The organism is Dactylosporangium sucinum, from assembly GCF_014647515.1.
GTDB lineage: Bacteria > Actinomycetota > Actinomycetes > Mycobacteriales > Micromonosporaceae > Dactylosporangium > Dactylosporangium sucinum.
The window spans coordinates 1-57671 of record NZ_BMPI01000070.1 but is presented as its reverse complement, the minus strand read 5'-3'; the positions used below and the strand labels follow the sequence as shown (position 1 = coordinate 57671).

Annotated in this window: 54 protein-coding genes and 1 pseudogene; 38 read left to right on the top strand and 17 right to left on the bottom strand. The window is 73.2% G+C overall.

All coding sequences use genetic code 11. The annotated features are described in order from the left end of the window. Positions 1-95: 95 nt before the first annotated feature. Genes IEZ31_RS45305 through IEZ31_RS45295 form a run of 3 tightly spaced genes read left to right on the top strand, consistent with a single transcriptional unit; the run spans position 96 to position 1978 of the window. Positions 96-1394, top strand: a complete 1299-nt coding sequence (locus IEZ31_RS45305) for an NADH-ubiquinone oxidoreductase-F iron-sulfur binding region domain-containing protein (RefSeq protein WP_190256345.1) — start codon at positions 96-98, stop codon at positions 1392-1394. A gap of 34 nt (positions 1395-1428) precedes the next feature. Then, positions 1429-1656 (top strand): ferredoxin, encoded by a 228-nt coding sequence (locus tag IEZ31_RS45300; protein WP_190256344.1) that lies wholly within the window; start codon positions 1429-1431, stop codon positions 1654-1656. Positions 1657-1672: 16 nt separating this feature from the next. Then, positions 1673-1978 (top strand): DUF4286 family protein, encoded by a 306-nt coding sequence (locus IEZ31_RS45295; protein WP_190256343.1) that lies wholly within the window; start codon positions 1673-1675, stop codon positions 1976-1978. Positions 1979-1988: 10 nt separating this feature from the next. On the opposite strand, the gene IEZ31_RS45290 is transcribed toward IEZ31_RS45295, so the two are convergent. Both IEZ31_RS45290 and IEZ31_RS45285 read right to left on the bottom strand, forming a co-directional pair. Next, on the bottom strand, positions 1989-2444 hold the full coding sequence (locus IEZ31_RS45290; protein WP_190256342.1) for a pyridoxamine 5'-phosphate oxidase family protein: 456 nt from the start codon (positions 2442-2444) through the stop codon (positions 1989-1991). Beyond that, positions 2441-3187, bottom strand: a complete 747-nt coding sequence (locus tag IEZ31_RS45285; RefSeq protein WP_190256341.1) for an enoyl-CoA hydratase-related protein — start codon at positions 3185-3187, stop codon at positions 2441-2443. The genes IEZ31_RS45290 and IEZ31_RS45285 overlap by 4 nt, the downstream gene beginning before the upstream one ends. Positions 3188-3309: 122 nt before the next feature. On the opposite strand from IEZ31_RS45285, the gene IEZ31_RS45280 reads away from it, so the two are divergent. From IEZ31_RS45280 to IEZ31_RS45265, 4 genes and pseudogenes are all read left to right on the top strand, one after another. Continuing rightward, a complete protein-coding gene (locus tag IEZ31_RS45280) occupies positions 3310-3519 on the top strand; it encodes a hypothetical protein (protein WP_190256340.1) in 210 nt (69 codons plus the stop codon). A 36-nt stretch (positions 3520-3555) separates the two neighbouring features. After that, positions 3556-4013 (top strand): annotated as a pseudogene (locus tag IEZ31_RS45275) (IS607 family transposase). Between the two features lie 29 nt (positions 4014-4042). After that, positions 4043-5437, top strand: coding sequence for an IS607 family element RNA-guided endonuclease TnpB (tnpB, locus tag IEZ31_RS45270; protein WP_268241750.1), 1395 nt, complete (start codon positions 4043-4045; stop codon positions 5435-5437). A 9-nt stretch (positions 5438-5446) separates the two neighbouring features. After that, a complete protein-coding gene (locus IEZ31_RS45265) occupies positions 5447-6031 on the top strand; it encodes a TetR/AcrR family transcriptional regulator (protein WP_190256338.1) in 585 nt (194 codons plus the stop codon). Positions 6032-6074: 43 nt separating this feature from the next. Here the strand turns inward: IEZ31_RS45265 and IEZ31_RS45260 are convergent, their stop codons facing one another. Both IEZ31_RS45260 and IEZ31_RS45255 read right to left on the bottom strand, forming a co-directional pair. After that, positions 6075-7211 (bottom strand): NAD(P)H-dependent amine dehydrogenase family protein, encoded by a 1137-nt coding sequence (locus IEZ31_RS45260; RefSeq protein WP_190256337.1) that lies wholly within the window; start codon positions 7209-7211, stop codon positions 6075-6077. Then, positions 7211-7966 (bottom strand): SDR family oxidoreductase, encoded by a 756-nt coding sequence (locus tag IEZ31_RS45255; RefSeq protein ID WP_190256352.1) that lies wholly within the window; start codon positions 7964-7966, stop codon positions 7211-7213. The genes IEZ31_RS45260 and IEZ31_RS45255 overlap by 1 nt, the downstream gene beginning before the upstream one ends. Positions 7967-8061: 95 nt before the next feature. Between IEZ31_RS45255 and IEZ31_RS45250 the strand changes: the two genes are divergently transcribed. The 3 genes from IEZ31_RS45250 to IEZ31_RS45240 are packed head-to-tail and all read left to right on the top strand — an operon-like array spanning position 8062 to position 10684. Continuing rightward, positions 8062-9003 carry a TIGR03619 family F420-dependent LLM class oxidoreductase gene (locus IEZ31_RS45250; protein ID WP_190256336.1) on the top strand — a complete coding sequence of 314 codons (942 nt, stop codon included), beginning with the start codon at positions 8062-8064 and terminating at the stop codon, positions 9001-9003. Further along, positions 9000-9902, top strand: a complete 903-nt coding sequence (locus tag IEZ31_RS45245; RefSeq protein WP_190256335.1) for an LLM class flavin-dependent oxidoreductase — start codon at positions 9000-9002, stop codon at positions 9900-9902. Before IEZ31_RS45250 ends, IEZ31_RS45245 begins: the two co-directional genes overlap by 4 nt. Next, a complete protein-coding gene (locus IEZ31_RS45240) occupies positions 9899-10684 on the top strand; it encodes an enoyl-CoA hydratase/isomerase family protein (protein WP_190256334.1) in 786 nt (261 codons plus the stop codon). Before IEZ31_RS45245 ends, IEZ31_RS45240 begins: the two co-directional genes overlap by 4 nt. Before the next feature lie 3 nt (positions 10685-10687). On the opposite strand, the gene IEZ31_RS45235 is transcribed toward IEZ31_RS45240, so the two are convergent. The 6 genes from IEZ31_RS45235 to IEZ31_RS45210 form a co-directional block, all read right to left on the bottom strand. Beyond that, positions 10688-11722, bottom strand: a complete 1035-nt coding sequence (locus IEZ31_RS45235) for a phosphotransferase family protein (RefSeq protein WP_190256333.1) — start codon at positions 11720-11722, stop codon at positions 10688-10690. Next, complete coding sequence (locus IEZ31_RS45230; RefSeq protein WP_190256332.1) at positions 11719-12759, bottom strand: DUF7064 domain-containing protein; 1041 nt, start codon at positions 12757-12759, stop codon at positions 11719-11721. The genes IEZ31_RS45235 and IEZ31_RS45230 overlap by 4 nt, the downstream gene beginning before the upstream one ends. 66 nt (positions 12760-12825) lie before the next feature. Next, the gene (locus IEZ31_RS45225; RefSeq protein ID WP_190256331.1) at positions 12826-14214 is read right to left on the bottom strand and encodes an MFS transporter; all 1389 of its coding nucleotides are present in this window, start codon (positions 14212-14214) and stop codon (positions 12826-12828) included. 85 nt (positions 14215-14299) lie between these two features. Continuing rightward, positions 14300-15505, bottom strand: a complete 1206-nt coding sequence (locus IEZ31_RS45220) for an ABC transporter substrate-binding protein (RefSeq protein WP_190256330.1) — start codon at positions 15503-15505, stop codon at positions 14300-14302. Between the two features lie 118 nt (positions 15506-15623). Then, positions 15624-16427 (bottom strand): enoyl-CoA hydratase/isomerase family protein, encoded by an 804-nt coding sequence (locus IEZ31_RS45215; RefSeq protein WP_190256329.1) that lies wholly within the window; start codon positions 16425-16427, stop codon positions 15624-15626. Next, positions 16424-17473, bottom strand: coding sequence for a hypothetical protein (locus IEZ31_RS45210; RefSeq protein WP_190256328.1), 1050 nt, complete (start codon positions 17471-17473; stop codon positions 16424-16426). Before IEZ31_RS45210 ends, IEZ31_RS45215 begins: the two co-directional genes overlap by 4 nt. 161 nt (positions 17474-17634) lie before the next feature. Here IEZ31_RS45210 and IEZ31_RS45205 point away from each other — a divergent pair, with 161 nt between their 5' ends. The 7 genes from IEZ31_RS45205 (at position 17635) to IEZ31_RS45175 (ending at position 25168) form a co-directional block, all read left to right on the top strand. Beyond that, positions 17635-18789, top strand: a complete 1155-nt coding sequence (locus IEZ31_RS45205) for an acyl-CoA dehydrogenase family protein (RefSeq protein WP_190256327.1) — start codon at positions 17635-17637, stop codon at positions 18787-18789. A 112-nt stretch (positions 18790-18901) separates the two neighbouring features. Continuing rightward, positions 18902-19768 (top strand): branched-chain amino acid ABC transporter permease, encoded by an 867-nt coding sequence (locus IEZ31_RS45200; RefSeq protein WP_190256326.1) that lies wholly within the window; start codon positions 18902-18904, stop codon positions 19766-19768. A gap of 2 nt (positions 19769-19770) precedes the next feature. Beyond that, entirely contained in the window at positions 19771-21615 is a 1845-nt protein-coding gene (locus IEZ31_RS45195) for a branched-chain amino acid ABC transporter ATP-binding protein/permease (RefSeq protein ID WP_190256325.1), read from the top strand. Next, a complete protein-coding gene (locus IEZ31_RS45190) occupies positions 21615-22352 on the top strand; it encodes an ABC transporter ATP-binding protein (RefSeq protein ID WP_190256324.1) in 738 nt (245 codons plus the stop codon). Before IEZ31_RS45195 ends, IEZ31_RS45190 begins: the two co-directional genes overlap by 1 nt. 24 nt (positions 22353-22376) lie before the next feature. After that, a complete protein-coding gene (locus IEZ31_RS45185) occupies positions 22377-23201 on the top strand; it encodes a FadR/GntR family transcriptional regulator (protein WP_190256323.1) in 825 nt (274 codons plus the stop codon). A gap of 31 nt (positions 23202-23232) precedes the next feature. Then, positions 23233-23526, top strand: coding sequence for a nuclear transport factor 2 family protein (locus tag IEZ31_RS45180; RefSeq protein ID WP_190256351.1), 294 nt, complete (start codon positions 23233-23235; stop codon positions 23524-23526). 16 nt (positions 23527-23542) lie between these two features. Next, complete coding sequence (locus tag IEZ31_RS45175) at positions 23543-25168, top strand: AMP-binding protein (RefSeq protein ID WP_190256322.1); 1626 nt, start codon at positions 23543-23545, stop codon at positions 25166-25168. Positions 25169-25235: 67 nt separating this feature from the next. Here the strand turns inward: IEZ31_RS45175 and IEZ31_RS45170 are convergent, their stop codons facing one another. Together IEZ31_RS45170 and IEZ31_RS45165 are read right to left on the bottom strand one after the other, a co-directional pair. Further along, positions 25236-26207, bottom strand: coding sequence for an NADPH:quinone oxidoreductase family protein (locus IEZ31_RS45170; protein WP_229836842.1), 972 nt, complete (start codon positions 26205-26207; stop codon positions 25236-25238). 19 nt (positions 26208-26226) lie between these two features. Beyond that, positions 26227-27450, bottom strand: a complete 1224-nt coding sequence (locus tag IEZ31_RS45165) for an acetyl-CoA C-acyltransferase (protein ID WP_190256321.1) — start codon at positions 27448-27450, stop codon at positions 26227-26229. Positions 27451-27583: 133 nt separating this feature from the next. Between IEZ31_RS45165 and IEZ31_RS45160 the strand changes: the two genes are divergently transcribed. The 12 genes from IEZ31_RS45160 (at position 27584) to IEZ31_RS45105 (ending at position 43566) form a co-directional block, all read left to right on the top strand. Then, positions 27584-29194 (top strand): class I adenylate-forming enzyme family protein, encoded by a 1611-nt coding sequence (locus IEZ31_RS45160; protein WP_190256320.1) that lies wholly within the window; start codon positions 27584-27586, stop codon positions 29192-29194. Then, positions 29191-30120 carry a zinc-binding dehydrogenase gene (locus IEZ31_RS45155; RefSeq protein ID WP_190256319.1) on the top strand — a complete coding sequence of 310 codons (930 nt, stop codon included), beginning with the start codon at positions 29191-29193 and terminating at the stop codon, positions 30118-30120. Before IEZ31_RS45160 ends, IEZ31_RS45155 begins: the two co-directional genes overlap by 4 nt. A 64-nt stretch (positions 30121-30184) precedes the next feature. After that, on the top strand, positions 30185-32257 hold the full coding sequence (locus IEZ31_RS45150) for a hydantoinase/oxoprolinase family protein (protein ID WP_190256318.1): 2073 nt from the start codon (positions 30185-30187) through the stop codon (positions 32255-32257). Beyond that, complete coding sequence (locus IEZ31_RS45145; protein ID WP_190256317.1) at positions 32257-34356, top strand: hydantoinase B/oxoprolinase family protein; 2100 nt, start codon at positions 32257-32259, stop codon at positions 34354-34356. Before IEZ31_RS45150 ends, IEZ31_RS45145 begins: the two co-directional genes overlap by 1 nt. Positions 34357-34396: 40 nt before the next feature. Continuing rightward, positions 34397-35986, top strand: a complete 1590-nt coding sequence (locus tag IEZ31_RS45140) for an AMP-binding protein (RefSeq protein WP_190256316.1) — start codon at positions 34397-34399, stop codon at positions 35984-35986. Then, positions 35983-37134 (top strand): CaiB/BaiF CoA transferase family protein, encoded by a 1152-nt coding sequence (locus tag IEZ31_RS45135; protein ID WP_190256315.1) that lies wholly within the window; start codon positions 35983-35985, stop codon positions 37132-37134. Before IEZ31_RS45140 ends, IEZ31_RS45135 begins: the two co-directional genes overlap by 4 nt. Before the next feature lie 56 nt (positions 37135-37190). Beyond that, entirely contained in the window at positions 37191-38765 is a 1575-nt protein-coding gene (locus tag IEZ31_RS45130) for an AMP-binding protein (RefSeq protein WP_229836839.1), read from the top strand. Further along, positions 38762-39607, top strand: a complete 846-nt coding sequence (locus IEZ31_RS45125; protein WP_229836836.1) for an enoyl-CoA hydratase/isomerase family protein — start codon at positions 38762-38764, stop codon at positions 39605-39607. The genes IEZ31_RS45130 and IEZ31_RS45125 overlap by 4 nt, the downstream gene beginning before the upstream one ends. A gap of 66 nt (positions 39608-39673) precedes the next feature. After that, entirely contained in the window at positions 39674-40843 is a 1170-nt protein-coding gene (locus IEZ31_RS45120; RefSeq protein ID WP_190256312.1) for an acyl-CoA dehydrogenase family protein, read from the top strand. Beyond that, on the top strand, positions 40840-41952 hold the full coding sequence (locus IEZ31_RS45115) for an acyl-CoA dehydrogenase family protein (RefSeq protein WP_190256311.1): 1113 nt from the start codon (positions 40840-40842) through the stop codon (positions 41950-41952). The genes IEZ31_RS45120 and IEZ31_RS45115 overlap by 4 nt, the downstream gene beginning before the upstream one ends. A gap of 40 nt (positions 41953-41992) precedes the next feature. After that, positions 41993-42781, top strand: a complete 789-nt coding sequence (locus IEZ31_RS45110; protein WP_190256310.1) for an SDR family NAD(P)-dependent oxidoreductase — start codon at positions 41993-41995, stop codon at positions 42779-42781. Next, positions 42778-43566, top strand: coding sequence for a hypothetical protein (locus IEZ31_RS45105; protein ID WP_190256309.1), 789 nt, complete (start codon positions 42778-42780; stop codon positions 43564-43566). The genes IEZ31_RS45110 and IEZ31_RS45105 overlap by 4 nt, the downstream gene beginning before the upstream one ends. A 60-nt stretch (positions 43567-43626) precedes the next feature. Here the strand turns inward: IEZ31_RS45105 and IEZ31_RS45100 are convergent, their stop codons facing one another. From IEZ31_RS45100 to IEZ31_RS45085, 4 genes are all read right to left on the bottom strand, one after another. Beyond that, complete coding sequence (locus tag IEZ31_RS45100; protein WP_190256308.1) at positions 43627-44643, bottom strand: aromatic ring-hydroxylating oxygenase subunit alpha; 1017 nt, start codon at positions 44641-44643, stop codon at positions 43627-43629. Positions 44644-44728: 85 nt separating this feature from the next. Continuing rightward, entirely contained in the window at positions 44729-45370 is a 642-nt protein-coding gene (locus tag IEZ31_RS45095; RefSeq protein ID WP_190256307.1) for a PaaI family thioesterase, read from the bottom strand. Then, on the bottom strand, positions 45367-46512 hold the full coding sequence (locus tag IEZ31_RS45090; protein WP_190256306.1) for a thiolase family protein: 1146 nt from the start codon (positions 46510-46512) through the stop codon (positions 45367-45369). The genes IEZ31_RS45095 and IEZ31_RS45090 overlap by 4 nt, the downstream gene beginning before the upstream one ends. A gap of 90 nt (positions 46513-46602) precedes the next feature. Then, positions 46603-47277, bottom strand: coding sequence for a TetR/AcrR family transcriptional regulator (locus tag IEZ31_RS45085; protein WP_190256305.1), 675 nt, complete (start codon positions 47275-47277; stop codon positions 46603-46605). A 177-nt stretch (positions 47278-47454) separates the two neighbouring features. Between IEZ31_RS45085 and IEZ31_RS45080 the strand changes: the two genes are divergently transcribed. The 9 genes from IEZ31_RS45080 to IEZ31_RS45040 all read left to right on the top strand — a co-directional run bounded on the left by IEZ31_RS45080 (position 47455) and on the right by IEZ31_RS45040 (position 56655). Next, positions 47455-48486: an acyl-CoA dehydrogenase family protein gene (locus IEZ31_RS45080; RefSeq protein ID WP_190256304.1), complete on the top strand. Its 1032-nt coding sequence runs from the start codon at positions 47455-47457 to the stop codon at positions 48484-48486. Continuing rightward, complete coding sequence (locus IEZ31_RS45075) at positions 48486-49631, top strand: acyl-CoA dehydrogenase family protein (protein ID WP_190256303.1); 1146 nt, start codon at positions 48486-48488, stop codon at positions 49629-49631. The genes IEZ31_RS45080 and IEZ31_RS45075 overlap by 1 nt, the downstream gene beginning before the upstream one ends. A 37-nt stretch (positions 49632-49668) precedes the next feature. Continuing rightward, positions 49669-50565: an SDR family NAD(P)-dependent oxidoreductase gene (locus tag IEZ31_RS45070; protein ID WP_229836834.1), complete on the top strand. Its 897-nt coding sequence runs from the start codon at positions 49669-49671 to the stop codon at positions 50563-50565. A gap of 106 nt (positions 50566-50671) precedes the next feature. Continuing rightward, positions 50672-52294 (top strand): class I adenylate-forming enzyme family protein, encoded by a 1623-nt coding sequence (locus IEZ31_RS45065; RefSeq protein WP_190256302.1) that lies wholly within the window; start codon positions 50672-50674, stop codon positions 52292-52294. Positions 52295-52315: 21 nt separating this feature from the next. Beyond that, positions 52316-53191, top strand: coding sequence for an enoyl-CoA hydratase ChsH3 (gene chsH3 / locus IEZ31_RS45060; RefSeq protein ID WP_190256301.1), 876 nt, complete (start codon positions 52316-52318; stop codon positions 53189-53191). Continuing rightward, positions 53188-53952 (top strand): enoyl-CoA hydratase/isomerase family protein, encoded by a 765-nt coding sequence (locus tag IEZ31_RS45055; protein ID WP_190256300.1) that lies wholly within the window; start codon positions 53188-53190, stop codon positions 53950-53952. The genes chsH3 and IEZ31_RS45055 overlap by 4 nt, the downstream gene beginning before the upstream one ends. Continuing rightward, entirely contained in the window at positions 53942-55006 is a 1065-nt protein-coding gene (locus IEZ31_RS45050) for an MBL fold metallo-hydrolase (RefSeq protein ID WP_229836832.1), read from the top strand. The genes IEZ31_RS45055 and IEZ31_RS45050 overlap by 11 nt, the downstream gene beginning before the upstream one ends. Next, the gene (locus IEZ31_RS45045) at positions 55007-55861 is read left to right on the top strand and encodes a CoA transferase subunit A (RefSeq protein WP_190256299.1); all 855 of its coding nucleotides are present in this window, start codon (positions 55007-55009) and stop codon (positions 55859-55861) included. After that, positions 55858-56655: a CoA-transferase subunit beta gene (locus tag IEZ31_RS45040; protein WP_190256298.1), complete on the top strand. Its 798-nt coding sequence runs from the start codon at positions 55858-55860 to the stop codon at positions 56653-56655. The genes IEZ31_RS45045 and IEZ31_RS45040 overlap by 4 nt, the downstream gene beginning before the upstream one ends. A gap of 98 nt (positions 56656-56753) precedes the next feature. On the opposite strand, the gene IEZ31_RS45035 is transcribed toward IEZ31_RS45040, so the two are convergent. Next, a partial coding sequence (locus IEZ31_RS45035; RefSeq protein ID WP_190256297.1) for an aldehyde dehydrogenase family protein occupies positions 56754-57671 on the bottom strand: 918 nt, incomplete at its 5' end.

The window sequence follows — 57671 nt, the reverse complement described above, 5'->3', positions numbered from 1 at the left end:
CCGAACACCGCCGGCCCCCTGGCGACGGGGGGCCGGCGCACCGCCGACCTCGGCAGGTACGTCCGGATCGAATCCCGGGTCGACAGAGGAGCCCCATGAGCCTGACCGCAGACGCCCACGTCGCGCCGAAGGTCGCGACGTTTCCCGAGGTCGGCGCCCGCCTGGTAGCCGGCGTCGCCGCCCGCGAGGACCTTGAGCAGTACCGCTCCACCGGCGGGTACGCCGCTGTGCACGACGCCGAGCGACTGCTCGACGCGGTGGAGGCGGCCGCGCTGCGCGGCCGTGGCGGAGCGGCGTTCCCCACCAGCCGCAAGATAGAGACCGTCCGGACCGGGCGGGGGATCCCGGTCGTCGTCGCCAACGGCGAGGAGGGCGAGCCGGCGTCGGTCAAGGACCGGTGGCTGCTGCGCAACCGGCCGCATCTCGTCCTCGACGGCCTGCGGCTCGCCGCGCTCATGGCCGGCTCCGAGGACGTGCACGTGTACGTGTCCGACCAGGCGGGCGCCGCCAGCGTCCGGCTGGCCGCGCAGGAGCTGTCCGGCACCGGCGTCTGGGACGTCGACGTCACGGTCACCGTCGTCGACCCGGCCTACGTCGCCGGTGAGGAGACCGCCGTCGTGCGGGCGCTCAACGGCGGCCCGGCGCTGCCCATGGACAAGCCGCCGCGCCCCTTCGAGGAGGGCGTCGCCGGTCGGCCCACCCTCGTCAACAACGTGGAGACACTGGCCAACCTCCCGCTCATCCAGCGCCTCGGTGCGGCCGGCTACCGGGAGGCGGGCACGGCGGCGTCGCCGGGCACGTTCCTGCTGACCCTGACCGGATGCGCCGCCACCGGACTGTACGAGATCCCGTTCGGGGAGACCCTCCGCAGCGTGCTGTCATGGCTGGGCGAGGACCACCGCTCCGTGGCCGGCGTGCTCATGGGCGGGTACTTCTCCGGCGTCCTCGGTCCGCACGCCCTCGACGTTGCGCTGGACTACGACTCGATGCGGGCGGTCGAGAGCGGCCTCGGCTGCGGCGCCGTCGGCGTGATCTCGCGGGACACGTGCCCGGTCGCCGTGTCGGCCGCGGTGCTGGCCTACTTCGCGCGGGAGAACGCCGGCCAGTGCGGCTCGTGCTTCAATGGCACCGCCGCGATGAGCGCCGTGCTCGACGCCCTGGTCGAACACCGGGCGGGCACCGACGACATGGAGCGGCTGATCCGTTGGTCGACCTTCCTGCGCGGCCGGGGCGCCTGCGGGACGCTGGACGGAGCGACGAACGTCGCGGCCAGCCTGCTGCGTGAGTTCCCCGACCTCGTCTCCAGGCATCTCCACGGCCTGTGCGACCTCTGTGACTCCGGACGACGGGTCACCGACCCGCCGTTCGCCGTGATCCTGCCCCCGCGGAGCTGACCCCTGCTGCGCCACGAGCCGAGGAGATACATCGGTGAAGATCAAGCTGGACCGTACCATCTGCGACGGCTTCGGGCAGTGCGCCGTCTATGCGCCGGAGACGTTCTCGCTGGACGACTGGGGCTACGTGTCGCTCATCGGGGCCGGCAACATCGCGGCGGAGCATGAGGAGGGGGTGCGCCGCGCGCTGCTGGACTGCCCGGTGCACGCCATCACCGAGCTGAAGCCGGTCGAAGAGCCCTACGCCGAGCGCACCCACTGACGGAGAGAGGCACGCCATGGGCAAGGCCATCCTGGTCGTACGAACCAACCCGGTGGACGGCCGGGAGGACGAGTACAACGAGTGGTACACCAACAAGCACGTGCCGGATATCCTGGCACTGCCCGGCTTCGTCGCCGCCCACCGCTACGTCCTGGCCGGACCGGACGAGGCGGCCGAGTTCCGCTACGTTGCGATCTACGAGATCGAGGGCTCGGTGGCCGACGCGCTCGGCGCGCTGGCCAACGCCGGTCTCGACGTCAGCCCGAGCCTGGACCCGCACACCTCCGCGGAGCCCTACGTGGCGTTCGACCCGGGCGCGTAGCCGCGTCGGGTCAATCGCGCAGGGTGATGCGGCTGTTGTCCCAGCTGAGGATCCGGTCGTCGGGCGTGAAGCGCAGCGTGACCCGGTCGCTGTAGACGCGTTGCGCGGCCGAGGGCATGCGGTCGGACGCCACCCGCGAGGACGCGTACTTGGCCTCGAAGAGCTGCCGCACGGCCGACTCGGTCGGCTCGTCGCTGACGACGGCGATGGATCCGGTCAGGTGCACGGCGGCCAGCTCGGCCCAGGCGTGGCCGGACTCGACCAGGAAGGCGGCGCGCGGATCGCGGCGGACGCGGGCGACCTTCTTGGTGCCGGCCGGCGTGGTGCAACAGATCGTGCGGTCCAGCACCACGAACCAGACCGGGAGCGTGACCGGCCATCCGTCCGCGCGCAGCGTGGTCAGGATGCCGGTGTGCGCGCGTTCGACGAAGGCCCAGGCCTCGTCCGGCGTGAAGCGGATGCTCACGACCGGCGCGCCACGTCGCGGCCGGCGGCGGCGAACGCCTCGGCGTCGAACGGACGGTCCAGCATGGCGGCCCACTCCATCTCCAGCGGCGCCGCGACGGCGGCCGCCTCGGCCCGGTCGTAGAGGCGCAGGACGTCACGCACGGCGGTCGTCGCCGGCACCTGACGGACCAGCGCGTGTGTGAAGGCGAGCAGCTGCTCGTGCGGTACCACATGATTGGCCAGGCCGATCGCCGCGGCCTCGGCGGCGGGGACGGTGCGTCCGGTCACCGACAGCTCCCGGGCCCGGCGCACGCCGACGGCCCGCGGCAGCAGGGCGGTCAGGCCCCACGTGGGCACCACGCCGAGGCGGGCGTGCGTGTCGGCGAACGAGGCCCGGTCGGAGGCGACGATGAACGACGCGCTGAGCGCGACCTCCAGCCCGCCGGAGACGCACGCCCCGTTGACGGCGCAGACGACCGGCTTGGTCATGGCCCGCAGGGCGCGGGCCGGATGGTGCCGGAACTGGTTGCCGTACCGGTCGGCGAACTGGTCCCGGTCGGTGAAGTCGAGCCCCGCGCAGAATGCCGGATCGGTGCCGGTGAGCACGACCGCGCGGACCGCGGCGTCCTGATCGGCCGCGGCGAGGACGTCGCACAGGTCGACCTGCATGGCGCGGGACAACGCGTTGCGCTTCTCGGGGCGATGGAGTGTCACCGTGCGTATTCCGTCGTCGTCGAACGTCCGGACGAGGCCGCTGGGCATGCGCCGATGCTAACTGGATCCTGGTCGTATTAGCTATATGATTAAGATGATGGGCGCGGCCATTGCGACCTGACCGAGCAGGCGGCTACCTTCCAGGAACTGGCGTACGCTGACGCCTCCCCGTGTCGATGGCCAAGGAGTACGGCTGCGACCAGGCCGCCGTCAATGTGGGTACCGCCTTGCAGCTGCGCGTGGCAGTCACCTTCCGCGCCGCAACGGTGATGTTTCAGCGCCCGACATCGCGTCCGGAGTCGACCACGCGCATCGTCACCCTCCGACACCCGGCGAAGGAAACTGGGGCGAGGGGTCTCAAACAGCTTGCTGTTGCGTGAGCGAACGTGCTCGTATGTGAGTGTTAGCATCACCCCGTGAAGCTTGCGGAGTGGGCGCGCCGCAACGGTGTGCATCCGCAAAGCGGGTTCCGCTGGTCGCGTGAGGGAACCATGCCGGTGCCCGGTCGGCGTCTTGCATGCGGCACGATCATGGCGTTGATAGCCGACGACGTCGCGCAGGGCCAGGCGGTATCTACGCCCAGGTGTCGTCGGCTGATCGGCGGGCCGACCTGGACCGGCAGGGTGGCCCGGGGGGCCGCCTGGGCCACCGGGCAGGACCTGCTGCTCTCGTGCGTGGTATCCGAGGTCGGCTCGGCGCTGAAGGGACGGCGCAAGAAGTTCCTGGCGTTGCTGAGCGACCCTGGCGTGTCGACAACCTTGCCGAGGTCGACGACGACCTGGTCCGTGACGTGACCGAAATCCCGACCTCGCCGTGCGACCTGTACGGGCGCCGCGCCGCCGCGACCCGGGCCGCCGCCGAGGACGACTCTTGAAGTCCTACAAGCCGCCGGCCGGCTGGAGCATGCAGGCATACAAGTTCGCCCTCGACCCGAGCGACACGCAGGTGCTCGGGTTGCGCCGCAATACCGGCGCGGCCAGGTTCGCGTACAACCACATGCTGCGGCGGGTCAGCGCGGTCAGGGAACAGCGTGCCGCCGAGGCCAGCTACGGGGTGGCCGAGGCGGACTTGACACCGTGGCAGGGCTGGTCGCTGCCGGACTTGCGCCGCACCTGGAACGACGTCAAGCAATGGGTGGCGCCCTGGTGGTCGGAATGCTCCAAGGAGGCGTTCAACACGGGCCTGGCGAACCTGTCCGCGGCACTGGGCAACTGGCACGCCTCCCGCACCGCAGCCCGCAACGGCCGCCGGATGGGCTGGCCGCGCACCAAAAGGAAACACGCCAAGCGGTCCGCCCGGTTCACCACCGGCGCGATCCGGGTCGACCCCGGCTACCGGCATGTGGTGCTCCCCCGGCTGGGTCGCATCCGCACCCACGAGTCGACCCGCAAACTGGCCAGGCGGGTACAGGCGGGCACCGCGAGGATCCTGTCCGCCACCGTCACCGAGACCGCCGGCCGGTGGTTCTGCTCGTTCCAGGTCGCCGCGTGCCGCGACCACAGCCGGCCAGCGCACGCGCCGAGGGCCGGACGGGTAGTCGGGGTGGACGCCGGGATTAAGCACCTGGCGGTGCTGTCCACCGGCGAACTCGTGCCCAACCCGGCGCCGTTCAAGGCGGCGTTGAAGAGACTCGGCAAAGCGCAGCGCCGTGCCGCGCGCCGGATCGGCCCGTACGACCCGGCAAGCAGCAGCAAGCGCACCGCGTCGAACCGGTGGCAGCGGGCACAGGCGATGGTGACCCGACTGCACGCCACGGTCGCGGCTGTCCGCGCGGACTCCTGGCACCACCTCACCACCCGTCTGGCGCAGCAGTTCGACACGGTCGTGGTCGAGGACCTGCACGTGGCCGGCATGGTCCGCAACCACAAGCTGGCCAGATCCTTGGCCGACGCCGCTCCGGCGACCCTGCGCCGGCACCTCGGCTACAAGACCGGCTGGTACGGCAGCACGCTGTACGTCGCCGACCGGTGGTACCCCAGCTCCAAGACGTGCTCGGGCTGTCAGACGGCGAAACCCAAGCTGTCGCTGGCTGAGCGCACATTCAACTGCACCACGTGCGGGCAGTCCTTGGATCGGGACGTCAACGCCGCACGGAATCTTGCCGCACTCGTGCGGCACGTCGACCTGGAGTTGCCGGGCGACGCAAAAACAGGACGTGGAGCCCACGTAAGGCCCGCAAGACCTGCACCCGCAGGCCGGGCAGCGGGCCGTGAAGCGTCAAGACCGGCTCATCCGGTCAACGTCGCCCGGCAACGGACGACTACCAATCATGAGTCATGTCTACTCACTGAAAGGTAACGGAACAGGGTGCCTCGGCCATCACGACGCGCTGAAGTCCGGACCACCGCGGCCCGCCTCATCCGCGCGCACGGTTACGATGCGGCCTCCATGGATCTGCTGGCCGACACGGTCGGGCTCAACAAGGGGACGCTGTACCACTACTACCCCTCCAAGAGCGCCATTCTCTACGAGCTGATGTCCGACCAGGTCGACGCGACCCTCGATCTCCTCGGCCGGGTGCCGCGCACCGGCGCCGCCGCCGACCGGATGCGGGCGCTGATCCGGCTGCAGGTCGAGCACGTGGCGACCAAGCAGGACGAGCTCGTGGTGTTCTTCCAGGAGCTGCCCTGGGTCGAGCAGCACCTCGACGAGGAGCAGGCGGTCGACCTGCGCCGGCGCATCGACCGCTACGAGAAGTTCACCCGGCAGCTGCTGTCCGCCGGCGTGCGGGCGGGGGAGTTCCGTGAGCTGAACCTCAACATGGTCATGTATTCGATCATCGGCATTCTCGCCTACGTGCCGAACTGGTTCCGGGCCGGCGGGCGCAAGGCGCAGGAGACGCTGGTCGACGAGCTCACCGACTTCGTGATGAACGGGATCCTGCGGCGCTGACGCACCCGACCGACCGGCCGGTTGGCGCGCGACCAGCGGATCGTCAGCGAATCGTCTCGGGGATGACGGCCGGCCGGCGCCCGAGCACGTCGGGGATGGCGCGCAGGTCGGCCGCGGGGTAGGCGAAGCCGGGCGCCAGCAGGATGCCGGGCGGCGCGGCCACGACCGCCGGGATCGTCTGCACCAGCTGCACGGCGGTCGCCAGGTTGGCCGCGGACTGCCGGTCGTCGACGCCGAAGACGTCGCGGGCATCCGAGGTGCGCAGGTCGGCGCGTGTGCGCACGTCGACCGGCAGGCCGCGCACCTCGACCTCGTACATGTCGCCGGAGACGAGCTCGACGCCGTCGTCGACGAGCGCCGGGTCCAGGTACCACAGCTCGCGGATGGTGATGACGGGTTCGCCGGCGACGAGCCCGCTCCACACGCCGTCGAGCGCGCCGACGGTACCCCGCTCGACCGTCACCCCGGCGCACCGCAGCGTCCGGGTGCTCGGCAGGTACCGGACCTCGGCCGTCAGCTCCTCGACCGGCAGGCCGAGGTGGTGGGCGAGCCCGGCGATGCACTCGAAGTAGTACCGGCTCAGCAACGTCTTGCGGGTCTTCGAGCCCAGCTGTTCCGGCGGCCGGCCGAAGCCGATGGCGGCGATCGTGTCGCCCGCGTGATGGCTCAGGTCGCAGATCTCCCGCAGGTGCACCGCGTGCACGGTGGTGCACAGGCTGGTCGCGGTGAGTGCGAACCGCTCGGCGAACCAGCCGGGGTGGATGCCGGTGCCGTGCAGGGTCGTGCCGCCCTCGGCGCAGGCGGCCTCCAGCGGCGCGACGTACTCCTCGCCGCGCTGCCACGGGAAGAAGTACGCGGTCGACGTCACGACGTTCTTGCCGCCGCGCAGCAGTGCGGTGATCTCCGCGTGCCGCGACGTCTCGTCGGGCAGCGCGATGCCCGCGTAGAGGACGACGTCGGCGTCCAGGTCGTGGATCGCCTGCGGGTCGGCGACGACCTCGACGCCGATCGGTGGCTCGCCGATGAGCTCCATCGCGTCGCGGCCGACCTTCGCCGGGCTGTAGGCGAGACAGCCGACGAGCTGGAGCTCGGGGCGGCGGGCGATCTCGCGCAGGGCCTGGGCGCCGGTGTACCCGGGGCCCCAGACCACGACGCGGTACGGCGTTTCACGGATCGTCATCAGGCTGCCTTTCCGTGCGCCACCAACGCGCCGCCGTCGACCGCGACCACCTGGCCGGTCATCCAGCCGGCGCGGTCGGACAGCAGGAACGAGGTGATCGCTGCGATGTCCTCGGGCGTGCCGAAGCGGCCCATCGGGATGCCGCTGAGTAGCTGGGCCCGGTCCGGCTCGGGGATGGCCGCGGCCATGTCGGTGTCGACCAGCCCGGGTGCGACCGCGTTGACCCGCACGGCCGGCGCCAGCTCGGCGGCCAGTTGCCGGGTGAGGTGGTCCAGGGCCGCCTTCGTCGCGTTGTAGAAGCCCGTCTTCGGCGTCGGGATGCGGGCGCCGATCGAGCTGATGTTGACCACCGCGCCGCCGTGCTCGCGCATGCCGGCCCGCCAGACCAGTTGCGTCCAGTGCAGCGGCGCCCACTGGTTCACCTCGGTGAGCTTGGCGACCAGTGGCGGCTCGACGTCGATGGTCGGGCCCCACTGCGGGTTCACCGCCGCGTTGTTCACGAGGTAGTCGACGCGGCCGAACGCGCGCACCGCGAACGCCACGCAGTCGGCGGCGGCCGCGGGGTCGGCGGCGTGCGCGACGCGCCAGTGGCAGGCCGGTCCGAGCTCGGCCGCGGCCGCCTCGAGCGCGGGCTGCTTGCGGCCGGTCACCAGGACCCGGGCGCCGGCGCGCACGAGCTCGCCGGCGATCGCCCGGCCGATGCCGCGGGAACCGCCGGTGACGATCGCGGTCCTGCCGTCGTGGTCGCGTGGCACGGTCACCTCATCCGGGTCGGGGCTCCGTCGACCGGCAACATAACAAACCAACCGATGGGTTGGCTACGGCACGCGACCGGCCATATGCTGCACCCATGGGAGGCCCTGCCGAGCCGGAGATTTCCGTCGCCGTCCGCAACTTCGCCGCCGAGTCGCCGGGCGACTGGCGCCACATCCTCGACCAGGCGCGCGCCGCCGACGCGGCCGGCATCGACCGGATCTTCGTCGTCGACCACCTCGTCTTCGGCCGCGACCTGTCCGCGTACGGGCAGCCGGCCGCCGGCGGCGTCACCGGCGGCATGCAGCCCACCGGCCCCGACGGGGACTGGCTGGAGCCGCTGACCGCGCTGGCGGCGATGGCCGCCGTCACGACGCGGGTCAAGCTCGCCACCAACGTCCTCGTCGCGCCGCTGCGCCCGGCCGTCCTCCTGGCGAAGACCGCCGCCACCATCGACGTGCTGTCCCACGGGCGGCTCGAGCTCGGCGTCGGCGTCGGCTGGCAGGAGGCCGAGTACCGCGCGGTCGGCGTGCCGTTCGCCGAGCGGGGCCGGGTGCTCGACGAGACCCTCGCGGCGTGCCGGGCACTGTGGACCACCGACGAGGTCTCGATGTCGGGGCGCGGGTTCGAGCTCGACGCCGTCCACATGCGACCCAAGCCCACCGGTCCCGGCGGGGTACCGGTATGGCTGGGCGGCCGGGCGATCCCGGCCGTGGCGCGGCGCCTGGCGACCTACGGCGCCGGCTGGATCCCGTGGGGCGTCAAGACCGGCGACCTCGCCGCGGCGCTGGACGCGATGCGCCCGCTCGTCGAGCGGCACGGCCGCGACTTCGCCACCGTGCGGATCTCGGCCGCGCTGCCGACCGTCGTCGCCGACGGTACCCTCGATCTCCGGCGCGTGCTGGCCGACGTGCCACGACTGCGGGCGCTCGGCGTCTCCGACTTCCGCACCCTGGCGCGGCTGCCGCGCGCCGAGGCCGCCGCCCGCGACCTGCTCGACGAGCTCAACGGGCGGTTCCGGGAAGCCGTGGCGGCGTGAAGGCCGGCCTGGCGCTCGGGGCCGCCGGGTCCGTGCCCGCCGACGCCCGGCGGGCCGAGGCGCTCGGCTTCGACTACCTGGCCTGTGGCGAGCACCTGTTCTTCCAGGTCGCGCCGAACCCGTTCGTCGAGCTCGCCGCGGCGGCCGCGGTGACCACGCGGATCCGGCTGGTCAGCACGGTGAGCCTGCTGCCCCTCTACCCGGCCGCCCTCGCCGCCAAGCTGGCCGCGACGCTCGACCAGGTCGCGCAGGGGCGATTCGAGCTCGGCGTCGGTGCCGGCGGGGAAGCGCCGGCCGAGTTCGAAGCCGTCGGCGTCGACCCGGCCGAGCGGTTCCGGCGGCTCGACGAGGGACTCGAAGTGCTGCGCCTGCTGTTCCGCGGAGGACCCGTGTCGTACGAGGGAACCTACACGCGGCTTCGGGACGTCGCGCTCGACCCGCCGCCGGTGCAGCCCGGCGGGCCGCCGATCTGGCTCGGCGGCCGCAAGGACGGCGCGATCCGCCGCGCCGGCCGGTTCGCCAGCACCTGGCTGCCGTACATGGTGACGCCGGAGCAGCTGCGGGCCGGGCTGGACGGGGTCCGGGCCGCGGCCGCCGGGCACGGGCGCGACCCGTCGAGCGTCGGAGCGGCCCTGTTCGCCTTCGCCTGCGCCGATCCGGACGCCGGCCGGGCGCGGCGGGCCGGCATCGACTACGTCAGCGCCGCCTACCGGCAGGACTTCGCGCCGCTCGCCGACCGCTATCTGCTGCTCGGCTCGCCGGGTGCGGTCGCCCGCCGGATCCGCGAGTTCGCCGCCGCCGGCGCGGACACGGTGATCCTGCAGGTCGCCGCCGCCCCCGAGGACCGCGACCGGGTTTTGGACACGATCGCCCACGACGTCCTGCCGGAGCTGCGGTGAGCGACCGGGTGCGGTTCGACGTGCACGATCGGGTCGGTGAGCTGGTGCTGAGCCGGCCGGAGAAGCTCAACGCCATCGACCGGGAGATGCTGCGCCAGATCGAGCGGGCGCTGCGGATGGCGGAGGGCGACCGGGCCGTCCGGGTGCTCATCCTGCGCGGCGAGGGCCGGGGGTTCTGCGCCGGCGCGGACCTCGGCGCGGTCGACGACAAGGTCGCGGACTCCGGCCTGCTGGCCGAGTTCATGGCGTACTGGCATCAGGTCTTCGGGCGCCTCGCCGACTCGCCGCTGCCGTCGATCGCGGCCGTGCACGGCATCGCCTACGCGGGCGGGTTCGAGCTGATGCAGGCGTGCGACCTCGCCGTCGTCGCCGACGACGCCCGCCTCGCCGACCAGCACGCCGTCTACGGGCTGATTCCCGGCGGCGGCGGCTCCCAGCGGCTGCCCCGGCTGATCGGCGAGCGCCGGGCGAAGTGGCTGATGTTCAGCGGCGTGCCGGTCGAACCGCGCGAAGCCCTCGCCGCCGGACTCGTCAACGCGGTGCGGCCGGCGGCGGAGGTGCTCGGCCACGCCCGGGCGATGGCCGCCGTGCTCGCCCGGCGCAGCCCGGTCGCGACCGCGCGGATGAAGGAGGCGATCCGCCTGGGCCTGGCCGCGCCGGACCTCGGCGCCGCCCTGGAGATCGAGCGGCGGCTGACCGTGGAGCACATGCGCGCCGCGGACCCACGCATCGGGTTGGCCGCGTTCGCCGAGCGTGCCGAGCCCGACTTCATCGGGGAGTGAGGCTCAGCGTCCGAGCGCCGGCGCGTTGGCGAGCCGGATCCAGGCGTCGCACGCGGCGACGAACTTCGACGTGTCGACGGCGTCGTTCATCACCCCGGACCGATACCGGTGCAGCGCCCGCAGCGCCGTGCCGGCCACCCGCCAGCACGCCATGCGGTAGTGGTACTCGAAGTCGTCGAGGCTCGCGCCGGTGAGGCCGGCGTAGTGGGCCAGCGCCTCGCCGAGCCCGGCGGCGCCGGGCGCCGACGTCGCCAGCCGCACGCCGAGCATCGCCTCGGCCGGCGGGTCCCAGAACGCGGCCAGCAGCCCAAGGTCGGCCAGCGGCTCGCCGAGGGTGACGAGCTCCCAGTCCAGCACGGCCCGGATCTCGCCGTCGGGGCCGACGATCGCGTTGCCGAGCCGGTAGTCGCCGTGCACGACGCGGCACCGGTCGTCGCGGGGCATCCGGCGCTCCAGGTCCTGCGCGATCCGTCCGAGCTCGGCGGCCTGCGTCGGGGCCCCATCGGCGGCGCCGGCGATGACCGAGCGCCAGCGGTGCAGCTGGCGGCTCAGGTACGAGCGGCGCGGGCCGAGGTCGCCCAGCCCGATCTCGTCCGGCGCCACGGTGTGCAGGGCGGCGAGCGTGGCCACGACGTCGAGGGACGCCCGGCGCAGCGCCGGCGGTTCGAGGAGCGCGGCGGCCGCCTCCGCGTTGCCCAGCACGTGGCCGTCGACGAAGTCGGTGACGTGGCACGGCAAGCCGAGCGGGTCGTCGGCGGTCCCGGTGAGGCGGACCCGGGGCACCGGCACCGGCGTGGTGCACAGCGCGGCCATCGCCCGGGCCTCGCGGCCCACGTCGTGCGCGCCGCCCTCGTGGCGTCCGGCCGGGGCGTGGCGCAGCACCCAACCGCGCCCCGAACGGTCGGCCACGCGGTAGGTCAGCATGCTGTACCCACCGGAGATGCGCTCGGCGGTGAACGGCGGATCGGCCTCGGGCAGCCCGCGGGCCAGCCACTCGCGGACGGCCGGCGGCACTCCCTCGGCGAGCGGCGCGGTCACGACTGCGGCTGCGGCGGCGTCGCGCCGGTCATGCCGACGGGCCGGCCGTCGACGAGCTGGTCGAGCATCTCGACGATGCCCAGGCCGCGCCGCCCGTCGCTGGACACGAACTCGTAGGCGGAGTAACCGATCCGCGTGACCAGTTCGGTGCCGTCCGCGGCGGTGCGCCGGTGCCGCAGCGGCACGAAGCGTTCCGGTGCCCGGGCGGTGCCGGTCAGGGTGACGGGACCGGCGGGGGTCGCGACCTCGGACACGGCCTTGCGGCAGAAGCCGTCCGCGGTCCACTCGACGGTCTGGCCGGTCAGCTCGGCCGGGGACGTGATGCCGCCGTCGACCACGGCCGCGCGGCGGGTGCGCCCGCCGTCGCGCCGGGCGACGTCGAGGGTCATGACGGCCGAGCCGTCCTCGAAGGCGACGACGATCCAGCGGTACGACAACGGGCCGGCCCAGTCGCGCGGCCCCCACGAGTGGTCCCGCAGGCCGCCGCCGCTGACCGCGAGCCGCCGCCCGTCGAGCTCGAGGTCGCCCTCGACGTGGATGAACTGCTCGTAGTGGCCGATGGCCATGGTGTCCTCGAGGATGTTCGCCGGGTGGTCGCCGTTGGTGCCGAACGACGCGCCGTGGCCGGTGACCGACAGCCGGATCCGCGCCGCGCGCTTCGGGGCGGCGCGGAACGCCTCGCCGGGCGACGCGAGCACCTTGGGTTCGCTGAAGGACGAGAGCGGGCCGTCGTACCGCAGCCGCTGCCGCCGGTGCGGTTCGACGATCTCGAAGGCCAGGTCGCCGACGGCGAGCCGGTCGGCGGTCAGGTCCGTGGTGCGCTGGTGGGTGAACAGCGTCTCGCCGTCGGGGAGGAAGACCAGCACACTGGCCTGACCCGCCGGTTGGTTGGCCTGCATCGCCACCCGCACCCAGCCGACGACGCCGGCCTCCGGGCACAGGAAGTTGTAGTAGGTGCTCTCGTTGTAGGCCGGCTGGTCGTCGGGAACGTGCCGATACTCGTGTGTGGGCGCGATCGTCTCGGCGAACATCGACATGGTGTCTCCTCGCAGCGGTTTAACCAACCATGTGGTTGAGAACCTAGTTGCGTGCCCGGCCGCGCGTCAAGCACCGGCCGGCTGCGCCGCCGGGCGCGGTATTGCGACGGCCAGCGCGGTGGCGAGCGCCATCGCGACGGCGAGGAGCACGAACCCCGCCGTGTAGCCGGACCCGACCGGCGCGCCCGAGGCGTCCAGCCGCGCCGTGACGACGGTGGCCATGACGGCGGTACCCACGGAGCCGCCGATGTTGCGGGCGTTGAGGTTGACCGCGCCGGCCACGGCGGACTGCGACGGCGGCGCCGAGACCACCACGAGCGTGGCGAGCGAGGCCAGCGCCACGCCGAGCGCGACGCCGTAGACCCCGAGCGTGGTCACCAGCTGCCACGTCGCCGCGTACCCCCACGCGACGACGGCGAGGCAGCCGGCGATGACCACGCTCGAGGAGACCACGACCCGCCGCGAGCCGTTGCGCCGCACGAGCCGCGCGGTGACCAGGCCGCCGACGAAGACCGCGCTGGCCAGCGGCAGCATCAGCAGGCCGGATTCGGTGACGGTGGCGCCGACGCCGTAGCCGGTCGACGACGGTGCCTGCAGCAGCTGCGGCACGAACGCGTAGACGGCGAACATCGCGAAGCCGAGCAGGAACGAGACCGCGTTGCCCGACAGCATGGCCGGGATCCGCATCATCTTGAGGTCGATGAGCGGATGCCGGGCGCGGGACTCGAGCCGCAGCCAGCCTGCGGCGAGCACCGCCGAGACGGCGTAGAGGCCGAGCGTGCGCCCGCTGGCCCAGCCCCAGCGGGAGGCCTCGGTGGTGGCCAGCACGAAGGTGGCCAGTGCGCCGGCCAGGAACGGTGCCGGCGCCCAGGAGATCGGCTCGGCCCGCCCCGCCGAGGCGCGCACGACGAAGACGGCCGCGACGGCGGTGACCGCGATCATCAGCATCGGCAGGAGGAACAGCCACCGGTAGCCCAGCGCGTCGACGATCGGCCCGGCCAGCACCAGCCCGGCGCTCGCGCCGATCCCGGAGATCGCGGCCAGGACGCCGATCGCCGAGGGTACCCGCTCGGCCGGGAACTCGTCGCGCACGATGCCGAAGGCCAGCGGCATCACCGCGCCGCCGGCGCCCTGCAGCACCCGCGCCGCCGTCATGGTGCCGATGCCGGGCGCGACCGCCGCGCCGAGCGAGCCCGCGGCCAGCATGGCGAGCGCGGTCACCAGCATCGGCTTCTTGCCGACCGCGTCGCCGAGCCGGCCGAGGACCGGGGTGGCGATCGCGGCCGACAGGAGGTACCCGCTGACCACCCAGGTGACGCTGCGCGCGTCGGTGTGCAGCGCGCGCCGGATCTCCGGCAGCACCGGGATCACCATCGCCTGCAGCAGCGCGAACACGGTGGTGGCGACGACGAGCACGCCGAACGTCGCGGCGGGGCGCGACGGGAGGTACCGCATGGGCGTCTCCTGCGGAGGCGGTGGAGCGGTCCGGGCGCCCCAAGCGGCGGGGCACCCGGACCGGGACGGTTCGATCGCGGCGCGATCAGCCGGCCGAAGGGACGCTGAGCCCCTTCTCGACCGGGCCGTACTTGGTGAAGACGAAGTCGCCCGGGGCGAACGTCGGGAAGTGGTTGTCGGCGGAGAACGTCACCGGGCTGACGTAGAGCGGCATGTCCGCCGGCTTGGCGCCCTCCAGGGCCTTCGCCATCTTCTTGGCGTCGAGGCTGCCGGCGAGGTTGGCGGCCGCGGCGGCCAGGATGACGTCGTGGTAGGCGACGAGGTACGTGTTGATCGGGAACGGCAGCTTGCCGCCGGACTTGGCCAGCACCGCGTCGTAGAACTTCTTGAACGCCGCGCTCTCGGTCTGCGGGGTGCCCTTGACGCTCGTCGCCAGCTGCTGGAACAGGATGCCGTCGTAGGTGTTCGCCGGGGCGAGGTCGGCGAGGTTGTTGGCGGAGTACGTCTGGGCGGCGATCGTCGGCAGGGTGACGGCGAGCTTGGCGCGGGCCTTGGCCATGGCACCGGCGGCGGGGCTGTAGCCGGCGAAGATCAGCGCGTCGGGGTTCGGGGCGAGGACCTGCTGGAGCTGGGGTGTGGCGTCGATCGAGTCCGGCGGGACGCGGGCGAAGGTGACGGCGATGTCGGCGGCCTTGAAGGCGGGGCCGGCAACCGCCTCGAACGCCTGGCCCGAGGCGTCGTCGATGTCGAGGATGCCGACGCTCTTGTACCCGCTCTCCTTCGCCTTGCTCACCAGGCTGCCGACGTAGTCGGGGATGGTGTGGGCGTTGCCGAACTCCAGCGGGTATTTCTTCGGGTCGTTGAAGGTCGCCCCGGTGAAGTGCTGGGACGTGAAGATGCCGGCCTGGGCGAGGATCGGGATGCCGGCCGGGATCTCGGAGGCGACGCCGGGGATGACGGCGTGCGGCTTGCCCCCGCTCAGCAGCTCCTGCAGCTTCGCCGCCGACTGGTCGGCGCTGCCGGCGTTGTCGATGTAGTTGATTTTGAGGGGCTGCCCGAGCACCCCGCCGTTGTCGTTGACGACCTGGACGGCGGCGTCCATGCCCTGCTGCATGGCCCCGCCGATGACGGCGAGCGGGCCGCTGAGCGCGACCAGCGCGTCGATCTTCATCGGTCCGCCGCCGGGCCCGTCGCCCGAGCCGGAGCCGTCCCCGGCGTCGTCGCCGCACGCGGCGACCACCAGTAACGACACCGCCAGCGCTGCCGCGATCGCGGCCCGCCGAGTTCTCATGGCGTTCACTCCACTTCTTCTTATTATCCAATTCATTTAAAGGATTGGCGGGACGGTAGCCAGCGGCCCTGGTTGCGTCAAGGTCGTGGCGGGTTGGTGCGGTGGGCGGGCGGGTGCCCTACTGGAAGGTGAAGGAGGGGGTACGGCGCTCCCGGAACGCCGCTCGTGCCTCGGCGCTGTCGGTCGTCCGCGCGCTGAGCACCTGTTGGCGGTTCTCGAGCTCGATCGCCGCGTCCAGGGACGGCATCTCCAAGCCCAGCCACATGCCCTGCTTGGTGAGTTCCAGCGCCATCGGTGCCGCGCCGAGCAGGGCATCGACCGTCGTGTCCACGGTGGAGCCCAGCGCGTCGGGCTCGACGACGCCGGCGAGCAGCCCGATCCGCAGTGCCTCGGCGGCGTCGAACCGGCGCCCGGTGAGCATCAGCTCGTGGGCCCGGCCGGCGCCGACCAGCCGCGGCAGCAGCCAGCTGATGCCGAGGTCGCAGCCGCTGGCGCCGATGCGGATGAACGCGGTCGTGAAGACCGCCGTCGACGTGGCGAAGCGGATGTCCGCCGCGCACACCAGCGCCAGGCCGAAGCCCGCGGCGGGCCCGTTGACGGCGGCGACGACCGGCTTCGGCAGCCGGTGCACCCGCTGGATCAGCGTCGCGACGAGGCGCTGGAACGCCAGGTCGCGGTACACCTGGCCCATGTCCGCCGTGCCGGGGGCGTCGCCGTAGCCGTCGAGGTCCAGGCCGGCGCTGAAGCCCCGCCCGGCGCCGGTGACCACGACGACCCGGCAGCGCGGGTCGCGCTCCGCCGCGTCGAGCGCGTCGTGCAGGCCCTGGGCGAGCTCGGCGTTGACCGCGTTGAGCTTCTCCGGCCGGTGCAGCTCGATGCGGTACACGCCGGGCCGGGGCCACGACACCTCGACGGCGCTCACGGGCGCACCGACGCGAACGGGAAGTTGCCGGCCTGGGTGCCCCACTCGTGCACGACGTCGCCGGTCAGCCGGGTGGCCCGGCCCCAGTGGTACAGCTCGGCGTCGATCCGGCCAACCTGCCGGCAGTAGTAGGCACCCTCGTTGCCGTCGAGTTCGAACTGGTCGCTGACCCGGCCGTCGGTGAGCCGGGCGAAGAACTCCAGCTCGCCCTGGGCGGCCTTGAGCGTGACCACCTCCGGGCGGGGCAGCCCGGTGCCGGGCTCGATGCGGAAGCGCTCCACGGACGAGGCGAACGCGAACGTGCTCAGGATCGGCTCGCCCTCCCGATACAGCACGAACGGGGTGAAGTGCCGGTAGCCGAGCTGTTCGGACGCCGCGGAGTCGGTCCACAGTCCCGTGTAGTCGCCGCACGTGAAGTGTCCCCAGGTCCAGATCGACTGGGCCGACCGCGCCTTCTCCCGGCCGGCCAGTGGCAGCGACGACAGCTGCTTCTCGGTGTGGACCCGGCCGCGCACCGGCACGCGGTCGCCGTCGAGGGCGATCCAGCCGGAGACGTCGGCCCGCGGCGCGACCGGCCACCAGCCGACCGCGGTGCCCGACTCGGGGCGGTGGTGGGTGAAGCCGGGGGAGGCGGTGGTGAACTTGACCCCGGCGCAGACGACCGTCGCCGCCAGCTCCAGTCGCACCCGGCCGACGTCCAGGCTGAGGTCGAACGTGGCCGGGTCGCCGCGCTCGGATAATCCACCGACCAGTTGGTTGTGATCGCCCCATCGGCCGCCGAACGGGTACGGCTCAAACTCGTCCGGCGCGAAGCCGGTGTGCAGCTCGAGGTACGGGTGCCCGGGGCGCAGCAGGTTGACGGTGATCGCCGGGCGGCCGCCGTCGAACGGGCGCGAGCGGTACAGGCCGATGCCGACCTGCCACCCGTTGTCCAGTGCGGCGTCGAGCCACCACAGCTCGACGTACTCGGGGTCGCCGCTGCCCAGCTCGGTGCGCCAGGCCAACTCGGCCGCCGTGATCGGTCGGAACGCTCGGACGGCACTCATCGCATCGCCTCCATTCGCATCGGCTTCGGCCCGGGGTCGGCCGGCTCCGGTTCGTTCGGACCCGGTCGACGTCGGTGTGCGGTTGCTGTTGTCGTTCGAGCGTCACTCTGTTGTACTGGTCCCCATGTAGTCAACCCATCGGTCGGTTAAGAGAGGATCGAGTGAACTTCAGCGAGTCGAGTGAGCACCTTGCCCTTCGCGGTGCGGTGAGCGAGATCGGGGCCAAGTACGGCCACGACTACTTCGCCCGGTGCGCGGCGGAGGGACGGTTCACCCACGAGCTCTGGTCGACGATCTTCGACAACGGGTTCGGCGGCGTGAACCTGCCGGAGGAGTTCGGCGGGGGCGGTGGTGGCATCCAGGAGATGGCGATCGTCATCGAGGAGCTCGCCGCGCAGGGCTGCCCGCTGCTGTTCCTGATCGTCGCCGGCATGTGCGGACCGATCATCGACGAGTTCGGCTCCGCGGCGCAGCAGGAGCGGTGGCTGCCGGGGTTGGCCGCCGGCCGGACGAAGATGGCCTTCGCGATCACCGAGTCCGGCGCCGGGTCCAACGCCCCGAACCTGGCCACCACCGCCACCCGCGCCGGCGACGGCTGGGTCATCAAGGGTGCCAAGCAGTACATCACCGGCATGGACGTGGCCGACGCCGTGCTCGTCGTGACGCGCACCGGCACCGACCCGCGGGGCCGGGGCCTGCTGACCCTGTTCGTCGTGGACACCGACACCCCCGGGCTGGAGTTCCGGCCGATCCCGATGGAGATCAAGGCGCCGGACCGCCAGTTCGCGGTGTTCTTCGACGACGTAGTGGTCCCGACCGACCGGTTGGTGGGTGGTGTGGCGGACCAGGGATTGCGGCAGATCTTCTCCGGCCTCAACCCGGAGCGGATCAACGTCGCGGCCCAGGCGACCGGGCTCGGGCGGTACTTCCTGGACAAGGCCGTCGCCTACGCCAAGGACCGGGCGGTGTGGGGCGTGCCGATCGGCTCCCACCAGGGCGTCGCCCATCCGCTGGCCGAGGTGAAGATCGAGCTCGAACTCGCCCGGCTGATGACCGCCCGGGCGGCGTGGCAGTTCGACAACGGCGAGGCGGGCGTGGGCGAGGCGGCGGCGGTGGCGAAACTGGCCGCGGCCGACGCGGTGCTGCACGCCTTCGACCAGACCGTCCAGGTGCACGGCGGCAACGCGTTCGCCACCGAGTACGGCATCGGCGACCTGTGGGGGCTGACGCGGCTCATGCGGTCGGCGCCGGTGAGCCGGGAAATGGTGCTCAACTACGTCGCGCAGCACTCGCTCGGCCTGCCGCGCTCGTACTGAACCGCCCCGCGCCGCTGTGGACGGTGCGGAGCTGTCTCTTCTGTCATTGAAATCATTTAGATCTCGTCGAATACACGGCCTCGGGGCCGTGCAGGACTGCGTAGGGGCTGTCGTGACGATTGTCTGGGCCGGGCTGTCGGTCGGCGCTGTCTATGCGCTCACCGCCATCGGCTACAACATCACGATGACGTTCGGCGGCGTGTTCAACTTCGCCCACGGCGCGTTCGTCATCCTCAGTGCGTTCTTCTCCTGGTACGTCATGGTCGACCTCGGCTGGCCGTGGTGGTCGGCGGCACTGCTCGGTGCGGTCCTCGGTGCGCTGCTCGGCGGTATCGAGGAGCTCGTCGCCGTCCGCCCGGTGCTGCGCCGCACCGACACCCGCGCGCTGCTGGTGACCACCGTCGGCGCGTTCGTCGTCATCGAGGGCGTGCTCGCCGCGACGTGGGGCGCCACGCCGAAATCGGTCGGCTTCTTCGCCGGCGAGGACGCCTTCACCTTCCTCGGCGGGCGGATGGCACCGGTCGACGTGTGGCTGGTCGTGGTCGCCGTCGTGGCCGGGGCCGGCCTGCACGTGTTCTCCCGGCGCAGCCTGTGGGGCCTCGCCGCCCGCGGCGCCACCAGCGACCCGGACGCCGCCAAGGCCCGGGGCATCAACGTCGGCGCGTTGCGGGCCGGCGGGTTCGCGCTCGCCGGCGCGCTCGCCGGGCTGCTCGGCCCGCTCGTCACCCCGAAGACCGGCGCCAGCGTCGGCATCGCGGTCAGCATGACCATCTTCGGCTTCGTCGCCCTCGCGGTCGGCGGCTTCGGCAGCTTCGCCGGGTGCGTCGTCGGCGGCCTGCTCGTCGGGCTGATCCAGGCCTACGGCAGCCGGTACCTCGGGGTCGAGTACCCGCCGCTGCTGCTGTTCATCGTGCTGCTCGCGGTGCTGCTGCTGAAACCCACCGGCCTGTTCGGCAAGCACGGCATGCGGGCGGTGTGACGATGACCGCCCGGCTGCGCACCGTACTGACCGACACCCCGCTGCTCGTCATCGCCGGCTTCGTCCTCGTGGCGGCCCTGCCCTCGCTCGGGCTGGGCTTCTACTGGCAGCGGCAGGTCATGCTCATCGCCGTCTACACGCTGCTGTGCAGCGGGCTCAACCTCAGCTTCGGCTACGCCGGCGAGCTGGCACTGGGCCAGGTGGCGGTGTTCGCGTCCGGCGCCTACGTCGCCGCGATCCTGTTCAACCACGGCCATACCGACATCCTCCTGGCGCTCCTCGTCGCGACCGCGCTCGCCGGGGTGGCCGGGCTGATCTCGGGGATACCCGGGCTGCGGCTGAGCCATTGGTCGCTGGCCCTGGTGTCGTTCTTCTTCGTGCTGCTCATCCCGAGCCTGGTGTCCATCCTGGACGAATACACCGGTGGCAGCGCCGGCCTGCCGGGTGTGCTCGGTCCGACGCTGTTCGGCCGGCCCTTGTTCGGCCGGGACTTCTACTACGTCGCGATCGCCGCCACCCTGCTGTGGATGCTGGTCCTGCGCAACATGGTGGTCTCCCGCTTCGGCGCCTTCCTGCGGGTGATGGCGGAGAGCCCGACGCTGGCGGAGTCGCTGGGCGGCTCGGTGCGCCTGCTGCAGATCCAGGCGTACGTTATCGGGGCGCTGCCCGCCGGCATCGCGGGCGTGCTGTTCACCTACATGACGGGATTCATCAGCCCGACGACGTTCACCCTGAGCCTGCTCATCGCGGTGCTCGCCGCCACCGTGCTCGGCGGCGCGGACAGCGTCTGGGGCGCGCCGGTCGGTGCGGCGATCCTGGTGCTGGGACCGTTGCAGGCGGCGTCCTTCCAGAAGTACTCCAGCGCGGTGTACGGCATCTTCCTCGTCTTCGTCGGCGTCGTGTTCTCGATGGGGCTGGCCGGCCTCGCCCGCATCGTGCGCCGCCGGCTGCTCCTGCGCCGCCTGGCGCGCGCCGGTGCCGCCGGTGGCAGCGGGGCCGCCGGCGAGCTCGGCGAGCTGTCGATCCCGGGCGAGCGGCTGGAGGTCGCCGGGGTCGCGAAGGCGTTCGCCGGCCTCAAGGCGCTCAACGGCGTCGACCTGACCGTGGAACCGGGCACCATCACGGCCATCATCGGCGCCAACGGGGCGGGCAAGACCACACTGCTGAACCTCATCTCGGGCGTGCTGCGCGCCGACGCCGGGACGGTGACCCTTGCCGGCCGGCCGATCACCGGGCTGCGCGCGCATCAGGTCAGCCGCCTCGGCGTCGGGCGGACCTTCCAGACGCCGCTGATCCCGCCCCGGATGACCGTGCTCGAAGTGGTCGAGTCGGGCCGCCTGCGCTCCGGCGCGGTCGGTCTGCTGCCGGCCATTCTGCGGCTGCCACGGTACTACCGGGTGCGCCGGGAGGACCGCGCGGCGGCGCTCGTCGCGCTGTCGTTCGCGGGGCTGGAACACCTGGCCCACCAGCCGGCCGGCTCGCTGCCGCTGGGCACCCGGCGGCTGCTGGAGGTCGTGCGCGCGGTCGCGGGCAGGCCGCACGTGCTGCTGCTGGACGAGCCGGCCGCCGGGCTGGACGACGAAGGACTGCGGGAGCTGGAGATGCTGATGCGCCGTACCAGGGAGGCCGGCGGCACCGTGGTGCTCGTCGAGCACAACGTGCCGTTCGTCATGAGCGTCGCCGACCGGGTGCACGCGATGGAGCTCGGCCGGGTCATCGCCTCCGGGCCGCCGGACGTGGTCCGCCGCGACCAGCGGGTCATCGACAGCTACCTCGGCCGGCGCGGCCGGACGGAACCCGGCGCCGCACCGCGCGCCGACGTCCCTTCCGAGTCGGGGGTGGCCTGATGACGAACACCACGGGAACCGGCCCGCTGCTGGACGCCACCGGCATCCGCGTGGCCTACGGCGACCTCGTCGCGGTCTGGGAGGTCTCGCTGCGGCTGCACGCCGGCAGCATCACCGCCCTCGTCGGGCGCAACGGGGCCGGGAAGACGACGCTCATCAACGGCCTGTGCGGACTGCTGCCGGTGAAGGCCGGCACGGTCCTGCTGGACGGCCGGGACGTCACCGCCCTGCCGGCGTGGTCACGGGTGGCGCTCGGGCTGACGGTCGTGCAGGAGGGCAAGCGGGTCTTCCGCGAGCTCACCGTCCGGGACAACCTCGTGCTCGGCCTGCGCGGCGGCGGGGTGAAGCGCGCCGACCGCGAGGACGAGCTGGCGAGGCTGTATGAGCGCTTCCCGATCCTCGGCGAGTGCCGCCGGCAACGGGCCGCGGACCTGTCCGGGGGCCAGCAGCAGATGCTGGCCATCGCTACCGCGCTCGCCACGAAGCCGCGGGTGCTGCTGGTCGACGAGCCGTCGTCGGGGCTGGCCCCGGTCTTCGTGGACCTGGTGTTCGAGGCGCTGAGCGCGCTGCGCGACGAGGGACTGGCGATCCTGCTCGTCGAGCAGCTGGTCGACGAGGTGCTCGGCGGCATCGCCGAAGAGGTGATCGTGCTGGAGCGCGGGCGGGTCGCGCTGCGCGACCGGGCCGCGAACCTGGCGGTCGAGGACGTTGCGGCGAGCATCTACTCGTCGCTGTAGGCCTTCGGGAAGTTGGGGGACACGATGCTGCAGGAGCGCGGGGAGGGACCGCCGGCACCGCCGAGGCTCGCCCCGCCGAGTGTGGCGGAGGCCGTCGCGTCGCAGCTGCGGACCCGGATCCTCGACGGCGACCTGGTCGACGGTTCCGAGCTGCCGCCGGAGGCGGCGCTGCTGGCCCAGTTCCCGGTCAGCCGGCCGAGCCTGCGGGAGGCGTTCCGCATCCTGGAGACCGAGGGCCTGCTCACCGTCCGGCGCGGCAAGCGCGGCGGGACGGTCATCCGGCACCCGACGCCGGACTCGGCCGCGTACCACGTCGGGCTGCTGCTGCACGCCCGGCACATCTCGATCGAGGACCTGGCGGCCGCCCGCAACCTCGTCGAGCCGCTCTCCGCGGAGCAGGCCGCCCGCCGCGGCGACCACCGCGCGATCGGCCGGCGGCTCGCCGCGCTCACCACCGAGGCGGCGTCCTGTGCGGACGATGCGCTGGCCTTCACCCGGCTGGCCGCCCGGTTCCATCACGAGCTGGTGCAGGCGGCCGGGATACAGACGCTGCAGCTGCTCGTCGGGGTCATCGAGAGCATCTGGGACACCCAGGAACTCACGTGGGCCCGGTCGGCGGTGGCGGAAGGCCAGTACCCGGACGAGCACCGGCGCCGCGAGGTCCTGCGCGCGCATCTGCGCATCGCCGCGGCGATCGGTGCGGGCGACGACGGCGAGGCGACCCGGCTGACCCGCGAGCACCTGCGGGTCACGTCGCGGTACGTCTCGGAAGCCGGCGGCTCGGTCCGGGTGCTCGACGAGTACGGCAGCCGCCGTCTTCCGCCGGCTACTTCGGAACCAACCAGATAGTTGGGAGGTCAGGCTATGGAGGAACCACCACATCACCAACACGTTCATCGAGCCCGACGGCGACCGCGCCCGGGCCGAGGTGTACTTCCTGGCCTTCCATCCGCACGCCGACAACGACCGGCCCGAGCTCGGCATCATCTCCGGCCGCTACCTCGACGTGCTGGAACGCCGCGACGGGCGGTGGGGCATCGTGCGGCGGGTCGTGGTGTCGGACTGGACCCGCAACGACCTCGCCGGACCGGAGTGGGAGCGCACGACCGAGCGGGCCGGCTACGTCGGCGGCCGGCGCGGCGACCGGGACCAGTCGTACGAGTTCTTCGCATAGGCGCGAGAGGGACATCATGAGTGCAGCAGAGTTCGACTGGAACCTGGCCACCGTCTGGGAGACCATCGCGGAGGAGCTGCCGGACGCCCCGGCACAGATCCAGGGTGAGCGCACCTTCACGTGGGCCGACTTCGAGCGGCGGGCCAACGGCGTCGCGCGCACGCTGCTGGACGGCCGGGCGAGCCGGGACGACCGGGTCACGCAGTACCTGCGCAACAGCCCGGAGTACCTCGAGGTCTCGCACGCCGCGTTCAAGATCGGCATCCCGGCGATCAACTCGAACTACCGGTACCGCGACGAGGAACTGCGGTACCTGTGGGAGGACGCCGACGTCACCGCGGTCGTCTTCCACGGCTCGTTCACCGCGACCGTGGGCGCCCTGCGCGACCGGGTGCCCCGGGTGCGGCAGTGGATCCACGTCGACGACGGCACGCAGCCGTGCCCCGAGTGGGCGATCCCCTACGAGCAGGCCGCCGCGGCATCGGCCGAACGGGTCCGGGCGCCGTGGGGCCGCGGCGGTGACGACCTGTTCCTGCTCTACACGGGCGGCACGACCGGCATGCCCAAGGGCGTGATGTGGCGGGCCGCCGACATGCTGCGGCAGGTCAACGACGTGTCCACCGTCCACTACGCGCTCGAGGACGGCGCCGAGGGCATCCGGCGCGACCTGCGGGGACCCGGGCAGGCGCACATCTCCGGCAGCCCGTACATGCACGGCACCGGGTACTTCGGCGCGACGATGGCCATGCACGGCGGCGGCTGCGTCGTGTCGCTGACCGCGCCCGGGTTCGACGCGGCCGAGCTGCTCGACAGCATCGACCGCTACCGCGTCGCCAGCCTCGCGATCAGCGGCGAGGTCTTCGCCAAGCGCATCGTCGACGCCCTCGCCGCGGAACCGGGGCGCTGGGACAGCTCCACCATCCGCAACGTCCTGACGTCCGGCGGCATGCTGGGCGAGCAGAGCAAGCGGGCCCTCCTGGAGCACTGGCCGGCCGCGGCGATCCTCGACGGCTTCTCGTCGTCGGAGGGCTTCGGCATGGGCTGGTCGCTGGCGACGAAGGACAGCATCCCCGAGACCGGCCGCTTCGCTCCCGGCCCCAACGTCTGGGTGCTCGACGAGCACGAGCAACCGGTCGAGCCCGGCTCCGGCGTGATCGGCAAGCTCGTCGTGCGCAACCGCCTGCCGATGGGCTACTACAAGGACCCCGACAAGACGGCGCGGACCTTCCGCGAGATCAACGGCGTGCGGACGTCGGTGCCCGGCGACCACGGCATCATCCACCCGGACGGCACGATCCAGCTCATGGGCCGCGACTCGCTGTGCATCACCTCCGGCGGCGAGAAGATCTTCACCGAGGAGGTCGAGGGCGTCATCCTCGACCACGAGGCGGTGACCGACGTCCTCGTCGTCGGCGTGCCCGACCCGCAGTGGGGCCAGTCGGTGGCCGCCGTCGTCAGCGTCGAGCCGGGTGCTGCGCCGACGGCGGCCGAGCTGATCGGTCACGTCAAGGCGCGGCTCGCCGGCTACAAGGCGCCCAAGCACGTCGTGTTCGTCGAGAGCGTGCCCCGTTCCCCGAACGGCAAGGCCGACTACCCGGCCGCCCGCGCACTGGCGGAGGCGCAGCGGCAGCCGGTTGCCTGAGCCGGGGCCACGGCCGGTCGTGCGGTGCGCGACCGGCCGTCGGGCGTCCGGCAATGCTTCCGACCGGTCAGGGCAGCAGGACGATCCGGCCGCGGGCCGTCCGGTGCTCCAGCATGGTGAGCGCCTCCGCCGCGCTGTGCAGCGGCAGCAGGCGGCCGATCGGCGGGCGGGCCAGGCCGCGCTCCACCAGTGGCAACAGCCGCCGCCACTCGGCGTGCAGCCGCTCCGGCCGGGCGGCCAGGAATGCGCCCCAGCCGACCCCGACGACGTCGGCGTTGCGCCGGCCCAACCGGTCGGTTGCCAGCACCGGGATCGTGCCGCCGGCGAAGCCGAGGACGAGTGCCCGGCCGAGCGGCGCGAGGCAGTCCAGCGACTGCTCCAGCCGGTCGTTGCCCACCGGGTCGACGACGAGGTCGACGCCCCGCCCGCCGGTCAGGTCCCGGACCGCGGCGGCGAAGCCCTCGACGGGCACGACGTGGTCCGGCGCGTACCCGACCGGGGCCAGCAGCTCGGCCAGCGGCGTCGACGTCACCGCGATGACGGTCGCGCCGAACGCGGAGGCCAGCTGCATCGCGGCCACGCCCAGCCCACCCGACGCGCCGTGCACCAGCACCGTCTCGCCGGGTCGCAGCCGGCCCCGGTGCAGCAGGCCGAACGTCATCGTGAGGTAGTTGGCCGGCAGGCACGCCGCCGCCGGGAAGCCGATGCGGTCGGGCAGCGGCAGCACGTGGCCCACCGGCACCGCGGCGAGCTCGGCGAAGCCCCGCTGGGCGCTGGCACACGCCACCCGGTCGCCGGGCGCGAACGGCGATCCGGGCGGTGCCTGGCGTACCACACCCGCGAACTCCCCGCCCAGCACGAACGGCAGCGGCGGGCGCTCCTGATAACGGCCGTAGGACAGCAGCAGCTCGGGAAAGGTGACGCCCGCGGCCCGGACCTCCACGAGCACCTCGCCGTCCGCGGCGGTCGGCGCCGGGATCCGCTGTACCTCGACGCCGGACGGGCCGGTGCGGCGGGTCACCCGGGCGGCGTGCATCATCGGCGGGTCTCGACTCGGATCAGACGCGCTCGATGATGGTGGCGGTGGCCATGCCGCCGCCGGTGCACATGGTGACGAGGCCGGTGCTGAGGTCGCGGCGCTCCAGCTCGTCGAGCAGCGTCGCCAGCAGGATCGGCCCGCTCGCCCCGATGGGGTGGCCCAGCGCGATGGCCCCGCCGTTGACGTTGACCCGATCGAGTCCCACGCCGGTGTCCTGGGCGAACCGCAGCACGACGGCCGCGAACGCCTCGTTGACCTCGAACAGGTCGATGTCGCCCATCGTCATGCCGGCCCGGCGGACGCACTGCTCGGCGGCCGGTCCCGGCGCGGTGAGCATGATGACCGGGTCGGCGCCGGCCGTCGCCGTGGCGACCACCCGGGCCCGAGGCCGCCAGCCGCGCTCGCGGGCCACGCCGGCCCGCGCGACGAGGACGGCCGCGGCGCCGTCAGCCAGTCCGGAGGAGTTGCCGGCGTGGTGGACGTGCGTGACGGCGTCGATCTGGGGGTACACCTGCCGCGCCATCGCGTCGAAGCTGCGCTCGTAGCCGTCGAGGACCAGCGTGCCCAGCGCCTCGAACGAGGGCTTCAGCGCCGCCAGCGCCTCGGCGGTCGTGGCCCGCGGCAGCTCCTCGCGGTCGAGCAGCGTGGCGCCGTCGGGGCCGGTGACCGGGACCATCGACCCGGCGAACCGGCCCTCGACGATGGCCTCGGCCGCGCGGCGCTGCGACTCGGCGGCGTAGGCGTCCACGTCGGCGCGGCTGAACCCGCCGAGCGTGGCGATGAGGTCGGCCGAGATGCCCTGCGGGATCAGCGGATAGCGCTCCCGCAGCCGCTCGTTGCCGGCGTCGAGCGTCGGGCGGGTGGCGGCCGGGTAGCGCGACATCAGCTCCACCCCGGAGGCGACGACGACGTCGGCCTGGCCCGAGGCGACCATCATCGCGGCCGAGTTGACCGCCTGCTGGCCCGAGCCGCAGGCGCGGTTCATCGTCAGGCCGGGCACCGTCAGGGGCCATCCGGCGGCCAGCGCCGACAGGCGGGCCACGTTGTCGCCGTGGTCACCGACCGCGTTGGCGCAGCCGGTCAGCACGTCGGCGACCTCGCCGGGGTCGAACCCGACCCGTTTCTGCAGCTCGACCAGCACCCCGGCGAGCAGTTCCTGCGGATGGACCCCGGACAGCGCGCCGCCGGGCTTGCCCTTGCCACGCGGGGTCCGGACGATGTCGACGATCGTTGCGTCTCGCACGCGCCGACGATACCAAGCCAACCAGATGGTTGGCTATAGCGCCGATTCGGCGCGCTGGGTATTGCGCCTGCCCGGCCGGCTGGGTGACGATGCCCAATACCCAACCGCCTGGTTGGTGAATGGAGGCGGAGCTATGGCGGGCGCGCCGGGGCGTCGGATCGGTCCCCTGTCGGAGTGGACGGCCGAGCCGGCGGGCGAGGTCATCGAGGAGTCGGTGCCGCAGGTGCTGGCGCGGCAGGTCGCCGCGCACGGCGATCGCCCGGCGGTGTACTGGCCGGACGGCGACGGCCTGGCCGGGCTGACCTACGCCGAGCTGGGCGCGGCGGCCGAGCGGCTGGCGCGGGCGCTGGCCGGCGCGGCGAAACCCGGCGACCGGGTCGCGGTGTGGTCGTGCAACGTGCTGCCGTACGTGATCCTGGAGCACGCCACGGCGATGGCGGGTCTGGTGCTGGTACCACTCAACACCGCCTGGACCGACGCGGAGGCCCGGCACGCGGTGGACCTGACCCGGCCGGTGATGCTGTTCGCCGGCGCGACCCATGGCGGCGAGCCGCTGCTGCCGCGGGCTTGCGCGCTCGGCGCCGACGCGGCGGTGACGGTCGCCGACCTCGGGGACCTCGACGGCTGGGCGGCCACCGCGACACCCGGCGCGCTGCCGGCCGTGTCGTGCGACGACCCGTTCCTCATCCAGTTCACCTCGGGCACGACCGGCCGGTCGAAAGGCTCGGTGCTCACCCACCGCGCCGCACTCAACGGCGCGCTCCAGCGCAACCGGCACGACGTCCGCCCCGAGCCCGACCTCTACCTCAACCCCGTGCCGTACCACCACATCGGCGGATCCTGCTTCGTGATCCTCGGCGGACTCATCGACGCCGGCGCGTTCGTCGTGATGGAGCGCTGGGACCCGGCGGTCGTGCTGCGCCTGCTCGGCCTCGGCGTCATCAAGCGGATCGGCGGCGTGCCGACCATGCTCGTCGACATCCTGGCCAAGCTCGGCGACGCCGCGCGCGACGTGGGGCTGGAGTCCGTCTCGCTCGGCGGCGCCACCGTCACCCAGCACCTGGTGAACCTCGTGCAGGACGTCCTCGGCGTGCCGGTGCTCATCGGCTACGGGCAGTCCGAGTGCCCGCTGATCACCTCGACGCACATCGCCGACGACCCAGCCACCATCGGCGGCCCCCTCGGCCGCCCGCTGCCGGCCGCCGACGTGCGCATCGCCGACCCGGAGACCGGCGCGGTGGTGCCGATCGGCACGCCGGGCGAGATCCTCGTGCGGGCGCCGTACGTGATGGCCGGCTACTGGGGCATGCCGGAGCAGACGGCCGCCGTGATGACCGAGGACGGCTTCCTGCGCACCGGCGACCTCGGCGAGATGGACGAGTCCGGCTACCTGACGTTCCGCGGCCGCTCCCGGGACGTGATCATCCGCGGCGGCGAGAACGTGTACCCGGCCGAGGTCGAGGAGATCCTCCTGGAACACCCCGGCGTCGCCGCGGCGGTCCTGGTCGGCCTCGACGACGAGCGGCTGGGCGAGCGGGTCGCCGGGGTGGTGGTGCGCTCGCCGGGCAGCACGGTCGGCGGTGAGGAGCTGACCGCGTTCCTGACCGGCCGGTTGTCGCGGTTCAAGATCCCGGTCGCGTGGCGGTTCGTGCCGTCGCTGCCGATGACGGCCTCGGGGAAGGTCCGCCGGTTCGTCGTGCGGGACGAGACCAACGCCGAGATCGCCGCCGCGGCGACGGCGTGAGAGCCCTCGTCGTCGCATCGCTCGACGGGCCGGGCGCGGTGGCACTGCGGGACGTGCCGCGGCCGGTGCCCGCCCCCGGTGAGGTGACGATCCGGGTGCACGCCGCGGGTGTGGGGTGGCCGGCCTTCGGGTGGGTGCCGCCCGCGCTGCCGTTCGTGCTCGGGGCGGCAGTGGCCGGGACCGTGCTCGCCGCGCCGCCCGGGAGTGGCCACGCGCCTGGGGACCGGGTGCTGGCGTTCTGCCCGACCGGGGGTGCCGGGGAGGTCGCGGTCGCGCGCGCCGCCCATACGGTGGCGCTGCCGCCACGCTTGACCTTCGAGCAGGGGGCGGCCTCGCTGGTGCCGTACCTGTCGGCGTACTTCGCCGTGGTGGAGCGCGGCCGCCTGGCGGCCGGCGAGTCCGTGCTCGTCCGGGGCGCCGGCGGCTTCGGTACCGCCGCACTGCGGATCGCGCGGGCGATGGGTGCGGGTCGGCTCGTGGGCGCCGGTGAGCCTTCCGGGGACGCCGGCGTCGAGAGGGTGCCGGTCGACGGATTCCGGGACGCGGTGCGCTCGGTCGGCGCGGTGGACCTGGTCGTGGACTGCGCCGGTGGCGACGGGTTCGTCGACGCGCTGCGCTGCCTGGCCGTCGAGGGCCGGGCCGTGCTCGCCGGCGGCTCGCCCGGCGAGTTCCGGGTGAACCGGCTGCTGCTGAACAACATCGAGGTCGTCGGCGCCGCCTGGGCGGACTGGGTGCGCAGCGGCGACGGGCGCCTGGCCGGCGAGTGGTCGGCCATCGCCGGGGAGTTGGCCTGCGGAGCTCTCGCGCCGATCGCCGGCCGGGTGCTGCCGTTCGACGACGCGACCCCGGCCGCCCTGGGCCTGGGGCGACCCGGGCCGGACGCCGTGATCCGGATCGCCGCTGAAACCAACCCACCAGTTGGTTGATATCCAGTTTCGGCGGCGTTACGGTGGGAGACCTTCCAGGCCGACGATGTTAGGTGGGCGACACATGGCCATCGTTGCAGGAAACGGATCGGTGTGCGTCGGCGTGGACGTCGGCGGCACCTTCACGGACGTGGTGCTGAGCGACGGGTCCCAGGTCTGGAGCGCCAAGGCGCCGACGACCCCGGGCGCGCTCGGCCGCGGCGTGCTCGACGCCTGCCGCCTCGTCGCCGAGCGGGCCGGCACGACGCTGGAGGACCTGCTGCCGAAGGTCACGCGCTTCGGGCTGGGCACGACCGCGGTCACGAACACGATCGCCGCCCGCACCGGGCTGGACGTCGGGCTCATCACGACCCGCGGCTTCGAGGACCTCGTCCCGATCGCCCGCGGCAAGCGGGTGCCGAGCGACGGCTGGTTGCTGCCGCCCGTGGCGCTGGTCGACCGGGAGCGCATCCTCGGCGTTCCCGAGCGGGTGGACCGCAACGGCACGGTCCTGGTCGAGCTCGACCGCGAGCGGGTCCGCGAGGCCGGCCGGGTGCTCGTGGAGCACCGGGGCGCGCGGTCGCTGGCGGTGTCGTTCCTGTGGTCGTTCCTCAACGACGCGAACGAGCGCGCGGCCGTGGCGGAGCTCGCGGAGCTCTTTCCCGGCGTGCCCGTCATGTCGGGGGCGGACCTGCTGCCCGTCATCCGCGAGTACGAGCGCACGCAGTTCGCGTTGCTCAACGCCTACACGGCGGGCTCGCTCGACGGCGTGGTCGAACTCGCCGACGAGCTTGAGCGGCTCGGCCTGCGCCGGCCTCCGCTGCTCGTGCACTCGGGCGCGGGATCGATCTCGGTCGGCGAGGGCCGCCGGATGCCGGCGCTGCTGGCGGAGTCGGGGCCGGCGGCCGGGGTGGTCGCCGCCCTGGAGGTCTGCCGATCGGCCGGCATCACCGACGCCGTCACCGGTGACGTCGGCGGCACGTCGTTCGACCTGTCCTTCATCTCCGGCGGGGAGGCCGGTCGCCGCAGCAACGGCGAGCTGATGGGCATCTGGACGGCCATGCCGATGGTCGACATCGACTCGGTCGGGGCCGGCGGCGGCTCGATCGCCTGGGTCGACAGTCTCGGAATCCTCCGGGTAGGCCCGCGCTCGGCCGGTGCGGAGCCGGGGCCGGCGTGCTACGGCCGCGGCGGCACCGAGGCGACGGTGACCGACGCCCTGGTCGTGCTCGGCTACCTCGACCCGGACAACTTCCTCGGCGGCACGATGGCGCTCGACGCCGAGGCCGCGCGGTCGGCCTGCACCCGCGTCGGCGAGCGGCTCGGGCTGGACCGCACCGACGCGGCCTGGGGCATCTGGGAGGTGGCGCTGGCCAGCATGGCCCGCGCCCTGCGCGCCCGCTTCGCCGAGCGCGGCGTCGACCCGCGGACGTTCGCGATGCTCAGCATGGGCGGATGCGGGGCCCTGTTCGGCCCCGCGCTGGCGCGGGACCTCGGCATCCGCCGGGTGCTGGTCCCCGATCTCGCCTCGGTGCTGTCCGCCTTCGGTGCCGCGGCCTCGCAGGTGCGGCGCGAGCGCAGCCGTTCGGTCGGCGCGCTGCTCCCGGTCGACCCGGGGTTGCTCGGCGGCGTCGTCGAGGAGCTGACCCGGGCCGTCCGCGACGACCTGGCGGCCGACGGCGTGGCGCCCGGCGACATCACCGTCGAGCTCGCCGCCGACCTGCGGTTCCACCGTCAGACCTTCGAGCTGCCGATCGTCTGGGACGACGGGCTCGACGAGGCGGCCCAGCTCCGTCAGCGTGACCGGTTCCTCGACGACTACACCGCGCGGTACGGCAAGGGCGCGATCGTCGCCGGGGCGCCGGTGGAGCTCGTGACCGTACGGTCGGTCGGGCTCGGCCGGACGGCCCGCGCCCGGCTGACCCGGGCGGCGCCGGTACCCGCGATCGGGAACCCGCGAGTCCTGGGCAGCCGGCCGGTGTATCTCGGCCGGTCCTCCGAGCCGGTGAAGGTGCCGGTGTACGACCGCGCGGACCTTCGGCCCGGCCAGCAGATCACCGGCCCCGCACTGATCGACGCCGCGGACACGACGAGCTGGGTCCCGCCGGGTGCCGGAGCGCGGCTGGACGAGTTCCTCACCCTGGAGATGGAGCTGTGATGACGAACGCCAGCCTCGACCCGATCGAACTGCAGGTCCTGCGCTCCCGGCTGCAGGCCGTCGCCGAAGAGGGCGCCATCACCATCGAGCGCACCGCGATCAGCCCGATCATCTCCGAGTCGCGCGACTACTCCTGCACGCTGCTGGAGGCGAACGGGGACCTGATCGTCGCGGGCGGCGCGATCAGCCACCACTTCGGCATCTGCGGCCACGCGGTGCGGGCGACGCTCGCGACGCACGGTGACTCGGTGGCGCCCGGCGACGTCTTCTTCTGCAACGACCCGCACAACGGAGGCGGCCTGCACGCCCAGGACGTCGTCGTGCAGCTTCCGGTGTTCGTCGACGGTGAGCTGGTGGCATGGGTGGCCAACTCCGGGCACATGCTCGACATGGGCGGCATGGTGTTCGGCTCCTGGTCGCCCGACGCCACCGACTGCTACCAGGAGGCGCTGCGCCTGCCGCCCGTGCGGCTGTTCCGGCGGGGTGCGGAGCAGACCGACGTCTGGCAGATCATCCGCACGAACGTGCGCGTGCCGGACGTGGTCGAGATGGACCTGCGCGGACTGGTCGCCGGGTGTGAGGTCGCGCGGGACAAGCTGGTCGGTATCGCGCAGCTCATGGGCCGGGACCACCTGCTCGACGGCATCGGCGAACTGCGCCGCAGGGCCGAGCACGAGATGCGCCGGCGCATCACGCAGCTTGCCGACGGCGTGTACCGCTACACCGGCTGGACCGAGTGGCACGACGAGCGCTACGAGATCCCGTGCACGATGACGGTCGCCGGCGACACGCTGCACTTCGACTTCTCCGGTGCGCCCGGGCAGACCAACCACTTCTTCAACACCAAGCCGCACATCATCACCGCGCAGATCGTCGGCGACGGCTCGGACGTGCTGACCCACGACATCCCGCTCAGCCAGGGCATGTTCAACCCGGTCACGGTGCACTGCCCGGCCAACTCGATCGTCAACAGCAATCCGCCGGCGCCGGTCGCATCCGCGCACATCGACGTCTCGCTGACCGCGAGCATGGCGGCCCACCAGTGCATCATGCTGGCGGTCGCCGCCGGGTCCAGCGACGTGGCGCGGCTGCTGACCGGTCCGGTGGCGCCCAGCGCGATGGCGATCCAGACCTGGGCCTACACCACGCCGCAGGGGTACCCGGACGGGTGGATGATGCTCGACGGGGCGATGGCCGGCACCGCGGCCGCCTACGACCGCGACGGCACGGACCTGTGCAACTTCATCGTGGCCCGCAAGCCGATCCTCGAGGCCATCGACGTCGAGATGCTCGAGGCGTGGTATCCGGTCCTGGTCGACTTCAAGCGGATCCGTCCGGGGGCCTTCGGCGCCGGCCGCTTCCGCGGGGGGTCGGGCTGCAACATGCGGTTCGGCCCGTACGGCGTCGACGCCGTCGTCGGCCAGCTCCTCGCCGTCCGTGAGCACCTGCCGCCGAACGGCTCCGGCGGGGGCCGGCCCGGCTCGGTGAGCGAGTTCGTGCTGCGGTCGGGCGCCGGTGAGGAGCGCGCCCTGCCGGGCAAGAGCGGAGCGGTGGTGGTGTCGGCGGGGGAGTCCATCGAGTTCCGGATCGGCTCGGCCGGTGGGCACGGCGACCCGCTCGACCGCGACCCGGACGCGGTGGCCCGTGACGTCCGGCTGACCCGGCTGACCGAGGCCGAGGCGCTGTCGGTATACGGCGTGGCGATCGTGGACGGCGCGATCGACGCCGACCGCACCGCCCGGACCCGCGCGAGGCTGCTGCGGGAGCGCCTGGACGCGGCGCGCCCGGCGTCCCGGCCCCGGTCGGCGCCGGCCACCGAGGGCGACCGGGAACGGCCGGCGCAGACCATCTACCCGGGCGTCGACCAGCGGGGCGGCACCGCGTTCGCGCGGTCGAGCGGGGCGGTGCTCGCCCACGCGCCCGACGCGTGGACCGACGGCTGCCCGGTGCTGGAGCAACCGCTGGACGGCGCGGTCGTCGAGCGCAGCTACCTGGACCCCGTCACCGGGCGCCTGCTGCTCGTGGAGGCGGTGCCGGCCGGCGCGGCGTGCTCGGTCGTGAGCAGCCCGCGCCGCTGGACCGAGGCCGCGCCGGCCTGACCGTCCGTTGTCAACGCATCGGTAGAGAGGAAGGTTCAACGTGTCCAACGATGACCCGGCAACGGTCTTCGGGCACCTGACGGCTCGGCTCGAAGGTGACCCGGAGCGCCACCTCGCCGCGTGCGGCGGGGACTGGCGAACCGTCGGTGCCGTGCACGACCGGGCGCTGCGCCTCGCCGCGGGCCTGCACGGGATCGGCGTGCGCCCGGGCGACCGGGTCGCGTCGATGATGCCGAACCGCGACGAGGCGGTCGAGCTGTTCTTCGCCTGTGCCGCGCTCGGTGCGATCCAGGTGCCGCTCAACGTCTACCTCAAGGGCGAGTTCCTGCGGTACCAGCTCGCTGACGCCGACCCGAAGGTGGTCGTCGCCGACGGGGCGGCCCTGCCGCTGTTCGCCGAGCTGCTCGGCGCGCCGGACCTGGCGGGCACGGCGCTGGTCGCGCTCGACGCGCCCGCCTCGGGTGCGCTGGCGTTTGAGGACCTCTTCGCCGACCCGGTCCGCGCGTGGCCGGACCCGACGCCCGACGACCTGGTCTGCGTGCTGTACACCTCGGGGACGACCGGCATGCCCAAGGGCTGCATGATCAACAACGGCTATCTGATGCACATGCCGAAGGCGCACATGATGCACGGCTGGTTCACCGCCGACGACACGTCGCTGTGCCCGCTGCCGCTGTACCACGGGTTCGCGATCAGCGCCCTCATGGACGCCGTCGTAGCCAACTGCCGGGTCGCCTTCGATCCGGTCTACAGTGCCTCGACGCTCATCCGCCGGGCCCGCGAGCTCGGCGCCACCCAGTTCTTCGGCGTCGGCGCGATGGCCGCCGCGCTGCTGGCCACCCCGGAGCAGCCCGGCGACACCGACCACCGCATCGAGCGGGCCATCTTCATCCCGCTCGCCCCACCGGTCCGTCGCCGGCTGCAGGAGCGCTTCGGCATCCATGCGATCGGCGAGGGGTACGGCCAGACCGAGGTGCTGCCCGCGACGATGGGCGACGGCCGGTCGGCCGGCGACGGCGACCGCACCGGCGCCGGGCGCGCGCTGCCATGGCTCGACGTGCAGGTGGTCGACGACGCCGACCGGGTGCTGCCGCAGGGGGCGACCGGCGAGGTCGTGGTGCGGCCGATGGAGCCGTACTCCATGTACGCCGGCTACTGGCGCAAGGAGCAGGCCACGCTGGAGGCGTGGAAGAACCTGTGGCACCACACCGGGGACCTCGGGTTCTTCGACACCGACGGCGCGCTGTACTTCGTCGACCGCAAGAAGGACGCGCTGCGGCGCCGGGGCGAGAACGTCTCGTCGGTCGAGCTCGAGCAGGCCATCCTCAAGCACCCGGCGATCGCCGAGGTCGCCGTGCACGCGGTGCCCGCCGGGGTGCGCGAGGACGAGATCAAGGCGTGCGTCGTGCTCCACACCGGGGCGGAGCTGGGCCCGGCCGAGCTGTTCGAGTACTTCCGCCAGCACCTGCCGTACTACGCGGTGCCGCGGTACGTCGAGTTCCTCGGCGAGCTGCCGAAGAACGCGGTCGCCCGGGTGCTCAAGCACCGGCTGCGCGACGGGTGGGACTCCCCGCAGACCGTGGACTTCCAGGCGCTCGGCCTCGTCATCGAGCGGAGCGCCCGCCGATGACCCGACCCGTGACCGGACCGCTGGCTGGGATCAAGGTCCTCGAACTGCAGGGAATGGGCCCGGGGCCGTTCTGCGCCATGCTGCTCGGCGACTACGGCGCCGACGTGGTCCGGGTGGAGCGCACCGCCTCGGTCCGGGCCGCAGCCGGCCCGCCGCCGCCCGACGTGCTCGCCCGCGGCCGCCGGTCGGTGGGCATCGACCTGAAGACGCCCGGGGGCATCGACGCGCTGCTGCGCCTGGTCGAGCGCGCCGACGTGCTCATCGAGGGCTTCCGTCCCGGTGTCACCGAACGGCTCGGGATCGGCCCGGACGTGTGCCTGGCCCGCAACCCGCGCCTCGTCTACGGCCGGATCACCGGGTGGGGACAGGCCGGCCCCTACGCGCCGTACGCCGGGCACGACATCAACTACCTCGCGTTGTCCGGCTCGCTGTGGTCGATCGGCCGGGACGGCGAGGCCCCGGTGGCTCCGCTGACCTACGTCGGCGACTTCGGCGGCGGCGGCATGCTGCTGACGGTCGGCATCTGCGCCGCGCTGGCCGAGCGGGCGTCGTCCGGCCGCGGGCAGGTCGTGGACGCCGCGATGGTCGACGGCGCGGCCCTGCTCAACAGTTTCCTCTACGGCATGCGGGCGATGGGCCTGTGGGGCGAGGAGCGCGGCCGGAACATGCTCGACACCGGCGCGCCCTACTACGACACGTACGAGACGGCCGACGGCAAGTGGATCTCGGTCGGCGCGCTCGAACCGCACTTCTACCGCAACCTGCTCGACGCCCTCGGCCTCGACGACCTGCCTCGCACGCAGCCCGGGCCGGACGGCTGGCCGGCGCTGCGGGCCCGGTTCGCCGCGGTGTTCCGCACGCGGACCCGCGACGAGTGGTCGGCCGCGCTGGAGGCGGCCGAGGCGTGCTTCGCGCCGGTGCTGTCGCCCTGGGAGGCACCGGAGCACCCGCACAACGCGGTCCGCGAGACGTTCGTGGCCCACGACGGGCTGGTCCAGCCGGCCCCGGCGCCGCGGTTCAGCCGGACCCCGGCCCGGATCGCCGGCCCCGTGCCCTCGCCCGGCCAGCACACGGGCGAGGTGCTGGCCGAATGGGGCTTCGCCGCGGAGGACATCGAGAAGCTGCGCGCCGCGGGCGACATCGCGTGACCCCGGCGCCGAGGAAGGGACCCACCGTGACGAGCCCGAGAACTACCGCGACCACCGTGGACGGTGTGTTCCGCGAGCGGCTGGCCGCCGATCCCGACCGGCCGTTCGTCGCCTGCGGCGCCGGCTGGCTCACCTTCGCCGAGCTTGACGAGCGCACCGACCGGTTGGCCACCGGCCTGGCCCGGCTCGGCGTGCGGCGCGGTGACCACATCGCCACGCTGCTGCCCAACCGCATCGAGACCGTGGAACTGCTGCTCGCCGTGGCCAAGCTGGGCGCCGTGCAGGTCCCGCTGAACTACTTCCTGAAGGGCGACTTCTTGGAGTACCAGCTGATCGACTGCGGCGCGAAGGTCCTCGTCGCCGACGGTCCCGGCTATGCGGCGGCCGCGCCGCTGCTCGACCGCACGGGCGTCGTCGAACGCGTGCACGTCGACGCCGTCGAACCGGGCGGCGTCGCCTATGCGGACCTGCTGACCGAACGCTCGAAGTTCGAGCCGTCGGCGCGCCCGGCGGACCTGTTCACCATCATGTACACCTCGGGCACGACGGCGGCGGCGAAGGGCTGCATGCTCAGCACCGGCTACTTCGTCGCGGTCGGCCGGGCGTACGGGATGCGCAACTGGGTCGTGCCCGGCGACCGGATGTACACCGGGTTCCCGATGTTCCACACCAGCGGCCAGATGGTGGCGTTCATGAGCGCGCTGGTCAACGGCGCTTCGATCGGCATCGCGCCGGAGTTCCACGCGTCGAGCTTCATGCGGGAGGCGGCGGAGATGGACGCCACGATGCTCGTCGGCGTCGGTGTCATGGCCAACATGATCCTGGAGCAGCCGCCCGCGCAGGACGACGGCGCTCACCCGTTCCGGCTGGCCTCCTGGGTACCGCTGCCCGAGGAGCGCCAGCGGGAGTTCGAGACGCGGTTCGCCACCCCGGTCATGTCCGAGGGCTACGGGCAGACCGAGTGCGTGCCGGTGACCAACAGCGACCCCTACGGCGTCCGCAAGCGCTCGTCGTCCGGCCAGGTCTCGCCGCTGCTGGAGGCCAGGATCGTCGACGACGACGGCAACGAGGTGCCGACGGGCGAATCCGGTGAGATCTGCGTGCGCCCGACGGTGCCCAACGCGATGTACAGCGGCTACTGGAACAAGCCGGAGAGCACCGTCGAGGCGTGGAGGGACCTGTGGCACCACACCGGCGACTTCGGCCGGATGGACGCCGACGGCATCATCACGTTCGTCGACCGCAAGAAGGACGTGCTGCGCCGGCGCGGCGAGAACGTCTCGTCGCTGGCCCTGGAGAACGTGATCCGCCAGCACCCGGCGGTCGCCGACGTCGCGGTGTGCGGCCTGCCGTCGAAGCTCGGCGACGATGACATCAAGGCGTGCGTCGTGCTGGCCGCGGGCGCGTCGCTGACCGCGGCGGAGTTCTTCGCGTTCGTCGAGGAGCGGGTGCCCTACTTCGCCGTCCCGCGCTACGTCGACATCCGCGCCGGGTTGCCCACCAACGCGCTGGGCCGGGTGATGAAGCACGTGCTGCGGGACGAGGGGGTACCGCCGGGCACGTGGGACCTGCCGAGCCAGGGCCTCGTCGCCCGCCGCACCGCCCGCCCGACCGCGGCGGCCGCTCAGTGACCGGCGGCGACGTGCTGGTCGAACGGCACGACGGGGTCCTGCTCGTGCGGCTCAACCGGCCGCAGCGGCACAACGCCATCGGCGGCACCGTGCTGCGCGACCTTGCCGCCGCCTTCGACGAGGCCGGCCGCGACGACACCGTCCGGGTCGTCGTCACGACCGGCGTCGGCGCCGCGTTCTGCGTCGGCGCGGACGTGGCGGACTTCGACCGGGTCCGCCATCTCCCGGCCCGGGAGCTGCTGGTCAGCGACCTCATCGGCGGCGAGAAGGGCCTGCCGGCGCGGTCACCGGCCGACGTACCGGCCGAGGAGCTGGGCAACGCCGGCCGCTGGGCGCTGCGGATGTGGGCGCTGGAGAAGCCGACGATCGCCGCGGTGAACGGCGCGGCGGTCGGCGGCGGGTTCGGCATCGCGCTGCTGCACGACATCCGGCTGGCCGCGTCGACGGCCCGGCTGGGCACCGGCTTCGCGGCCGCCGGCCTCGCGCCCGAGCTCGGCATCAGCCACCTGCTGCCGCGCGTGGTCGGCTTCGCCGCCGCGGCCGAGCTGATGCTGACCGGCCGGTTGGTCGACGCCGCCGAGGCGCGCGAGCTCCGGCTCGTGTCCGACGTGGTCCCGGACGAGGAACTGCTGGAGCGGGCGATGGGGCTGGCCGGGCGGATCGCGTCCGGTCCGCCGCTCGGCGCCCGGCTGACCAAACGCCTGCTGCGCCGCTCGGCCGCGGCCGAGCTCGAGGCGCAGCTGCGCGCCGAGTACACCGCCCAGGTCACGCTCTTCGACCACCCGGAGACCCGCGCCGCGATGGACGACCTGGCCCAGCGCGTCCTGCGTCGCCGTGGCTGACGCGGGCCGCCGGGGATTCCCCACCAATCGGTTGACTACGCCCCGCGGCGCACATACTGTCGGTTCGTGAAGACCGTGTTGGGCGATGAGCAGTTGCAGTTCCTGACCGAGCTGCGGACGTATCTCGACGGTCTGGATCCGCAGCTCGTAGCGGCGACCCGGATCGAGAACATCGAGGACCCGATGCAGCCGCGCGAGCACGGGCGGCGGTTCCTGCGCCGGCTCGGCGCCGACGGCTGGCTCGGCGTGTCGTGGCCGCGGGAGTACGGCGGGCAGGGCCGCACCGCGATCGAGAGCTGGCTGCTGGCCGAGGAGCTCTACAGCCGCCGCCTGCCCAACGGCCTGCTGACGCTCAACGCCATCGGGCCGACGCTCATGATCGTGGGCACCGACGAGCAGAAGGCCGAGTTCCTGCCGCGGATCCGGGCCGGCGAGCTGGAGTTCGCCATCGGCTACAGCGAACCGGACGCGGGCAGCGACCTCGCGTCGCTGCGCACCCGGGCCGTGCGCGACGGCGACGAGTACGTCGTCAACGGGCAGAAGATCTGGACCACCGGCGCCTCGGTGGCGACCCATCTCTGGCTCGCCGTTCGCACGGGGACGCCGGAGGACCGCCATCGCGGGGTGAGCATCTTCATCACCCCGATGGACACCCCCGGCATCACGATCACGCCGATCATCACCCAGGGCGGCGAGCGGACCAATGCCCTGTTCCTCGACAACGTCCGGATCCCGGTCCGTTCGCGTGTCGGCGCCGAGAACGACGGCTGGTCGGCGCTCGTCACGGCCCTGAACTTCGAGCGGATGTTCTACCACAACGAGCCCCGCTGGGAGCTGCGCCAGCTGACAGACTGGGCCGCCGCGGCGGGCCTGCTGGAGGGTGACAGCGCCGAGGCGCACGAGCTGCAGGCGGTCGCCGGCGAGCACGCGGTGGACGTGGAGATCTGCCGGCTGTTCGCCCAGCGGGGGGCGCGGATGCTCGCCGAGGGCCGGGTCCCGCACGCCGAGGCTTCGGTGAACAAGATCTGGTGGGGCGAGCTGCGGCAGCGCATCTGCGACACCGGCCTGGACCTGATCGGCGAGGACGGCGCGATCGCCACCGGTTCGCCGTACGCCCCGGCACACGGACATCTGGAGCACGGCCTGCGCTCGTCGCCGGTGTGGCGGTTCGGCGGCGGCACCAATGAGATCCAGCTGGATATTATCGCGACGCGCGGTCTGGGGATGCCACGATGATCGACACAGACCTGACCGACGACGAGGCGCTGCTGGCCAAGACGGCCCGCGCCTACTTCGCCGACTTCGTCGACAACACCTACCTCAACGCCCAGCAAGCGTCGCCCGACGGCTACGAGACCCGGCGCTGGCAACAGATGTGCGAGCTGGGCTGGACCGGCATCGACCTGCCCGAGCGGGTCGGCGGGGCCGGCGGCACGCTGGCCGAGGCCGGCATCGTCGCGCGTGAGACCGGGCGGGCGGCCCTCGCGTCGCCGTTGCTGTCGACCATGCGCGCGGGTACCGTGCTCGCCACGCTCGGCCACGGCGTCTTCGACGACGTCCTCAGCCGGATTGCCGCGGGATCGCCCGCCACCCTCGTGGCGCCAGCCGACAGCCCGGTGCGTGCCGAGGCGACCGGCGCCGGCGCATACCGGCTCGCCGGCCCCGCCGTCACGGTCGAGTGGCTGGAGCGCAGCGTCGACGTCGTGCTCCTGCTGCCGGTGGCCGGCGGCGACGACTGGCTGTGCGCGTTGCTGCGCGGCGCCGACCTGCGCGAGCGGGCCGAGGCGGTGCCCAGCATCGACAACGAGCGCGTCGCCCGGGTCGACCTCGACGGCCTCACGCTCGCGGCGGACGACGTGGCGCTCGATGGCATCGACGCCCGCACGGCCGGCTACGCGCTCGCCCGGGCGAACCTGCTGCGGGCCAGCGCGATGGTCGGCGGGTGCGAGGCGGTGCTGGAGCGCAGCGTGCAGTACGCCACCGAGCGGGTGCAGTTCGGCCAGCCGATCGGCGCCTTCCAGGCGGTCCGCCATCATCTGGGGAGAATGATGATCGCGCGGGACGCGGCCCGGCTGACCTGCAACGACGCCCTGACACGCGCCCAGCCCGGCGCCGAGGAGTCTGCGATCGCCGCGGTGGCGCTGTTCGCCGCCGGCCGGTCCTACGTCGAGATCGTCCTCACCGCGGCCCAGATCCACGGCGGCGTCGGCACCACCACCGAGCACGTCCTGCACCACCACTTCCTGCGGGCCAAGGCGATGCAGCTGCGCGGCGGCAAGCGCGCCAACCGGCTGCGCGAGATCCACCACGCGCTGGTCGTCCGGCGCGAGGGCAGCCTGTGGTGACCGGCCGGACGGTCGGCCGGTGCATCGACGTGGTAGTCCGGTGATCGCGCGCGGACGCGTCGCGGTCGTCACCGGGGGAGGTCGCGGCCTGGGTCGCGCCGCCGCACTGCGCCTCGCCGCCGAGGGCGCCGACGTCGCGGTCCTGGCCCGCTCGACCGGCGAGATCGACGCGGTCGCCGGCGAGCTGCGGGCGGCCGGCGTTCACGCGCTCGGCCTGCCCGTGGACGTCACGTCCACGGCGGACGTCGAGCTGGCCCGGGAACGGATCCTGGACCGCTTCGGCCGGGTCGACATCGTCGTCAACAACGCCGGAACGCTGCTGTACCGGCCGTTCGTCCCGCTGCCGGGCAAGGAGCACGCCCATCCGGGGTTCGACCGGCCGGTGAGCGACGACGAGTGGGACGCCGTCATGGCCGTCCACGTCGGGGGTGCCGCGCGGATGCTGCGCGCGTTCGGCCCCGACCTGCTGGCCCGGGGCTACGGCCGGGTCGTCAACGTGGTGTCCAACGTGGTCCGGCGGAGCATGCCGTACTGCAGCGTGTACGACACCGCGAAGGGCGCGCTGGTCCAGCTGACCCGGTCCCTGGCGCGGGAATGGGCACCGTACGGGATCACCGTCAACGCCGTCGCCGCCGGACATTTCGAGACGGCGATGACCCGGGCGCAGTTCGAGAACGAGGCGGCCCTGCAGCACCTGCTGCGCCGGGTGCCGGCCCGCCGGGCCGGCGAGGTCGGCGAGTTCGCGGCGCTGGTGGCCCACCTGTGCGGTGAGGACTCCGGGTTCGTCACGGGGGAGACGGTAGGTATCGACGGAGGTGAGTCGTTGTGACCGGCGGTGAGCTGGTGTTCATGTGCGCCGACACCGGCGCTGTGGTCTGCGTGAGCGGCGGGGACGCGGCGGCGCGGGTGCTGGTCTTCCTGCCGACGGGGGAGACGTTCTGGGCCGCCGGCGCCCACGTGCGCCCGGACGCGGTGCGGGTGTCGGCGATGGCGGCGCTGTTCACCGCGCCGGCCCACATCGTGCCGGGCGAGCCGGTCGCCGCGCGGTGGGTGCCGCTGAGCATCGCCGTGGCGCTGGAGCCGGCCGCCGTCGACCTGGCGCTGGCCGACGACCGCCCGGAGCGGGTGACCGCCCTGCGCGGCTCGGGCTCGATCGCCGTCGGCAGCGTGGTCTACCGCGTCGAGGGCGCCGGCTGGCTGAGCACGGCGCCGGCGGGGCCCGTGGCGCAGCGGGCGCGGGCCGTTTTCCAGGACCGCTCGGCGACGTTCGCCGCCGGCCTCGCCGGCGCCGTCATGGTCAACACCGAGGTCCGCCGGGTGCCCGTGGCGGAGCTCGCGGTCCGGGGTCAGGCCCGGGTTCCGGTGTACCGCCTGAGCTGCGCGCTGGGTGGCCGCACGCCCCGGCTGGTGACCGGCGAGATCCGCGACACGCTGCAGCACGTGACGTTCGTCGAGCCGGCGCCGGACGGCGCCGGCTGGGTGTGGTGGAGCGCCGCCCCGTTCGTCTTCGTCCGGTCCGGCACCACGGGCCTGGGGCTGGTCGAACGCACGACGCGGGCGGACTCGCCCCGCGAGCCGTCGGCGCCCGCCGGTGACCTGCCCGATCCGTACTGACCGGATCGAGGTACAGCGAAAGGCCAGGCCCACCGGGCCTGGCCTTTCCTCGTGGGCCGCTCAGCTCGCGGCGGCGACCTCGGTGCTCGCGGTGTAGGGCTTGTCGGAGTAGAACTGGCGCGACCACCGGCGGAACCGCGCGTAGTGCTCCTCCTCGCCGCCGGCGAACGGCGGGTGCTCCACGTAGCGCTGGTTCTCCCAGATCGCGAAGTCGCGCCGGATCTGGCCCTTCTGGAACTCGATCATCCGCGCAGCGCGGCCGGTGGGCTCGGGGCCGCCGTCGGGCTGGCGGTTGACGGTGATGGTCTCGAACAGCTGGGAGTGCTCGGCGTCGACCGGGGTGGCGGCCGTGAGCTGGTTGGTGATGAAGCCGTCGAGCACGAAGCGCGCGTTGGACAGGCCGAGCCCCCACGCCTCGGTCTCGATCTCGCCGAAGACCGGGCCGTTCGGCGTCATCCAGGTCGCCTTCTTGCCGTGGCCGTACCAGAAGCCGACCCGGGTGTGCAGGTAGTGCTGGTCTTCCTTCCACAGCAACGGTTTGCCCGGCTGGCCGGCGCCGTGCACCCACATGAAGTGGTAGTAGTCGGGGGTGTTCTCCACCGGCGACTGCGGGATGATCTTCCGGATGCCGACGTGGTCGTGGACGATCGGGTAGTTGTGCTCGACGTCGGCGAACTCGGGGATCCCCGGCCACTCCCAGAACGGCTCGCGGCCGAACGCGTCGTACCAGACCAGGATCAGGCCGTTGACCTCGCGGGTGACCCACCGTGCGATCTTCACCCGCCGGCGCTCACCGGGCGCGTACGGGATCTCGGCGAGCTCGCCGTCCGCCTGCCACAGCCAGCCGTGGAACGGGCATTCGATGCACTCGCCCTTGACCGTGCCGCCGTAGCCGAGGTGTGCCCCGAGGTGCTGGCAGTACGCGTCGAGCAGGGAGACCTCTCCGGTCTCGGTGCGGAACATCACGAGATGCTGGTCGAAGTACATCGCGGGCCGAACGTCCCCGGGCTGCAACTCGGAGGAGTACCCGACCTGGTACCAGCCCGTCGGGAACACCGTGTAGGGCCAGTCCTTCATGTCGTTCTCCCATTCACTGAAGGATAACCAACCATCTGGTTGGTATAAAACCACCCGCGCCATGGTTCGTCAACCGATGTGGGGCTTACCGCTGGCCCGGCCGGAGGGCCAGGAACAGGCCGTCGGCCTCGGCGCACAGCCGCTCACCGTCGCGCAGAACCCCGGCCAGCCGGCGCTTGCGGCCGTCCTGCCCGAGCAGCCGTGCGCGGACCGTCAGCGGCCGCCCGACCGGTGTCAGGCTGCGGAACTCCACCCGCAGCGAGACGGTCCGCGACGGTGGCCGGTCGTCGAGGTCGGACAGGCGACCGAGCGCCTCGTCGAAGAGCAGGGCGACCGCGCCGCCGTGCACGGCGTCGTTACTGCCGGAGTGGAACCGCCCGAAGGTGACCTCGCCGACGATCTCGGTGGCGGTCCAGGAGAGCAGCCGCAGCGGCGGGCTGAGCGTCTGGCCGCGGCCGGGCAGGCGCAGGAGCTTGCCGTAGAGCTGCTCGTCGTCGGCGACGGTGTGCGCGGCGAGCAGCCGACGGGCGTCGGCCAGCAGTGCGGTGGCCCGCGCCACTGTCTCCGCCGGCGGCGCGCTCGCGGCGGCCGCGTCCTGCAGGTCGCGCAGCTCGTCGATCAGTCCCGTCCAGCCCGCCGGGGCGCGGGCCACCGCGCGGTCGCTCCACTGCCGCCAGAACGGTGCGAGCGGTACCCGGTCGTGCGCCGGCTCCGGCGAGGGCGTCACAGCAGCTCGAGGATGGTGGCGTTGGCCTGCCCGCCGCCCTCGCACATCGTCTGCAGCCCGTACCGGATGCCCTGGTCGCGCATGTGGTGCACCAGCGTGGTCATCAGCCGGGCGCCGGAGCCGCCGAGCGGGTGCCCGAGCGCGATCGCGCCGCCATTGGGGTTGAGGGCCTTGGCGTCCGCCCCGATGTCGGCCAGCCACGCCAGCGGCACCGGCGCGAACGCCTCGTTGACCTCGAACGCGCCGATGTCCTGCGGCCGCAGCCCGGAGCGTTCCAGTGCCTTGCGGGTGGCCGGGATCGGCGCGGTCAGCATGACGACCGGATCGCTGCCGGCCAGCACCGCCGTGTGTACCCGGGCAATCGGCGTCAGCCCGAGCTCGCGCGCCCGCTCGCTGGTGGTCAGCAGCAGCGCGGCCGAGCCGTCGGAGATCTGCGACGAGTTGCCGGCGGTGATGACGCCGTCGGGCCGGAACGCGGTGCGCAGCTGGGCCAGCCCCTCGACGGTGCCGCCGCGGCGGATGCCCTCGTCGCGGCCGACGACAGTGCCGTCGGGAAGCGTGACCGGTGCGATCTGCGCGTCGAAGCGCCCCTCGTCCTGTGCCGCGGCCGCGCGCTCGTGGCTGGCGAGCGCGAACTCGTCACACCGGGTGCGGGAGAACCCCCACCGCTCGGCGATCATCTCCGCGCCGACGCCCTGGTTCGGCGCCACCCCGCCGTAGCGCGCGGCGAAGCGCGAGCCGTTCGGGTCGGCGTCGCCGGAGGCGCTGCCCATCGGTACCCGTGACATCGACTCCACACCGCCGGCGACCACGACGTCGTAGTGTCCGGCGATCAGCCCGGCCGCGGCGAAGTGCACCGACTGCTGGCTGGAGCCGCACTGACGGTCGATCGTCACGCCGGTCACCGTGTCCGGCCAGCCGGCCGCCAGCACGGCGGTGCGGGCGATGTCGAACGCCTGCTCGCCGACCTGGTCGACGCAGCCCCAGACGACGTCGTCCACGAGCGCGGGGTCGATCCCGCTGCGCTCGGCCAGCGCATCGAGCACATGGGCCGAGAGATCGACCGGGTGTACTCCGGAGAGGCCGCCGTTGCGCTTGCCCACCGGTGTCCGAACTGCCTCGACGATCACGGCATCCCGCACGTCCTGCCCCCTCGCCATAGTCAACCAACCAATCGGTTGGTTAAACGTATGGGCGCCGTCTGGCGTGCGTCAAGCGGCGGGAGGGGTGGCTCAGCCGCTGACGCGCTGGCGACGCGGGGCCGACGGGGCGGAGGCTTTGCCGGAGCCGGCCGGTGCCGCGCTCGCGGCGGCGGGCGGCTCGACGGCACGGATGCCGTTGATGACGAACTCGGTCACCTCGTCGACGAGCCGGGCGTCGGTGCCGGTGGTCGCCGGGCGACGGTACCAACTCGGCAGGTAGGCCAGCAGCCCGATGATGGAGTAGAGGATCGTCGAGGGCGACAGGGGCCGGAGCTCCCCGGTGCGGGTGCCCTCGGCCAGCAGCGACTTCACGAACTCCTCGTAGCGGTAGATCCGCTGGCGGATCGACCGGGCCTGCTCCTCCGGCAGCCGCTGGTCGATCCACGGCACCTCCTGGAAGAACACGACCAGCTCGTCGTGCTTGGTCGCCACCAGGGCGACCTGCTCCCGGACGAAGAACCGCATCCGGTCCAGCCCGCTGCCGGTCAGCGGCACCCGGGCGAGCAGCTCCAGCGTCGCGTCGACCTGCTCGGAGAGCAGCTCGTTGAGGATCGCGCTCTTGGAGGGGTAGTAGTGATACAGCGTGCCCTTGTTGAGCCCGACCTCGTCGGCGATCAGGTCCATCGTCGCGGCGAGGTAGCCCTGCTCGCGGAAGATCCGGGCCGCCGTCGCGCGGACCTCGTCCCGGCGGGACGGCCTAGGCATGCCGCACTCGTGTCCGCACTGATGACCTCCGACTGTGTTGTGCCAACCCTTTGTACTCCGGGCCGATCCGAGTTTAACCGGCCGGTGGGTCGGTTTCGTTCCGGGACGGTAAACAGCGGCGCTCACTTGCCAACCAACCGACCAGTTGGTTATAACGGAGTCCCCGAAGGAGGCCCGATGGACCTGGAGCTGACGCCCGACGAGCGTGACGTCGCCGAGGCGTTCGCGCGCGTCTTCACCCGCGACTCGTCGAGCGAGCGGGTCCGCGCCGCGGAGGACACCGGGTTCGACCCGGCGCTGTGGAAGACGCTCGCCGGCATGGGCGCGATCGGCATCGCCGTCCCGGCCGCCGCGGGTGGCAGCGGCGGCGGCTTCGTCGAGCTGGCGCTGATCGCCGAGGCGGCCGGACGCCGGCTCGCCTGCGTGCCCCTGATCGAGGCCGCGGTCGCCGCCCGGCTGCTCGCCGACGCCGGCGCCCCGGCCGGCCTCGTCGCCGCGGCCGTCGACGGCGAACGGGTCACCGTCCTCGCGCCGCGCCCGGCCCAGCAGGGCGTCGCCCGCCGGGTCCCGGCCGGCTCGGTGGCCGAAGGCGTCGTCGCCCTCGACGGCGACGAGCTCGTCCTCGTGCACGGCCCGAGCGGTCCGGGTGCCGCGGGCGGTCGCGACCTCGGGTTCCAGGCCGTCGCCGACCGCCCGCTGCGCGGGCCCGGCCTCGACCGGCACGTCCTCGCCGCCGGGGTGGAGGCCCACGAGCTGTGGCGGCGCGCCCGTGACCGCTGGCGGCTCGGCACCGCCGCCGGGTGCGCCGGGCTGGCCGCCGAGGCGCTCGACATCGCCGTGCGGTACGCGACCGGGCGCCACCAGTTCGGCGCCCCCATCGGCTCGTTCCAGGCGCTCCAGCAACCCCTCGCCGACGTTGCGATGGCCGCCGACGGCGCCCGGCTCGTCGCGCGGGAAGCCGCCTGGCGCCACGACCACGGGCTGCAGTCGTGGGCGGGCGCGGCGGCGGTCGCGTTCGCGCACGCCGCCGAGACCGCCGTCCGCGCCGCCGAACTGTGCCTGCACGTGCACGGCGGATACGGGTTCACGATGGAGTACGACGCGCAGCTGTACCTGCGCCGGGCCAAGGCGACCCGCCTGAGCGCCGGCGACCCGGATCTGCTCTGGGAAGAGATCGGGGCAGCGACGATGGCGGCGGGAGCGCACTGATGGACTTCGCACTGGACGAGCGGGCCGAGACATTCCGCGCCGAGGTGCAGGCGTTCCTGCGCGAGCACCTGACCGACGCGGTCCGCGCGCGGGTGGCCGCGTCCGGCACCTACCACGACTGGGAGTTCCACCGCGCGGTCGCCCGGCGGGGCTGGATCGGCGCGGGGTGGCCGGCCGAGGACGGCGGGCAGGGCCGCGACCGGGCGGACCTCGACATCCTCTACGAGGAGCTCGCCGCGGCCGGCGCACCCGTCGAGGGCATGGCGGTGACACTCATCATCGCCGAGACCGTCCGCCGGGTCGGCACGCCGGAGCAGAAGGAACGGATCCTCGGCCCCGTGCGGGAAGGCCGGCTGCTGCTGAGCCTCGGCTACACCGAGCCCGACGCCGGATCCGACCTCGCCTCGGCGCGCACCCGCGCCGTGCGCGACGGCGACGGCTGGCGCATCGACGGGCAGAAGAACTTCACCACCCACGCCCACGAGGCCGACTACGTCTTCCTGCTGGCGCGCACCGACCCGCAGGCACCCAAGCACGCCGGCCTGACCATGTTCCTGGTGCCGACGTCGGCGGAAGGGTTCTCCCTGACGCCCGTGCACACGCTGAGCGGCGAGCGAACCAACCTCACCTTCTACTCCGGCGTGCACGTCGGCGACGACGCCCGCATCGGCGATGTCGGCCAGGGCTGGCCGATCGTCAGCCTCGCCCTCGCGTTCGAGCGCGGCGGCGAGTTCGCCGCCCAGCTGCGCCGCCTGGTGCACGCGACGGTCACGTGGGCGCACGCGGCGCGGCGCACCGGCGACGCCCGGCTGCTGCGGCGGCTCGGGCGGGTCGCCGCCGCCACCGAGGTCGCCCGCCTGCTCGGCTCGCAGGCCACCTGGCTGCGCTCCTCGGCCCAGGCCGGTGCCGTGGAGGGCGCGATGGCCAAGGTGTACGGCACCGAGGCGCTGCTGGCCGGCTCGGGCGCGCTGCTGGACGCGGCCGGACCCGACGGGCTGCTGGCCGGTCCGGGCGAACCCGCGGCCGAGCTGCAGCACCTGTACCGCGAAGCCCAGATCTCGACGCTCTACGGTGGCACCAGCGAGGTTCTGCGCGGCGTCATCGCCGAACGCCGGCTCGGGCTGCCCCGCAGCCGCCGAGGCTGAGCCGGTTTCCTACCACGATTGCGCGAGGGAGAACGTCTTGACCAATCAGCCCCCGAACCAGCCGCCGCATCAGCTGCGCTTCGACGACCGGGCGGCGATCGTCACCGGCGCGGGAGGCGGACTCGGGCGGGCCTACGCGCTGCTGCTGGCGTCGCGGGGCGCGCACGTGGTCGTCAACGACATCGACCGCAAGGACGACGCCGGCCGTACCCCAGCCGCCTCCGTCGCCGCGGAGATCGCCGAGCTGGGCGGATCGGCGGTCGCCCACGACGGGTCCATCGCCGAACCGTCGGCCGGGCCGGCGGTCGTGGACACCGCGATGCAGGCGTTCGGCCGGGTCGACATCGTCGTCAACAACGCCGGGATCGTCCGGGACCGCTCGTTCGGCAAGATGTCGGACCAGGAGATCAAGGACGTCCTGGACGTCCACCTGCACGGCACCATCGGCCTGACCCGCGCGGCGTGGGGCGTGCTGCGGGAGCGCCAGTACGGCCGGGTCGTCATGACCACGTCGGTCGCCGGGTTGTGGGGCAACCTGGGTCAGGCCAACTACTCCGCGGCCAAAGCCGGGCTGGTCGGGCTCGGGCGCACGCTCGCCGTCGAGGGCGCCCGGTACGGCATCCGGGTCAACCTCATCTCCCCGGGCGCCGCGACGGCCATGACGTCCGCGATGCTGCCCGAGCACCTGCACGAGCGGATGTCGCCGGACCGCGTCGCGCCGATGGTCGCCTACCTCTGCCACGAGTCGTGCACCCTTACCGGCGAGATCCTGTTCGCCGCTGCGGGACGATACGCCCGGAACCTCATCATCGAGACGGCCGGGTACGAAAACCCCGAGGCGACCGTCGAGGACATTGCCGCGCATCTGCCGGACATCCTGGACACCACGTCGTGGACCGTGCCGGCGCAGGCGGTGCAGCTCCCGCCGGGCTGACCGCCGGGACGAGCACGCGAGGCGTTGCGCAACCGGGACCGGTTGGGCGACGATGCAGGAATTATCAACCGGCCGGTTGGTAACAGCGCTCACCGTGGAGCAGGCCATGTCGACAGGAACCACGATCGGGTCAGGGCGGCGGATCGGGCCGCGGTCGGAGTGGACCGCCCAGGGCGGTGACGAGCTGCTGACCGACTCGGTGCCGGGGCTGCTGGCCCGGCAGGCGGACCGGTACGGCGACCGTCCGGCACTGTGGTGGCCCGCGGACGGCGGCCTGGCCAAGCTCACCTACGCCGAGCTCGCCGCCGCGGCCGGCACGGTCGCCCGCGCGCTGGCCGGCCGGGCCGCACCCGGAGAGCGGGTCGCCGTCTGGTCGCGCAACAGCGTCGAGTGGGTCGTGCTCGAGTACGGCTGCGCGCTGGCCGGGCTGATCCTCACCCCGTTCAACACAGCCTGGACCGACGCCGAGGTCGACCACGCCAACCGGCTGACCACACCGGCGCTGGTGTTCGCCGGGACCGGCCCGACCGGCGACAGCCTCGCGTCCCGGGCGGCCGGCGTGTGCGGCGACGGCATCGTCCTCGACCTCGCCGGCGTGCGCGACTGGGCGGCCGGTGCCGAACCCGGCGAACTGCCCGAGGTCGCCACCGGCGACCCGTTCCTCATCCAGTTCACCTCCGGCACCACCGGCCGCTCGAAGGGCGCCGTCCTCACCCACCAGGCCGTGCTCAACGCCGCCCGCGAACGCAACCGCCGCGACGTCATCGGCCCGGCCGACACCTGGCTCAATCCCGTGCCGTACCACCACATCGGCGGCTCCTGCTTCGTCATCCTCGGCGGCCTGGTCGACGCCGGCGCGTTCGTCGTCGTCGAGAAGTACGTGCCGGCCGAGACGATGCGACTGCTCGACCACGGCGTGGTCAACCGGATCGGCGGCGTCCCGACGATGGTGATCGACGCCCTCGACCACCTCGGCGACCGGGCCGCCACGGCCGGCCTGCGCTCGGTCGCGGTCGGCGGGGCCACGGTGACCCAGCACCTGGTCGAGCGGATCCGCCGGACGCTCGGCGCGCCGGTCATCAACACCTACGCGCAGTCCGAGTGCCCGGCCATCACCTCGACCGAGATCGACGACGACGCGGCGACGATCGCGGGCACCGTTGGGCGGCCCGTCGCCGGCGTCGAGGTCCGCATCGTCGATCCGGCCACCGGCGAGGCCGTGCCGATCGGGACCGTCGGCGAGATCCGGACCCGCTCGCCGTACGTGATGCGCGGGTACTGGGGCATGCCCGAGCAGACCGCCGAGGTCCTGCCGGCCGACGGCTACCTGCGCACCGGCGACCTGGCGTCGATGGACGAGTTCGGCAACGTCACGTTCCAGGGCCGGGTCCGCGACGTCATCATCCGCGGCGGCGAGAACGTGTACCCCGCCGAGGTGGAGGAGTGCCTCGCCGCGCACCCGGGGATCGCCTCGGCGGTCCTGGTCGGCATCGACGACGAGCGGCTCGGCGAACGCGTCGCCGGCGTCGTGGTCCGCGCCCCCGGCAGCGCCGTGACCGGGCCGGAACTCACCGAGTACCTGCGGGACAAGGTGGCCCGCTTCAAGCTCCCGGAGGTCTGGCGGTTCGTCGACGGGCTGCCGATGACGGCGTCGGGCAAGGTCCGCCGCTTCGTGGTCCGCGACGCCACCAACGCCGAGCTGGCCGCCGCGCGCCCGGCCGAACTGTAAGCCAACGAGAAGGAGGACCGGATGCCGATCGATCCCGGCGTAGCCCTGGCGGCGCCCCCGACGGTCGAGGAGATCGGGTGGGACGCGTCCGACGTGCTGCTCTACCACCTGGCGCTCGGCGCCGGCGCCGACCCGGTCGACCCGGCCGAGCTGCGCTACGCGACCGAGTCCGGCTCGGTCGTCGTGCCGACGTTCGCCGTCGTCGCGCCGATGCTGCGTGCGACCCAGCCGCCGCGGGTGGCGTACCCCGGCGTCGAGGTCGACCTGCGCAAGATCCTGCACGGCAGCCAGCGGGTCGAGCTGCACAACCCGATCCCGCGGGACGGCAAGGCCGCGGTCCGCACCCGGGTCGCCGACCTCTACGACAAGGGATCGGCGGCGGTGGTCGTCGTCGACACCGAGGCGACCGGCATCGACGGTGTTCCATTGTGGACCTCCAGCATGCGGATGTTCGCCCGCGGTGAGGGCGGCTTCGGCGGTCACCGCGGCCCGGCCGGCCCGCCGGATCCGCCGCAGCGCGCGCCCGACCACACGATCGTCACCCCGACGCTGCCGCAACAGGCCCTGTGGTATCGCCTGCTGGGCGACCGCAACCCGCTGCACGCCGATCCCGCGGTCGCCGAGACCGCCGGCTTCCCGCGGCCGATCCTGCACGGGCTCTGCACGTACGGCATCGCCTGCCGGGCGATCGTCGACGCCGTGCTCGACGGCCGCGTCGAGCGGGTCCGGGCGATCGAGGCGCGCTTCGCCGGCGTCGTGTACCCCGGCGAGACGCTGCGCACGTCGGTCTGGCGCGAGGACGGCCGGCTGCTCTTCGCGTCCACCGTGGACGAGCGCGACAACGCCCCCGCCCTGGCCGGCGGCGAACTGACCGTCGACGAAGGGCAGCCCGCGTGAGCATCGTCGTGGAACGCGACAGCGGCGTGGTCCGGCTGACCCTCGACCGTCCCGAGCGACGCAACGCCCTCACCGTCGACGGGTTCGCCGAACTCGGCCGGGTGCTCGGCGAGATCGCCCGGACGCCGGCCGACCGCGCCGTGCTCATCACCGGCGCCGGCGGCGCGTTCTGCGCCGGCGCGGACCTCTCGGCCGGCGTGCCGGAGGAGTCCGTGGTCCGCCTCATGGACCGGATCAACGACGCGGCCCGCGCGCTGCACCGGCTGCCGCAACCGACCATCGCCGCCGTCGGCGGGCCCGCGGTCGGCGCCGGGATGAGCCTCGCCCTCGGCTGCGACCTCGTCGTCGCCTCGCCCGCCGCGACCTTCTGCCAGGTCTTCGTCAAGCGCGGCCTGTCGCCCGACTTCGGCAGCAGCTGGCTGCTGCCCCGCCTGGTCGGCCTGCAGGCCGCCAAGCGGCTCGCCCTGCTCGGCGACACGATCACCGCCGAGCAGGCCCGCGACCTCGGTCTGGTGTGGGAGGTGACCGCGCCCGACGACCTGCTCGGCACGGCCAGCGCGCTCGCCCGCCGCCTCGCCGACGGACCGCCGATCGCGATGGCCCTCACCAAGCGGCTCCTCGACGCCTCCTTCACCTCGACGTTCGACGACGCCCTCGACGCCGAGGCGGCCGCGTCCGCGGTCAACACCGCGACCGAGGACGTCGCCGAGGCGTTCGCGGCGTTCGCCGCCAAGCGACCGGCCGTGTTCCGTGGCCGCTGACCGCGACGGGGGACCGCTGCCGCTCCGCCCCGACGATCCCGGGCGCGACTGGACCGAGCCCGGCGTGTACGAGCTCGGCGCCGGGCTGTACCGCATCCCGCTGCCGATGCCGGAGGACGGCCTGCGCGCGGTCAACGTCTACGCGGTCCGCGACGGCGACGCGATCGTCCTCGTCGACTCCGGCTGGGCGCTGCCGGAGGCGCAGGCCCGGCTGCGGCAGGCCCTGCGGGCCCTCGACGCCGACGAGGACCGGATCAGCCGGATCCTCGTCACCCACGCCCACCGCGACCACTACAACCTCGCCGTCCGGCTGCGGGAGCGGCACCCGCGGCTGCGGGTCGGCCTCGGCCTGGCCGAGGAGGGCACGCTGTGCGCCGCGCAGGCAATCGTCACCGAGCCCTGGGCCGCCCTGTGCGCGCAGCTGCGCCTCGGCGGCGCCGCCGCGCTCGCCAAGGAGGTCGTCGCCGACGTGCCCGTCGAGCACGACCCGGCCGACTGGGCGTTCCCCGACGAGTGGATCGACGCGCCGTCGGCCATCGCGCTCGACACCGCCACCTGGCAGGCGTACCCCACCCCGGGGCACACCCGCGGCCACGTCGTGTTCGTCGACGCCGCCCGCGACGTGATGTTCTGCGGCGACCACGTCCTGCCGCACATCACCCCGTCGATCGGCTTCGAGCCCAGCCCGGCCGTGTCGCCGCTGCGCGACTACCTCGACTCGCTGCGGCTCGTCCGCGACCTGCCCGACCGCACCATGCTGCCGGCACACGGCCACCCGGGACCCAGCGTGCACGCGCGCGTCGACGAGCTCGTCGCCCACCACGACACCCGGCTGGACCAGACCGCCGCCGCCGTCACCGCGGGTGCGGCCACCGCGCTGGAGGTCGCGCAGCGGCTGCGGTGGACCCGCCGCGGCCGCGCCTTCGACGACCTCGACGTGCTCAGCCGCTGCCTGGCCGTCACCGAGACCGCCGCGCACCTCGACGTCCTGGCCGGCACCGGCCGACTGCGGCGCACCGAGGACGACGGCGTCCGGCAGTACAGGACCGGATAGGTGCGCGACAAGGTCGTCTCGGCCGAGCAGGCGGTCGCGCTCATCGCCGACGGCGACGTCGTCGGCCTGCAGGCGGGCCCGACCCAGTGCGCGCCGATGACGCTCGTGCGCGAGATCATCCGCGCCGGCCGCCGCGACCTGTCGCTGGTCTGCCTCAGCGGCGGGCTGCCGGTCGACTGGCTCGCCGCCGCCGGAGCGCTGGCCCGGTGCACGTTCGCCGCCGTCACGATGGAGCACTTCGGGCTGTGCCAGCGGTTCCGGCGCGGTGTCGAGACCGGTGCCATCGCCGTCGAGGAGCTGTCGGAGACCGCGCTGTACGCCCGGCTCGGCGCCGCCAGCCGGGGACTGCCGTTCCTGCCGACGCGCGGGCTGATCGGCACCGACCTGCTCGACGTCGGCAACGACGCGCTGAAGGTCATCCCGGATCCGTTCGGCGGGCCGCCCGTCGTCGCCTGCCGCGCGCTGCGGCCGGACGTCGCCGTGCTGCATGCCCATCGCGCCGATCGCGCCGGCAACATCGGGATCGATCCGGGGGTACGCCTGCCCACCTTGACGACGATGCCCCGGGCATCGCGGCGGGTCATCGTGTCGGTCGAGCGGATCGTCGGCTCGGCCGAGCTGCGGCGGGCGCCGGACCGCACGATCCTGCCCGGGTTCGCCGTCGATGCCGTGGTGGAGGCGCCGTTCGGCGCGCATCCGACGTCGCTGTTCCCGGTGTACGACTACGACGCCGGGTTCTTCGCCGCGTGGGTCGAGGCCGCGGCCGACGACGACGCGTGCCGGGCCTTCGTGGACCGCTACGTGCGCAGCCCGGCGACCCAGCAGGAGTATCTGGCACTGGTCGGCGAGCGGTGACCCACTATTCCGTCGACGAGCTGATGATCGCGACGCTGGCCGCGTGCTTCGACGACGACGACCAGGTCTGCAACGGCCTGTCGTCCGTCCTGCCGGTGTGCGCGATCCAGCTGGCCCGGCTGACCCACGCCCCCGACCTGGTCTGGATCGCCGGATCGTCCGGTGTGGACCCGCTCGACCCGGAGCTCACCGCCTCCAGCTTCGAGGCCCCGCTGTGGCGCGACGCCGTCATGTACCTCGAGCACTACGCCGAGTTCTGGGACTACGTGGCCAGCGACCGGTTCCTGCGCAAGTTCTGCGTCGGCGCGGCCCAGCTCGACGCGTACGGCAACGCCAACAACTCCGTCATCGGCGCGTTCGACCACCCGCGGGTGCGGCTGCCGGGCACCGCCGGGCTGGGCGACATGGGCGCGCTGGACAAGCAGCTCATCTACTGGGTCACCGACCACAGCCCGCGGACACTGGTCGAGCGGGTCGACTTCCGCTCCGGCGCCGGCTATCTCGGCGGGCACGGCGAGCGGGCCCGCCTCGGCCTGCGCGGCGGGCCGGCCCTCGTCGTGACGAACCTGGCGGTCTTCGACTTCGCACCGGACTCGCAGCGCATGCGCCTGATGTCGGTGCACCCAGGCATCAGCGTCGACGACGTGCTGTCGGCCACCGGGTTCGCGCCGGTCCTCCCGCCTCGGGTCGCGACCACCACGCCGCCGACGGCCGAGCAGGTCCGCCTGATCCGTGAGCGGATCGACCCGCACGGCTACCGCAAGCGCGGCTTCCGCCCACCGGCCGATTGGTAGGCGGGCCACGCCAGCCACCGCGACTGCCGCCGTCGCGGCTGAACCCCTGCGGCGCCGAGGCGGCAACGGGCGCATCCGGACGCGACCGCCGGAGGCGATCATTCGACGTCGCGCGGTTCGCTGGTCGCGGTGACAACGTCCAGCAGCGACTGCGGCAGGTTCTGGTAGGCCACCGGGCGCAGGAAGCGTTCGATGGCCATGGTGCCGACCGAGGTGGACCGTCCGTCGGCCGTGGCCGGGAACGGGCCGCCATGGACCATCGCCGGGTTGACCGCCACGCCGGTCGGCCAGCCGTTGTAGATGATTCGGCCGGCCTTGCGCTCCAGGACCGGTAGCAGCCGGCGGGCCAGCGCCGCGTCCGCCGGGGTCGCCTGCAGCGTGGCGGTCAGCTGCCCGTCGAGCACGTCCGCGGCATTCAGGAGTTCGTCGGGGTCGGTGCATACGACGAGCAGGGAAGCGGCGCCGAAGATCTCGTCGTGCAGTTTCCCGGTCCGGTCCGCGGCGAAGGTCTTGCCGGTCGTCTCGAAGACGACCGGCGCGACACCGTCGGCGTTGCCAGCGAGCCACCGGACGCCCGGCGCCGCTGCGCGGCGGTGCACGCCGTCGCGGTACGCCGCGGCGATGCCGGCCGTCAGCATCGTCTCCCCGGGCAGACCGGCCAGCGCCTCGCCGAGCGCGGTGCGGAACTCGTCGAGGCCGGCGCCGTCGACGGCGAGGAGCAGCCCCGGGTTCGTGCAGAACTGCCCGGCGCCGCTGGTGAGGGATGCGGCGAAGCCGGCGGCGGTCGGCGTGGCGGCGGTGGACAGCCGGTCGGGCAGCAGGAAGACGGGGTTGACGCTGGACATTTCGGCGTACACCGGGATCGGTATCCGGCGCCGTTGCGCGATGGCGACGAGCATGAGACCGCCGGCGCGGGAGCCGGTGAACCCGACCGCGGCGACGTTGGGGTCGGCGACGAGCTGCTGGCCGATGTCGTTGCCGGCGCCGAAGACGAGCGAGAACGTCCCGTCGGGCAG

Excerpts from the sequence above, each read along its gene's own strand:
- IEZ31_RS45305 (WP_190256345.1), top strand. The coding sequence starts at position 96 with ATGAGCCTGACCGCAGACGCCCACGTCGCGCCGAAGGTCGCGACGTTT.
- IEZ31_RS45295 (WP_190256343.1), top strand. The coding sequence starts at position 1,673 with ATGGGCAAGGCCATCCTGGTCGTACGAACCAACCCGGTGGACGGCCGG.
- IEZ31_RS45285 (WP_190256341.1), bottom strand. The coding sequence starts at position 3,187 with ATGCCCAGCGGCCTCGTCCGGACGTTCGACGACGACGGAATACGCACG.
- tnpB (WP_268241750.1), top strand. The coding sequence starts at position 4,043 with ATGCAGGCATACAAGTTCGCCCTCGACCCGAGCGACACGCAGGTGCTC.
- IEZ31_RS45260 (WP_190256337.1), bottom strand. The coding sequence starts at position 7,211 with ATGACGATCCGTGAAACGCCGTACCGCGTCGTGGTCTGGGGCCCCGGG.
- IEZ31_RS45250 (WP_190256336.1), top strand. The coding sequence starts at position 8,062 with ATGGGAGGCCCTGCCGAGCCGGAGATTTCCGTCGCCGTCCGCAACTTC.
- IEZ31_RS45230 (WP_190256332.1), bottom strand. The coding sequence starts at position 12,759 with ATGTCGATGTTCGCCGAGACGATCGCGCCCACACACGAGTATCGGCAC.
- IEZ31_RS45225 (WP_190256331.1), bottom strand. The coding sequence starts at position 14,214 with ATGCGGTACCTCCCGTCGCGCCCCGCCGCGACGTTCGGCGTGCTCGTC.
- IEZ31_RS45220 (WP_190256330.1), bottom strand. The coding sequence starts at position 15,505 with ATGAGAACTCGGCGGGCCGCGATCGCGGCAGCGCTGGCGGTGTCGTTA.
- IEZ31_RS45210 (WP_190256328.1), bottom strand. The coding sequence starts at position 17,473 with ATGAGTGCCGTCCGAGCGTTCCGACCGATCACGGCGGCCGAGTTGGCC.
- IEZ31_RS45195 (WP_190256325.1), top strand. The coding sequence starts at position 19,771 with ATGACCGCCCGGCTGCGCACCGTACTGACCGACACCCCGCTGCTCGTC.
- IEZ31_RS45190 (WP_190256324.1), top strand. The coding sequence starts at position 21,615 with ATGACGAACACCACGGGAACCGGCCCGCTGCTGGACGCCACCGGCATC.
- IEZ31_RS45185 (WP_190256323.1), top strand. The coding sequence starts at position 22,377 with ATGCTGCAGGAGCGCGGGGAGGGACCGCCGGCACCGCCGAGGCTCGCC.
- IEZ31_RS45175 (WP_190256322.1), top strand. The coding sequence starts at position 23,543 with ATGAGTGCAGCAGAGTTCGACTGGAACCTGGCCACCGTCTGGGAGACC.
- IEZ31_RS45170 (WP_229836842.1), bottom strand. The coding sequence starts at position 26,207 with ATGATGCACGCCGCCCGGGTGACCCGCCGCACCGGCCCGTCCGGCGTC.
- IEZ31_RS45160 (WP_190256320.1), top strand. The coding sequence starts at position 27,584 with ATGGCGGGCGCGCCGGGGCGTCGGATCGGTCCCCTGTCGGAGTGGACG.
- IEZ31_RS45150 (WP_190256318.1), top strand. The coding sequence starts at position 30,185 with ATGGCCATCGTTGCAGGAAACGGATCGGTGTGCGTCGGCGTGGACGTC.
- IEZ31_RS45145 (WP_190256317.1), top strand. The coding sequence starts at position 32,257 with ATGACGAACGCCAGCCTCGACCCGATCGAACTGCAGGTCCTGCGCTCC.
- IEZ31_RS45135 (WP_190256315.1), top strand. The coding sequence starts at position 35,983 with ATGACCCGACCCGTGACCGGACCGCTGGCTGGGATCAAGGTCCTCGAA.
- IEZ31_RS45115 (WP_190256311.1), top strand. The coding sequence starts at position 40,840 with ATGATCGACACAGACCTGACCGACGACGAGGCGCTGCTGGCCAAGACG.
- IEZ31_RS45100 (WP_190256308.1), bottom strand. The coding sequence starts at position 44,643 with ATGAAGGACTGGCCCTACACGGTGTTCCCGACGGGCTGGTACCAGGTC.
- IEZ31_RS45085 (WP_190256305.1), bottom strand. The coding sequence starts at position 47,277 with ATGCCTAGGCCGTCCCGCCGGGACGAGGTCCGCGCGACGGCGGCCCGG.
- IEZ31_RS45080 (WP_190256304.1), top strand. The coding sequence starts at position 47,455 with ATGGACCTGGAGCTGACGCCCGACGAGCGTGACGTCGCCGAGGCGTTC.
- IEZ31_RS45075 (WP_190256303.1), top strand. The coding sequence starts at position 48,486 with ATGGACTTCGCACTGGACGAGCGGGCCGAGACATTCCGCGCCGAGGTG.
- IEZ31_RS45065 (WP_190256302.1), top strand. The coding sequence starts at position 50,672 with ATGTCGACAGGAACCACGATCGGGTCAGGGCGGCGGATCGGGCCGCGG.
- chsH3 (WP_190256301.1), top strand. The coding sequence starts at position 52,316 with ATGCCGATCGATCCCGGCGTAGCCCTGGCGGCGCCCCCGACGGTCGAG.